This window comes from Pedobacter sp. Bi27 (assembly GCF_918698255.1).
Classification (GTDB): domain Bacteria; phylum Bacteroidota; class Bacteroidia; order Sphingobacteriales; family Sphingobacteriaceae; genus Pedobacter.
Genome location: NZ_CAKKMW010000012.1, coordinates 1 through 57,671 on the forward strand (window position 1 = coordinate 1; position 57,671 = coordinate 57,671).

General features: G+C 41.6%; 43 protein-coding genes (1 of these 43 running past the window's edge). 35 read left to right on the forward strand and 8 right to left on the reverse strand.

From position 1 onward, the window contains the following. Nucleotides 1-252 precede the first annotated feature (252 nt). Nucleotides 253-1,368 carry an acyltransferase gene (locus LQ227_RS24505; RefSeq protein WP_230151661.1) on the reverse strand — a complete coding sequence of 372 codons (1,116 nt, stop codon included), beginning with the start codon at nucleotides 1,366-1,368 and terminating at the stop codon, nucleotides 253-255. Between the two features lie 195 nt (nucleotides 1,369-1,563). Here LQ227_RS24505 and LQ227_RS25670 point away from each other — a divergent pair, with 195 nt between their 5' ends. The 5 genes from LQ227_RS25670 to LQ227_RS24525 all read left to right on the forward strand — a co-directional run bounded on the left by LQ227_RS25670 (nucleotide 1,564) and on the right by LQ227_RS24525 (nucleotide 10,016). Further along, nucleotides 1,564-1,881, forward strand: coding sequence for a DUF6660 family protein (locus LQ227_RS25670; RefSeq protein WP_371823070.1), 318 nt, complete (start codon nucleotides 1,564-1,566; stop codon nucleotides 1,879-1,881). 116 nt (nucleotides 1,882-1,997) lie between these two features. Then, nucleotides 1,998-6,374 (forward strand): CusA/CzcA family heavy metal efflux RND transporter, encoded by a 4,377-nt coding sequence (locus tag LQ227_RS24510; protein WP_230151662.1) that lies wholly within the window; start codon nucleotides 1,998-2,000, stop codon nucleotides 6,372-6,374. A gap of 12 nt (nucleotides 6,375-6,386) precedes the next feature. Then, the gene (locus LQ227_RS24515; RefSeq protein WP_230151664.1) at nucleotides 6,387-7,559 is read left to right on the forward strand and encodes an efflux RND transporter periplasmic adaptor subunit; all 1,173 of its coding nucleotides are present in this window, start codon (nucleotides 6,387-6,389) and stop codon (nucleotides 7,557-7,559) included. Nucleotides 7,560-7,682: 123 nt separating this feature from the next. After that, the gene (locus LQ227_RS24520; RefSeq protein WP_230146370.1) at nucleotides 7,683-8,528 is read left to right on the forward strand and encodes a sugar phosphate isomerase/epimerase; all 846 of its coding nucleotides are present in this window, start codon (nucleotides 7,683-7,685) and stop codon (nucleotides 8,526-8,528) included. Between the two features lie 369 nt (nucleotides 8,529-8,897). After that, nucleotides 8,898-10,016: a Gfo/Idh/MocA family protein gene (locus LQ227_RS24525; protein WP_230151666.1), complete on the forward strand. Its 1,119-nt coding sequence runs from the start codon at nucleotides 8,898-8,900 to the stop codon at nucleotides 10,014-10,016. Between the two features lie 70 nt (nucleotides 10,017-10,086). On the opposite strand, the gene LQ227_RS24530 is transcribed toward LQ227_RS24525, so the two are convergent. Beyond that, a complete protein-coding gene (locus tag LQ227_RS24530) occupies nucleotides 10,087-11,658 on the reverse strand; it encodes a PAS domain-containing sensor histidine kinase (RefSeq protein ID WP_230151668.1) in 1,572 nt (523 codons plus the stop codon). 120 nt (nucleotides 11,659-11,778) lie between these two features. Here LQ227_RS24530 and LQ227_RS24535 point away from each other — a divergent pair, with 120 nt between their 5' ends. The 7 genes from LQ227_RS24535 to LQ227_RS24565 all read left to right on the forward strand — a co-directional run bounded on the left by LQ227_RS24535 (nucleotide 11,779) and on the right by LQ227_RS24565 (nucleotide 17,016). Next, nucleotides 11,779-12,267 (forward strand): hypothetical protein, encoded by a 489-nt coding sequence (locus tag LQ227_RS24535; protein WP_230151680.1) that lies wholly within the window; start codon nucleotides 11,779-11,781, stop codon nucleotides 12,265-12,267. Between the two features lie 118 nt (nucleotides 12,268-12,385). Beyond that, complete coding sequence (locus LQ227_RS24540; protein ID WP_230151682.1) at nucleotides 12,386-13,237, forward strand: AraC family transcriptional regulator; 852 nt, start codon at nucleotides 12,386-12,388, stop codon at nucleotides 13,235-13,237. A 150-nt stretch (nucleotides 13,238-13,387) separates the two neighbouring features. Next, nucleotides 13,388-14,359, forward strand: a complete 972-nt coding sequence (locus tag LQ227_RS24545) for an aldo/keto reductase (protein WP_230151684.1) — start codon at nucleotides 13,388-13,390, stop codon at nucleotides 14,357-14,359. Then, nucleotides 14,360-15,172 carry an AraC family transcriptional regulator gene (locus LQ227_RS24550; RefSeq protein WP_230151686.1) on the forward strand — a complete coding sequence of 271 codons (813 nt, stop codon included), beginning with the start codon at nucleotides 14,360-14,362 and terminating at the stop codon, nucleotides 15,170-15,172. A 244-nt stretch (nucleotides 15,173-15,416) separates the two neighbouring features. After that, nucleotides 15,417-15,812 carry a hypothetical protein gene (locus LQ227_RS24555; protein WP_230151688.1) on the forward strand — a complete coding sequence of 132 codons (396 nt, stop codon included), beginning with the start codon at nucleotides 15,417-15,419 and terminating at the stop codon, nucleotides 15,810-15,812. Then, complete coding sequence (locus tag LQ227_RS24560) at nucleotides 15,812-16,021, forward strand: hypothetical protein (RefSeq protein WP_230151690.1); 210 nt, start codon at nucleotides 15,812-15,814, stop codon at nucleotides 16,019-16,021. Before LQ227_RS24555 ends, LQ227_RS24560 begins: the two co-directional genes overlap by 1 nt. A 236-nt stretch (nucleotides 16,022-16,257) precedes the next feature. Then, a complete protein-coding gene (locus LQ227_RS24565) occupies nucleotides 16,258-17,016 on the forward strand; it encodes a DUF2971 domain-containing protein (protein WP_230151692.1) in 759 nt (252 codons plus the stop codon). 68 nt (nucleotides 17,017-17,084) lie between these two features. On the opposite strand, the gene LQ227_RS24570 is transcribed toward LQ227_RS24565, so the two are convergent. The 5 genes from LQ227_RS24570 to LQ227_RS24590 all read right to left on the reverse strand — a co-directional run bounded on the left by LQ227_RS24570 (nucleotide 17,085) and on the right by LQ227_RS24590 (nucleotide 22,659). After that, a complete protein-coding gene (locus LQ227_RS24570; protein ID WP_230151695.1) occupies nucleotides 17,085-18,023 on the reverse strand; it encodes a hypothetical protein in 939 nt (312 codons plus the stop codon). Next, nucleotides 18,024-19,901 carry a hypothetical protein gene (locus LQ227_RS24575; RefSeq protein WP_230151697.1) on the reverse strand — a complete coding sequence of 626 codons (1,878 nt, stop codon included), beginning with the start codon at nucleotides 19,899-19,901 and terminating at the stop codon, nucleotides 18,024-18,026. It abuts the gene before it with no gap. Beyond that, nucleotides 19,898-21,061 carry a metallophosphoesterase gene (locus LQ227_RS24580; protein ID WP_230151700.1) on the reverse strand — a complete coding sequence of 388 codons (1,164 nt, stop codon included), beginning with the start codon at nucleotides 21,059-21,061 and terminating at the stop codon, nucleotides 19,898-19,900. The genes LQ227_RS24575 and LQ227_RS24580 overlap by 4 nt, the downstream gene beginning before the upstream one ends. Beyond that, the gene (locus LQ227_RS24585) at nucleotides 21,058-21,858 is read right to left on the reverse strand and encodes a Dam family site-specific DNA-(adenine-N6)-methyltransferase (protein ID WP_230151702.1); all 801 of its coding nucleotides are present in this window, start codon (nucleotides 21,856-21,858) and stop codon (nucleotides 21,058-21,060) included. The genes LQ227_RS24580 and LQ227_RS24585 overlap by 4 nt, the downstream gene beginning before the upstream one ends. Before the next feature lie 264 nt (nucleotides 21,859-22,122). Continuing rightward, a complete protein-coding gene (locus tag LQ227_RS24590) occupies nucleotides 22,123-22,659 on the reverse strand; it encodes a hypothetical protein (RefSeq protein WP_230151705.1) in 537 nt (178 codons plus the stop codon). A gap of 1,918 nt (nucleotides 22,660-24,577) precedes the next feature. Between LQ227_RS24590 and LQ227_RS24595 the strand changes: the two genes are divergently transcribed. The 7 genes from LQ227_RS24595 to LQ227_RS24625 all read left to right on the forward strand — a co-directional run bounded on the left by LQ227_RS24595 (nucleotide 24,578) and on the right by LQ227_RS24625 (nucleotide 39,704). Beyond that, a complete protein-coding gene (locus LQ227_RS24595; protein WP_230151707.1) occupies nucleotides 24,578-25,216 on the forward strand; it encodes a DUF6266 family protein in 639 nt (212 codons plus the stop codon). 913 nt (nucleotides 25,217-26,129) lie between these two features. Next, nucleotides 26,130-27,293 (forward strand): type IX secretion system outer membrane channel protein PorV, encoded by a 1,164-nt coding sequence (gene porV / locus LQ227_RS24600; protein ID WP_230151709.1) that lies wholly within the window; start codon nucleotides 26,130-26,132, stop codon nucleotides 27,291-27,293. A gap of 111 nt (nucleotides 27,294-27,404) precedes the next feature. After that, nucleotides 27,405-32,930 carry an Ig-like domain-containing protein gene (locus tag LQ227_RS24605; RefSeq protein WP_230151711.1) on the forward strand — a complete coding sequence of 1,842 codons (5,526 nt, stop codon included), beginning with the start codon at nucleotides 27,405-27,407 and terminating at the stop codon, nucleotides 32,928-32,930. Between the two features lie 197 nt (nucleotides 32,931-33,127). Further along, nucleotides 33,128-34,486: a glycoside hydrolase family 105 protein gene (locus LQ227_RS24610; protein WP_230151714.1), complete on the forward strand. Its 1,359-nt coding sequence runs from the start codon at nucleotides 33,128-33,130 to the stop codon at nucleotides 34,484-34,486. Nucleotides 34,487-34,502: 16 nt separating this feature from the next. Further along, nucleotides 34,503-35,756, forward strand: a complete 1,254-nt coding sequence (locus LQ227_RS24615; protein ID WP_230151716.1) for a DUF2264 domain-containing protein — start codon at nucleotides 34,503-34,505, stop codon at nucleotides 35,754-35,756. 355 nt (nucleotides 35,757-36,111) lie between these two features. Further along, nucleotides 36,112-38,430, forward strand: a complete 2,319-nt coding sequence (locus LQ227_RS24620; RefSeq protein ID WP_230151718.1) for a glycoside hydrolase N-terminal domain-containing protein — start codon at nucleotides 36,112-36,114, stop codon at nucleotides 38,428-38,430. A 656-nt stretch (nucleotides 38,431-39,086) separates the two neighbouring features. Then, nucleotides 39,087-39,704, forward strand: coding sequence for a YceI family protein (locus LQ227_RS24625; RefSeq protein ID WP_230151720.1), 618 nt, complete (start codon nucleotides 39,087-39,089; stop codon nucleotides 39,702-39,704). 311 nt (nucleotides 39,705-40,015) lie between these two features. Here LQ227_RS24625 and LQ227_RS24630 read toward each other — a convergent pair whose 3' ends face one another. Then, nucleotides 40,016-40,381, reverse strand: a complete 366-nt coding sequence (locus tag LQ227_RS24630) for a helix-turn-helix domain-containing protein (RefSeq protein WP_230146348.1) — start codon at nucleotides 40,379-40,381, stop codon at nucleotides 40,016-40,018. Between the two features lie 222 nt (nucleotides 40,382-40,603). Between LQ227_RS24630 and LQ227_RS24635 the strand changes: the two genes are divergently transcribed. The 16 genes from LQ227_RS24635 to LQ227_RS24710 form a co-directional block, all read left to right on the forward strand. After that, nucleotides 40,604-41,479, forward strand: a complete 876-nt coding sequence (locus LQ227_RS24635; RefSeq protein WP_230151723.1) for a universal stress protein — start codon at nucleotides 40,604-40,606, stop codon at nucleotides 41,477-41,479. 55 nt (nucleotides 41,480-41,534) lie between these two features. Further along, nucleotides 41,535-42,569 carry an alcohol dehydrogenase AdhP gene (adhP, locus tag LQ227_RS24640; protein ID WP_230151726.1) on the forward strand — a complete coding sequence of 345 codons (1,035 nt, stop codon included), beginning with the start codon at nucleotides 41,535-41,537 and terminating at the stop codon, nucleotides 42,567-42,569. 26 nt (nucleotides 42,570-42,595) lie between these two features. Then, nucleotides 42,596-43,051: a pyridoxamine 5'-phosphate oxidase family protein gene (locus LQ227_RS24645; protein ID WP_230151729.1), complete on the forward strand. Its 456-nt coding sequence runs from the start codon at nucleotides 42,596-42,598 to the stop codon at nucleotides 43,049-43,051. Nucleotides 43,052-43,235: 184 nt separating this feature from the next. Then, on the forward strand, nucleotides 43,236-45,017 hold the full coding sequence (locus tag LQ227_RS24650; protein WP_230151732.1) for a hypothetical protein: 1,782 nt from the start codon (nucleotides 43,236-43,238) through the stop codon (nucleotides 45,015-45,017). Between the two features lie 57 nt (nucleotides 45,018-45,074). Then, nucleotides 45,075-46,265, forward strand: coding sequence for a PAS domain-containing sensor histidine kinase (locus tag LQ227_RS24655; protein WP_230146343.1), 1,191 nt, complete (start codon nucleotides 45,075-45,077; stop codon nucleotides 46,263-46,265). A 24-nt stretch (nucleotides 46,266-46,289) separates the two neighbouring features. After that, on the forward strand, nucleotides 46,290-47,321 hold the full coding sequence (locus tag LQ227_RS24660) for a response regulator (RefSeq protein WP_230146342.1): 1,032 nt from the start codon (nucleotides 46,290-46,292) through the stop codon (nucleotides 47,319-47,321). A 567-nt stretch (nucleotides 47,322-47,888) separates the two neighbouring features. Next, complete coding sequence (locus tag LQ227_RS24665) at nucleotides 47,889-48,317, forward strand: lactate dehydrogenase (protein WP_230146341.1); 429 nt, start codon at nucleotides 47,889-47,891, stop codon at nucleotides 48,315-48,317. Beyond that, nucleotides 48,317-49,663: an oxygen-independent coproporphyrinogen III oxidase gene (gene hemN / locus LQ227_RS24670; RefSeq protein ID WP_230151734.1), complete on the forward strand. Its 1,347-nt coding sequence runs from the start codon at nucleotides 48,317-48,319 to the stop codon at nucleotides 49,661-49,663. The genes LQ227_RS24665 and hemN overlap by 1 nt, the downstream gene beginning before the upstream one ends. Nucleotides 49,664-49,675: 12 nt before the next feature. Next, nucleotides 49,676-52,060, forward strand: coding sequence for a heavy metal translocating P-type ATPase metal-binding domain-containing protein (locus LQ227_RS24675; RefSeq protein WP_230151736.1), 2,385 nt, complete (start codon nucleotides 49,676-49,678; stop codon nucleotides 52,058-52,060). Beyond that, a complete protein-coding gene (gene ccoS, locus LQ227_RS24680) occupies nucleotides 52,057-52,236 on the forward strand; it encodes a cbb3-type cytochrome oxidase assembly protein CcoS (RefSeq protein ID WP_029278967.1) in 180 nt (59 codons plus the stop codon). The genes LQ227_RS24675 and ccoS overlap by 4 nt, the downstream gene beginning before the upstream one ends. Before the next feature lie 73 nt (nucleotides 52,237-52,309). After that, on the forward strand, nucleotides 52,310-54,451 hold the full coding sequence (ccoN, locus tag LQ227_RS24685; protein WP_230146338.1) for a cytochrome-c oxidase, cbb3-type subunit I: 2,142 nt from the start codon (nucleotides 52,310-52,312) through the stop codon (nucleotides 54,449-54,451). A 3-nt stretch (nucleotides 54,452-54,454) separates the two neighbouring features. After that, nucleotides 54,455-54,637: a hypothetical protein gene (locus tag LQ227_RS24690; protein ID WP_230146337.1), complete on the forward strand. Its 183-nt coding sequence runs from the start codon at nucleotides 54,455-54,457 to the stop codon at nucleotides 54,635-54,637. Further along, nucleotides 54,624-55,592 (forward strand): cbb3-type cytochrome c oxidase N-terminal domain-containing protein, encoded by a 969-nt coding sequence (locus LQ227_RS24695; RefSeq protein WP_230151738.1) that lies wholly within the window; start codon nucleotides 54,624-54,626, stop codon nucleotides 55,590-55,592. The genes LQ227_RS24690 and LQ227_RS24695 overlap by 14 nt, the downstream gene beginning before the upstream one ends. Next, on the forward strand, nucleotides 55,576-56,958 hold the full coding sequence (gene ccoG, locus LQ227_RS24700; protein ID WP_230151750.1) for a cytochrome c oxidase accessory protein CcoG: 1,383 nt from the start codon (nucleotides 55,576-55,578) through the stop codon (nucleotides 56,956-56,958). The genes LQ227_RS24695 and ccoG overlap by 17 nt, the downstream gene beginning before the upstream one ends. Before the next feature lie 117 nt (nucleotides 56,959-57,075). After that, nucleotides 57,076-57,504: a FixH family protein gene (locus LQ227_RS24705; RefSeq protein WP_230146334.1), complete on the forward strand. Its 429-nt coding sequence runs from the start codon at nucleotides 57,076-57,078 to the stop codon at nucleotides 57,502-57,504. Then, nucleotides 57,501-57,671, forward strand: the beginning of a protein-coding gene (locus LQ227_RS24710) for a sulfite exporter TauE/SafE family protein (RefSeq protein WP_230146333.1). It continues 531 nt past the right edge of the window; the window shows 171 of its 702 coding nt (coding positions 1-171); its start codon is at nucleotides 57,501-57,503; the stop codon falls past the right edge of the window. The genes LQ227_RS24705 and LQ227_RS24710 overlap by 4 nt, the downstream gene beginning before the upstream one ends.

The window sequence follows — 57,671 nt, forward strand, 5'->3', positions numbered from 1 at the left end:
TGTGATCAGGAAACGGTATTTGTTCAGGTAATTACGCTTTAAGGTAAGATCATTCGTGTTTATTCGCATAAATCAATCATTAGCTAATACAAAGCTAATTCTGTTACCGAATTACTAAACCCTTACAATTGCGAGGAACGAAGCAATCTTAATGCGCACGCTGGTAGCGATCGTTGTAAGATCGCTTCGTCGGCTGAAAAAGCCTTCTCGCAATGACGATTCCTCACAGCCTCTTTTAAGCCTAACTCAGTCTTATGCAAACTTTTTCTGCAACCATTTGCGCACTGGCTCGTCGTACCATTTTAATGCGGCATAGGCCAAAACAATCCCACCAACTAAAATGAGTAAGGCATATGGCCAGGCCTGCACAATTGTTGTGCCTTTATGGTTGCTGATCCAGGCCACGTAAAAATAAACCAATGGATAATGTACCAGGTAAAGTGGATAGGATATATCGCCTAAAAATTTGCATATCTTATGCTCTCTTTGCGTTTGCAGTACGCCACTGGCGCCAATATACACGATGAGCGGGAACACAATGATAATGCAGACAGATTCATAAATCCCGTTCATCCAAAGCTGCTCAGCACCGCCAATGCGCGGCATATAAAGTACTAGTGCCACCAAAAGGCTGCACCATAAAAAGGCATTTTTAATTCGGGTGGGCTTGGCAATGCGCGAAAGTAACAAACCCGCAAAGAAAGGGTATAGGGTACGGGTAAAGCCAATACGCACTTGTTCTACATTCAGTGTCCAGCCACCGCTCACATCGCCGTTTGTAATGGCCAGCTGTGCCAATGCAATAGCGGCGATAACCACTAAGATAGTTAATGCCGTTTTTGAAAACTTCCTGATCCACACCGCATAAAGAATGTTGGCAATGTATTCGAAAAACAAGGACCAGCCCACACTGTTCATGGGATGCATTTCTTGCCAGCCACGTATATCAAGCGATAGTGGTATCGGTAGGATGGTATAGCCAATTAATAGTACCAGCAGCATCTTCCAGAGTGGAATAGTATGAATGAGCGGCCATATGGTAGAATCTGTAAAATAGAATCCGATAGCGCCCATGGTCATCCCCAAAATCACCATGGGTTGCAAACGTACAATACGGCGTTTGAAAAAACTGCCCACACTCATTTTATTCCATCGGTCGTCATAAGCGTAGCCCATTACAAAACCCGATAATAAGAAGAAAAAATCTACAGCCAGATAACCATGGTTAACAAGGATATCGAGGTGCCCGGTGCCTAAGGGCTCGGTTAAGTGAAAGGTGACAACGATTATAGCTGCGACACCGCGAAGGCCATCTAATATAGGGTAATGTGGCTTGGTGGCCAGTTCATTATTTAGGTTAGTACGCATGTAAGGGCTTGTAAAAATTGCAAGCCATAAAAATAACCAACATTCTTTACCTCATAACTTTGCATCTATAATGATACGTAGCATATTAAGACTGCCTGAGGAGATAAATTGTTTTTTTACCATCAAAACAAAACAGGTATTAAAATAAAAACGGGCTTTATGAATTAAAAACATTAATCATTACATTTGCCCTTGGTGAAAAACTTTGTATTCCTTTTTTCTCTTTATCTGATCCTTCTGGGCCTAATGCCCTGCCAGGACAAGGAAGATATGGTTTCGAAGTCTCACACTGAAAGCACTGTGCACAGCGATCAATCAAAAGCTGAGCATATGCACGGAGAATCCTGTCCGCCATTCTGCAGCTGTGCCTGCTGCTCGGTGGGGCAACACTTTCCAACCGAAAAGTTAACAGATCTGATTGTTCCGGTATTCCGGAAACCATACCCGGTTTTCCAGTGCTCGGCATTGAAAAAACAACCACTCGATATCTGGCAACCCCCTAAACTCGTTTAATCAATTTTTTTATCTCATGGCGCTATCCATGAAAAGCATGCTTTTTTACATGCACAATTTTGCACCATGAGGTGCAATGATGCCCTGCTATTTATTGATTTTTGATTTAAACGACAATGCTGAACAGAATAATACAATTCTCCATCAGGCAGAAACTGCTGGTGGGAATTATGATACTGGCGCTGATTGCCTGGGGCATATACTCCCTTAGACAGCTGCCCATAGATGCCCTTCCCGATATTACGAATAATCAGGTCCAGATTATTACCTCTTCACCAAGCAACGGCGCAGAAGATATTGAGCGTTTTGTAACCTACCCGGTAGAGCAGACCATGGCCACTATTCCCGGAATAGAAGAAATCCGTTCCTTTAGCAGGTTCGGCCTTTCAGTTGTAACAGTGGTGTTTAAGGAAAACGTAGAGATTTACTGGGCCCGTCAACAGGTGAGCGAAAGGCTTGCCGAAGTAGAAAGAGCCATTCCGAAGGGGATCGGCACGCCAGAGATTGCACCATTAACAACCGGACTGGGAGAGATTTACCAGTACGTTATCCATCCCAAAAAGGGATATGAAAAAAAATATGATGCTACCGAGCTCCGCACCATTCAAGACTGGATTGTTCGCCGTCAGCTCCTGGGCGTAGAGGGTATAGCAGATGTGAGCAGCTTTGGGGGATACCTCAAACAGTATGAGATTGCCCTTAATCCCGACAAACTCAGAAGTATGGATATCTCCATCAGCGACATTTTTAAGGCACTTGAAAAAAATAACCAGAACACCGGCGGATCTTACATCGATAAGAAACCCAATGCCTATTTTATCAGGAGTGAGGGGCTTATCAATAGTATTGAGGACATTGAGAACATCGTTGTACGGACCAACGAGAATAGCATTCCCGTGCTGATCCGAAATGTAGCTGAGGTGAGGATCGGTGCAGCCACCAGGTACGGCGCCATGACCAGAAACGATCAGGGCGAGGTAGTAGGGGCAGTAGTAATGATGCTCAAGGGCGCCAACTCTTCTAAGGTTATTGCAAATGTAAAAACCCGGATGGATCAGATTGCAAAGAATCTTCCAGAGGGCGTGGTGATCGAGCCATTTCTCGACCGCACAAAACTGGTAGACAGTGCCATTGGTACGGTGACCAAAAACCTGGCTGAAGGCGCATTGATTGTGATCTTTGTACTGGTACTGCTTTTGGGGAATTTCCGCGCCGGATTGATTGTGGCCTCGGTTATTCCACTTGCTATGCTTTTTGCCATATGCCTGATGAACCTTTTTGGCGTCAGCGGAAACCTGATGAGCCTTGGCGCTATAGATTTTGGGCTAATCGTAGATGGAGCGGTAATCATCGTGGAGGCATCTCTCCACCATCTGGGTATCCGAAAAAACAAAAACAGGTTAAACCAGCAGGAGATGGATGCCGAGATTTTTGAATCTGCTTCCAAAATCCGTAACAGTGCTGCTTTTGGCGAAATCATTATCCTAATCGTTTACCTGCCGATTCTGGCCCTGGTTGGGATAGAAGGCAAGATGTTCAGGCCAATGGCCCAAACGGTGACTTTTGCCATCCTTGGCGCTTTTATCTTGTCGTTAACTTATGTGCCGATGATGAGTGCGCTGTTTCTAAACAAAACCATCAGCACCAAAAGAAATACCTCAGACAGGATCATGTCTTTTTTTCAAAAGGTGTACACCCCAATGCTCAATTTTGCACTGCGGGCACGGGTGGCTGTTGTGGGCATTGCCATAGGATTATTCGCCATTTGTCTCATTATTTTCAATTATCTGGGCGCCGAATTTATTCCCACGCTAGAGGAGGGCGACTTTGCCGTAGAAACCCGGGTGCTTACCGGAAGCAGCCTTTCTCAAACCATTGAGGCCGCTACACGCGCAGCAAAGGTATTAAAGGCAAATTTCCCTGAAGTAAAAGAGGTAATCGGAAAGATTGGCTCCAGTGAGATTCCAACCGACCCCATGCCGGTAGAAGCCTGTGACCTGATTATTATCTTAAAGGATAAAGGCGACTGGACAAATGCTTCGACCAGGGACGAGCTTGCGGGAAAGATGCAGGCCAAGCTTGAACAGTATATTCCTGGGGTTACTTTCGGTTTCCAGCAGCCCATTCAGATGCGCTTTAATGAACTCATGACTGGCGCCAGACAGGATGTTGTAATCAAGGTTTATGGAGAGGATTTTTCGAAACTGAGTACCTATGCAGCTAAGATTGGTGCTATAGCCAGAAAAATCGAAGGTGCTGAGGATATTTATGTAGAACAAGCTTCTGGACTTCCACAGGTGATCATCAAATTCCATAGAGAAAAGATTGCGCAGTTCGGACTGAATATCGAAGATGTGAATACGGCTATCCGCTCCGGATTTGCAGGAGAGGTAGCTGGCCTGGTATTCGAGGGCGAAAAACGGTTCGATATGGTTGTACGCCTGGAAAAAGAAAACAGGCAGTCGCTTGAAGATGTGAAGAACCTGTTTGTAACTGCACCAAATGGCAACCAGATCCCGCTGGAACAACTGGCTGATATCCAGTACAGGGAAGGGCCAAACCAGATCCAGCGTGACGATGCAAAGCGGCGGATTACCGTTGGCTTTAATGTGAGGGGAAGGGATGTGGAAAGTATTGTAAAGGAAATCCAGCAGAAGATTGATACAGAGGTTAAGTTTTTACCAGGTTATTATCCAACCTTTGGCGGCACTTTTGAGAACCTGCAGGCAGCCACCAAAAGATTGGGTATTGCTGTGCCACTGGCCCTATTGCTCATTTTGCTGTTGCTTTATCTTACTTTTTCATCGATTAAACATGCGCTTTTAATTTTTACCGCAATTCCATTGTCGGCCATTGGTGGCGTATTTGCCCTATGGGCAAGGGGCATGCCGTTTAGCATCTCCGCAGGCATCGGTTTTATTGCCCTTTTTGGCGTGGCGGTATTGAATGGTATCGTACTGATCAGTGAATTTAACAGGTTAAAAAAAGAAGGAATGAACAATATTCTCGAAATTATCAGAACAGGAACTTCGGTTAGGCTTCGCCCGGTGATTATGACAGCCCTTGTAGCTTCTCTGGGCTTTCTTCCAATGGCCATTTCGGGCGGAAGCGGTGCTGAAGTACAGCGTCCATTGGCAACGGTTGTTATCGGCGGACTGATCTCTGCCACACTACTGACCCTTTTGGTACTTCCGGTGCTTTATATCTGGGTAGAAAAAATGGGGCGCAAAAAAGTAAGAATTGCTCCTATAGCGGGAATAATTGTAGTGTTTGTTACGCTGTTTGGATTTCAGCCTGCTAAGGCCCAAACTGCATTAACGCTTGAACGGGCAATATCATCGGCACTGGAAAACAACAGGGCGATTAGCGGGGCTAACCTTGGTGTAGGGCTGCAACAGGCACTCAGGAAAAGCGCCTTCGAAATGCCCAAAACTGAAGTGTCTATGCTTTATGGGCAGTACAACAGTCTGATCAAAAACGACAACAACTTTACCATTTCGCAAAACATTCCCTTTCCAACACTTTTCGCCGCAAATGCTGCATTAGGGGATGAACGTATCAAATCAGGCCAGCTTCAGGTGGCTTCAAGTAAAAACGAACTCATTTTTCAGGTGAAGACGGTGTACACCAATCTTCAGTACCTCTATTCGAAGGAAAAACTGCTGCTCGAGCAAGACAGTATTTATAAGGGTTTTGTAAAATCAGCTTCGCTAAAATACAAAACAGGCGAGGGTAACCTGCTTGAAAAGGTAGCCGCAGAGACGCAGCTTAAAGATGTACAGAACCTGCTCGATCAAGACCGGTCTGATATCGAAATTTATAAAACGCAGCTGGCTACGCTTCTTGGCGGGGGTGGACTACCCCTAATTGCCGACAAGTTTTTAAAGGAAACACCCGAGATCTCGATCGGAGATACGGCTCTTCTACATGAAAATCCAGCCATTGCCTATTTCAGGCAACAGATTGTGATTGCCGAAAAACAGCGAAAAGTAGAGCTTGCCAAAGCAATGCCCGATTTTACCCTGGGCTATTTTAACCAGTCGCTAACCGGTTTTCAAAACGTTAACGGCAGTGATGTATTCTTTGGCCGCGACAAACGTTTTCAGGGCTTTCAGGTGGGGCTTTCCATTCCGCTATTTTACAGCGCTTATTCTGCGAAAGCAAAGGCCGCATCCATTAACAGGGATATTGCCTCGAACGACCTGCAGCTCCATCAGCGAAAACTAACAGGCCAGTACCAGCAGGTTCTGGGCGAATACCTGAAAAACAGGAAACGTTACGACTATTTTATTACTTCGGCGCTAGCCAATGCGGCACTGATATTAAAAAATAGCCGCATCGCCTACCAGAACGGAGAAATAGGCTATTCGGAATACCTGTTGAACCTTAAACAGGCAAATGGTATTTACGAGGGGCGCCTGATGGCCCTACTCCAGTTAAGCCAGAGCATCAACCAGATTGAATTTTTAACCGGTAACAACAAATCATTTTAAAGCATAAATCTCATGAGATCCATATATAAATATCTTACCCTGCTGTCCTTTCCATTTTATTTGGCTGGCTGTAGCAGCCCCAATACAGAAAAGGAGCCCGAAAAAGAGACCGTTCACGAAGAGAGCGATATTGTAACCCTTACCCCAGAGCAGCACAAACTATCAGAAATTACGCTGGGAGACATTGAACTGAAAGAATTAAGCGGAACAACGAAAGTAAACGGCATGCTCGATCTTCCCCCGCAAAGCCTGGTATCTATTTCCACACCGCTGGAAGGTATTGTAAAAAGCACCGATATGCTACAGGGAAAACGGGTAGCCAAAGGGGCGCTCGTAGCCGTAATGCAGAATCCGGAATTTATTCAGATGCAACAAGATTATCTGGACTATAAAAGCCAGCTGCAGTTTTTAAAGCAGGAGCTCGATCGCCAGGAAGAATTGGCAAAGGAAAACGTAAATTCCAAAAAAGTACTTCAGAAAGCAAGGAGCGAATACCAGAGTGTGAGTGCAAGATTGCTGGGGCAGCGTTCGAAACTTTCCATTATGAACATCAGTTTTGCGGCACTGGAAAAAGGACAGATCCAGAAAACCTTTAACCTCTATACGCCAATGGCGGGTTACGTTACGCAGGTTAATACCAATATAGGTGCCTTTGCCAGCACCACCGATGTGTTGTTTAAAATTGCCGATACCGAGCACCTGCATGCAGAGCTTACGGTATTTGAAAAGGATGTACCCAAACTTAAGCTGGGGCAGAAAGTCCGCTTTGTACTGGCCAATGAAGAAAAGGAGCGCATGGCTACGGTTTATCTCATCGGCAGGGAAATTAGCAAAGAACGTACCGTGCAAATTCATTGCCACCTGGATAAGGAGGATACACAGCTGCTTCCGGGCATGTACCTTAAGGCTTATGTGGAAAGTGGAATGAACAAAGTTGAAGCACTACCCGATGCCGCTATTGTTGAGTTTGAAGGCAAAAAGTTCGTATTTATAGATCAGCCTGCTGATAAGGGCCGTAGCACTTATCGGTACAGGATGACAGAAGTGAAAACAGGTGTTGCCGAAAATGGTTACACCCAGGTTTCTTTTGCCGGGCAGATCAATGATGTGAAGGTGGTGGTAAAAGGCGCCTACGATCTGTTAAGCAAGGTTAAGAACGCTGAAGAAGAAGGTGAGGAACATTAGCTATTTAAGCTTTATAGCTGGCAAAAATTGATGCTGTGAAACAGTTCATTTTTTTAAAAGATCTGTTTGCAGGTTTGAACTGCACCAATTTAAATATTAACTTTATTCGCCAAATAGATTAAAATGACTACAAGAAGAAATTTTTTACAAACAGGAATATTGGGGCTAACTGCAGCAACGCTGATCGATGCCCCGTCAGTTTTTGCAGCGCCTGCTAAAGGTAATGCCGCGGGTAAAGACGCTTTTAAATTAGCAATCGCCGGTTATAGCTTCCTTAACTTTAACCTTGACGAATCGCTTAAAATGATGAAAAAGGTTGATGTACATTACCTCTGTATTAAAGACTTTCATTTGCCTTTTAAAAGTACAGCAGAAGAAATTGCTGCCTTTCATGCTAAACTTAAGGATAATAACATAGTAGGGTATGCCGTAGGCCCTATATACACCAAAAATAAAGAAGAGATCGATAATGCATTTGATTATGCAAAAAGGGTTGGTGTTGATCTGTTGATCGGAATTCCAGCGCATGCTGACCTGGAGTATGTTGCCCAAAAGACAAAAGAATATAATATTCGTTATGCCATTCATAATCATGGCCCGCAGGATAAACTATATCCAAATGCAGAAAGCATCTACAACCTCATTAAAAACCTGGATCAACGTGTTGGTATATGCTTTGATATGGGGCATAACAAAAGAGATGGGCGGGATTCGGTTGCAGACCTTCAGAAATTCTCGAAACGTATTTTTGATATGCATTTAAAGAATGTAACTGTCGCGGCAAATGAAGGTACCACTTGCGAACTCGGCCGTGGCGTAATTGATATCCCTGCATTCGTAAAAATGCTGAGAAAGGTTAATTACCAGGGCTGCTGTAGTTTAGAGTATGAAAAAGACATGAAAGATCCCTTAGCAGGAATAGCTGAATCTGTTGGCTATTTTAGGGGTGTTTGCGATGGTACCCGCTAGTTCTGTTTGCGATTGATCGTAAATTAATGATTGATATGCGGTTTTTTCCTTCGGCCGCATATCAATTTATACCCCTGTTTGGAATGGATCTGTGCGCTTAATCTTACTAAATAACAATCAAACGAATGTGAACTGGTGCCAGGATCGGTAAGATTAGATCGGTACTACAGCGATGCCAATATCTTTCTTGAATTATAACTGTCAAATCAATTTGTAGTTTAGATCAAGCCGCAAATCATATGGTGAAAACTAAATGTAACTGGTCGGTGTTAGATATCATGAAGTAAATCAGTTAATTAAGCGGCAAAACAGGCAATAGCACATATTGCTTAAATTTTTGCTGAATAGGAACATAGCTACAGGATAAATATGAATACCAGAAGAGATTTTCTACAAAAAATGGGTGCATCAGCATTGATGCTGCAATTGGGATCGATATCGGCATTTGCGAACGTTCCTGACCAAATTGAACAACCTTACCAGGGTAAGGTACTCCAGGTAGCCATCATGGGTTTAGGTGGATATGGTACCCGTGTAGCAGAAGCGATGAAGGCCTGTACCAAGGCGAAGCTGGTTGGTGTAATTAGCGGTACGCCTTCAAAAATTAAAGAATGGCAAACGAAGTACAACATCCCGGAAAAGAATTGTTATAACTACGAAAACTTCGATCAGGTTAAAAATAATCCGGATATAGATGCGATTTATGTGATTACGCCAAATGCACTGCACCATAGTCAGGTTATCCGGGTAGCAAAAGCGGGAAAACATGCCATATGCGAGAAACCGATGGCATTGAATGCCAAAGAGGGACAAGAGATGCTTGATGCCTGTAAAAAAGCAAATGTAAAGTTACTGGTTGGCTATAGACTGCATTTTGAACCCCGTACGCTGGAAGTGATCCGAATGAGAAATGCAGGCGACTTCGGTAAAATCAGGTTTTTCCAGGGACAATGTGGTTTTAAAGCAGGCGATCCCACACAATGGCGATTAAACAAAGCACTTGCCGGCGGGGGATCAATGATGGATATTGGAATCTATGCAATTAACGGAGCCAGGTATATGGTGGGAGAAGAGCCGATCTGGGTGACGGCTCAGGAAACCAAAACCGACCCTGCAAAGTTTAAAGAAGGTGTAGATGAGACCATACAATTTCAATTCGGTTTCCCCAGCGGTGCGGTAGCCTCCTGCTTGTCTAGCTATAACATCAATTACCTGGATAGATTTTTTATGAGTGGCGACAAAGGATTTGCAGAAATGCAACCTTCTACGGGTTATGGCCCGATCAAGGGGAGAACACATCAGGGTGAACTCACACAGCCCATCACTACGCATCAAACGGTACAGATGGATGAAATGGCCACTATTATTTTTGAAGATAACAAGCCGGTAGTTCCTGTAAACGGTGAGGAAGGTTTGAAAGATCTTAAAATTATTGACGCCATATACGAGGCTGTAAAAACAGGGAAAAAGGTCAAACTAACCGTTTAACCAAAGGCGATTTTAAAACGAATTTTGGGATTATCCAGCCCTACGGTGCAAATTGTAAATATTGTTGAACCTAACTGCCTGCGGATTTCGGAAGTGTGAACCAAAAGTCGGTACGCTCGCCTGGCACGCTTTCTACACCGATCTCTCCCCCATGTTTACGAACGATGTTGGCGCAGATAAACAGGCCTAGCCCAAGTCCTGAATTTTGCTCCTGCTGCCCCGCGGCCTGGTAATACCGGTCGAACAGCAAGGGGATTTTTTCGGCAACAATCCCGGGGCCCTGATCGATAACGGAGATTTTAACGTAGGTTTCATGATCAATGAGCTCAACTTTTATCTCTGCAGTGCCTGGCGCATATTTAACTGCATTACTGATCAGATTAGTAAGCACCCGGCCGATCCGCTCTGAATCTGCATGGACCATGATATTTTTTTTTCCTGTTATCGTTACCGCCGGAACGTCGGTGGAAGCAAACAGTTCAACTATTTCCTGAACCAGCTCAAACAGGTTGAAGTTCGTTTTCCGAAGTTCAATCTGATCCCGATAATTTTTGCCGGCATTGAGCAAATCGTCTATTATCAGTGAGATCCGGTTTATGCCTCTGCTTGCCTGCGCAACCAAACGCCTGGTACGGTCAGATTGCCGGTTCGCGTCCCGCTGCAGCATTTGTACTGATCCCTTTAAGCTGGTTACCGGGGTCTTCAGCTCATGGCTGGCAATACTTATGAAATCGTCTTTATGCCTTTCTATAATTTTGTCGTTGGTGATATCGTTAATAACACCCACCAGTTTCACAGCTTTACCCGCCTTATTGGTTTCAGTTTTGCCCTTTATATTCAGCCATTGAAGCTTGCCGTCAGCCGTATTTAATCTAACCTGCACGTCTACGCCACCGTCATTCTGAATATTGTTTAGGGCCTCCTTAAACACTGGGAGGTCATTTGCTGATATATGTGGGTAGTAGCTTTCCAGGGTCCAATGCGCTTGCCTTTGCGGGTAGCCAAAGATTTCATCATGGTCTCGGGAACGAAAAACTTCTTTTGTCTCAAGGTCCAGTTCCAAGATGGCTGTACCCGTATACTTAAGGGCAAGGTTCAGACGTTTCTGGCTCTCCTTAAGCTGTTTCATTCCGGAAATATCGTCCAGTACAGTAAATCCAAAGGTTTCCCCCTGATCGTTATACAGGATCGTAGTCACATCAACCCATACGCGGCTGCGGTCTCTTCGGTACAGGCAGGCCTGCAGTTTGAAGAATGGCACCTGTCTGGACCAGATCTCTTCCTGGAGGTGATGCCAGTGTGCGATATGCTCTTCACAGGCATGGTCCAGGATTTTTGTTCCCTCTATTTGTTCTGGCGGATAGTCCAACAGTTCGCAAAGCGCCTTATTCACCTTTAAGATGGTGAGGTCTGACCGGATGATCTTTGAGGCCACACTGGTAAGTTTAAATATAGCGTTGAACTTATCATCACATTCTTTGAAACGTTTCTCAAAATTATCTTGCGCTCTATTTTCTTGCATAACAATTTCAGCTAATAGAGTGATAACATTTACAGGCCGAATATGTTTAGCTGTTACAGATAAACTGCTTTCATACACCATGCCCATAGTGAAACGACAAATAAATTCAAGACGGTACATTGGTCAGTCACCTGATCATTTTTGAACGAGATTACCAATTAATTGAACGAATAAGCAAAATGCCTTAGCCTTACTATAGCCACTTTTGTAAACAACAATTACATAACAACAAAAAAGACTATGGGACTATCAGGTTTAGGAATTTTTCATACCATTATTGGTATTGTAGCCATTGTAGCAGCAATCATTTCATTTGTACGCTTTGGCAAAATTGATTTAACGCAGCTTAGTGGTAAAATATACTTTTATACTACTGCTGTTACTGCTTTAACTGCATTGGGAATCTCCAAACATGGAGGCTTTAATGCCGGGCATATTTTTTCGGTATTCATTTTTATTTTAGTGGTGGTGGCTTTTTGGCTTTCGGTAAAGCGAAGTACCAACAATAAGGCACGTTATGTAGAGAATTTTTTACTCTCTTTCAGCTTTTTTCTGTCGCTCATTCCCACTGTGAACGAAACCTTTACCCGGGTTCCGCTGGGGCATCCACTGGCTAAAAACCCTACCGATCCTATAATTGCCCAAACATTGCTCGTGCTGTTAATCGCATTTGTTGCCGGTGCCATTTACCAATACATTAAACAACGTAACGCGCTTAGAATACAGTAAACCAAAAATGCGATTTTGGGATAAAGGATCTTTTTATACCCGATCAGCTAATGCATGGGCGCAGAAAAGCCAAACCATGCATTAGTTTTTCTATTTTTATAGCTGAAGGTTTTTTAATATGATCATTAACCATAAAAAATACGATTTGTTTGGTAAATCCATTATCCAAAACATCAGGATAAAGGCCCCTTTTACCTTCGATTTTCCCATTACCGATAATGCCTGCTTTTTGTACATGTTACAAGGTGAAATGCAATATCACCGCGACGAAGACCGGGTAAATATACCACATAGACATGCCTTGTTTTTAAATTGTATCCAGGCCAGCAAAACCATCAGTAACTTAAATGAAGGGGGGATCAATGAAATTATGGTCGTTAATTTTCATCCCGATATTTTAAAGCGGATCTACGACCGGGAGATGCCGGTTATACTTCAGGCATCAGACCGGATGGTTTCGAACAAAAGTGTTGAGGTTTTAAACAACAGTTTTTTAATCGAAAAATATATCGAAGGCCTGCTGTTTTATTTTCAGCACCCGGCACTGGTTAACGAAGATATACTGGTTTTAAAGTTAAAAGAAATCATCCTGCTGCTGGCCCAAACCGCTAATGCCCGGGCCATACAAACCATATTTGCACAGCTTTTTTCGCCTACTACCTACACCTTTAAACAAATTATTGAGGCCAACCTGTTTGAACAGCTCAGTATCGAAGCCCTGGCACAACTCAATAATTTGAGTTTATCGTCTTTTAAACGCGAATTTGCCAGGCATTACAACGATACACCGGCCAATTATATCAAAACCAAAAGACTCGAAAAAGCTGCCGAACTGCTGTTGATTTCAAACGAAAGGATTAAAGACATTGCTTTTAATTGTGGCTATAATGATGTGGCTAATTTTACCAAAAGCTTTCGCGATAGGTATAAGTGCACACCTAGTGATTTTCGAGAGCACCAGAAGCGATAGGTACCCGTAATTACGGCGAACTTATCAATATGTATCACCAATTAAGGATCCCCGGATCATATATGATTAAATCTGCAGTTGAGCCGTACAAGCAAAATATTTGAGCCGTAGAAGAAAGTCTTTGGTATTTCGAATGTTGATCTTTGTTTTATGAACAACATCACAAAAATTCAGTTGGGTCAAAATGGCCCATTCGTATCTAAACTTGGTTTGGGCTGTATGCGTATGTCTTCTGTATGGGGTGGTGCTACACCCAGCGAAACAGAAAGCATTGCCACCATTCAGGAAGCATTAGATAACGGCATTAATTTTTTAAATACTGGCGACTTTTATGGTGCCGGTCATAACGAAATGTTAATTGGCAAAGCCATTAAAGGCAGGCGAGACGATGCCTTTATCAGCGTAAAATTCGGTGCCATCTTTCACAACGGCCAGTGGCTGGGATTAGACCTGCGGCCCATTGCGATCAAAAATTTTATCAATTACTCACTAACGCGTTTGGGCATCGAAACCATCGACCTCTACCAGCCTTGCCGAATGGACGACAGTGTGCCGGTAGCAGACATCATCGGAACGGTTGCCGACCTGATTAAAGAAGGCAAAGTGCGTCACATTGGGGTGTCTGAAATTACGGCTGATCAGCTCCGTCAGGCAAATGAAACCCACCCCATAAGTGCATTGGAAATCGGCTATTCGCTGGCCGACCGTCAGATCGAAAACGAACTGCTGCCTGCGGCAAAAGAACTGGGTATTGCCGTAGTGGCCTTCGCCAACACCGCAGAAGGTTTATTAACCGGCGACATGAAAGCGCCACTTGCCGAAAATGATTACCATAATCATTTCTCCCGTTTTCAAGGTGAAAACCTGGTTCATAACCTCGAAAAAGTAGAGGTACTGAAACAATTGGCCCACAACAAAGGCTGTACACCTACACAGCTTGCTATTGCCTGGGTAAAGGAGCAGGGCGATCATATTATGCCTTTGGTAAGCATGAGCCGTAGATCGCGCTTGCCTGAGAATATTAAAGCGCTCGATATTGTATTTACGCCGCAAGAAATGAACACTTTAAATACTACTTTTGCAGTAGGTGCCATACGTGGCGGTACTTATTTACAACGTTAAATGACCAATCCAGCAGAAATCCTCCCAGGCCTGATCTTTTATTCTTACCTCTCTGCCCAGCGGAAAGAGAAAGTATGTTTCTGGAACCACCACACCCTGGTGTTGCAGGTTTCAGGGCAGTTCACCTTAGAAACGGCTGGGCAAAGCATTTCGATGACCGGAGGAGAACTGCTGTTGATTGGCAAAAACCAGCTGGGTACACTCACCAAAACACCACTGCCCGGAGGGAACTATGAAACCATCGTCATATCCCTTCAGGAAGACCTTTTGCGCAAGATCGTATTGGAAGAAAAGTTAACCGCAGACCATAAATACATTGGTCCGCCAAATATCCTGATTCCATCAAACGAATTCCTAAAAGGATACTTCCAGTCTATTGTTCCCTATGCCCGAAGCTCGGGTGCCACCATGACCAATGAAATGGGCATTTTGAAAGTGAAAGAAGGAATTAAACTACTGTTACTTGCTTTACCAGCACTGCGGAACTTTTTATTCGACTTTTCAGAACCCCATAAAATAGACCTGGAAAAGTTTATGCTGAGCAACTTTCATTTTAATGTGCCCATCGAAAAATTCGCGCAGCTTACTGGGCGCAGCCTGGCCGGTTTTAAACGCGATTTTCTGAAAACTTTCGGTGCGCCACCCCGCCATTGGCTGCAAGATAAACGCCTAACAGAAGCCAAACACCTCATCGAAAGCAAAGATCAAAAACCTTCTGCCATTTACCTCGACCTGGGCTTCGAAAGCCTGTCGCACTTCTCACATGCTTTTAAAAAGAAGTTTGGTGTGGCACCTACGGCGGTGAATTCGTAAGGTATGGGTTTAAAGAAAGCATAGGTTGAGCTGTTGTATAAGACTAGGGCGTAAAGGGTTGCGCATTAGCGCATTCCTCGCAATAAGCAAAGGGGCAGATGAATGTGTATTCATAGTAATAACCAAAATATTTTCTAAAAAAGATAATAACAGATGGAGCTGTAAATTTTGGTGTGTTTTTCTACAACAGCAACTTCGTTTTAAGACTAAAATTCTTTAAGTTTACCATTAAAAATAAACGCTCATGAATAAAGACATTACCGATAAAATCGGCAAAGCCCTTGATGGTATTCTCAAAAGCAAACAATCCATCTCAGAAAAAGAACAAAAGATCCAGGCCAGAAGTAGGGCGAAGATTACAATTGACCGTTCCAGGCCCATCAATGTAAGTGACCTTGATCAAAATGAAGAGGTCGATAAGGAAATCAGGAAACTGGAAAAAGAAATCACCGTGCTGAAAGAAACCATAAGAAAATCAAAAGATGATTTATATCGTGCTGTTTCAGCTTATGAAGGTAATGAACTCAATGTCCATTACAGTAATGAGTATCGGACGCTAAAGGTGAAAAAAATTAAGGAAGATCTCTATGGTGAGGAAGATGGAATATATGAAATTATTTACAACGGAGGGGAGCTGTAATGGAAGAATGGAAACTAACCAGTTATCAGCTTCCTGAAGACGGGCGCTTCGTCATTACCAATGTCGTTAGTGGAAACGAAATTTATGCAGAATATCTGGCCTACGATAGCAAAACCAATCAGTGGCATTATAGGAGCGGCAAATTATTGGAAGAAGGAAAAAGGGTGACCGGCTGGCAGAAAGGCCCAGGGAATTTAATCAACGGATAATCTCATCCTAGTTCAAAAGCAAATCGTTAATTTGACACAGACATAAAGTCATTTCTTCGAGTGACCTTATGTTTGTTTTTCTTACGCCAAAGGCAAAGAATATGCAAAAAAAAAAGCCAAATAGAGTCATAATCTGATCAGATTGCTCCCAGCAAAGTGCAGTTAGCTAGTGAAATTAATAAATGCGCATGATCAGTAAATTTTACCCATAATCTAGAATACAAAACATTAACCTAATGCTCAAAAACCTAATCTTCATAAATGCAGAAGACCTAGATAAACCCATTTACAGGATTTTTAGCTTTCAACGTCTGGAAAGCATTTTTATCGACAGGCAGCTTACCTTGGTCAAGCCATCTTTGTGGGACGATCCTTTTGAAAATTTTATACTCGGTGCGCAGGGTACTTTAAATGATGGAACAACTTTCAATACCGGCTTTAGAAACCATTACTACGGCCAGTGCTGGTCCCGCACCCGCGAAAGTGACGCCATGTGGAGAATCTATTCCCCAGAAAAGAATGGGGTAAAGGTGAAAACAACCATCAGGAAGCTTTTTCGTCCCTTGTTTCAGAAAGGGGGGAGTTTTCGAACACTCCATAACGATGAATATAACCTTTCCTCGTTTGTCGGAAAGGTGAAATATCAATCCCAAAAATCACTCACTGAAATGCTCAAAGATAGCAGCCGTATGAATGGGAAGGTCATGGACCAGTCTGGTTGGGGTCAGGCCTCTTCTTTTTATTTCAAACGCCTAGCCTTCAAGCATGAAAATGAAGTCCGCCTAATTTATAGAGACACGGGAAACCTCCACGATTTCTTTAACTTCGAGGTCGATCCCCATAATCTTTTCGATGAAATCGTACTTGACCCACGTATGGCTACAAGTGAAGTTCAGCGCATCAAAACACAACTTCTCAACTGGGGGTATGAAAAAAAGGTTATCCAGTCCGGGCTTTACAAAGTACGCGCCTTTAATATCAACTTATCTATCTGACTAAATTTAAATCCACTTTGTTATGTCTGATGAGCGTGCCGCGAAATCATTTGATAGAAGTAGGTCAATCAATATATAGATACATCATAAATAATCAATTCTCCATTGGCAATCCGTTTTATTTGATTTCTTGAGTTCCCGGCGCTTATCCTCCAAACATCCACATTATTCAATCTCAATGAGACCAATAGACTTACCAATGTAAAGGGTTTTGGTCCACATGGAGCAATAATAACTCTGTACTTTGTATTTAACGAACTGCAGAGTTTATACAGGGTATTTTCTAAGTATTCCAGATTTTTGATATGATATTTGTAGATCTTGTCGGGCGGAATGGCATTTATGAGATCCTTATTGAGCTCCTCTACATCTTTAACGAACTGACTTTCTATATAGTTGTCGTTATAAAAAAGAAATGGCTCAGCATCAAAGTATTCTGTGAGCCCAAAAGCTCTTTCTCTTTCATAACCCATTCCGATTATAAGGGCTGTTGGCTTGTCTGGGATACTGAACTCTGAAAAACCCTGGATAGGGTTGACGTGGATGTTATGCGTTACAACCTTAGATGGTGGTTGATATTTCGCCATAGAATAGCTGAATACACTTTTGATTTCTATAGGGAATTTATGAAAATACAGGCATCTTAATAGCGAAGCATACCAGAGCCTAGTCATTGATGAATAATCAATCAGAATGGTGATTTTTGTCTTATTAAGAAAATGCTTTTGAATTAAAGAATTCAGCAAGCGCTCCATAAAATAATCATCATCGCCATTACCTTCATAAAGTTCGAATCCAAGTTTACGAAAAATCTTATCATTTTCAATCCGTTGCCTGTGTGTCTTGTCAGAGCTAAAACTGCAGGTGACTTTGATGCTCTCTTTTGTCAGTTCTACAAGTTTTGAGGCTAAATGAGTACTTCGCTCCTCGTACCCTGAGGACCCTATAAACAAGTCAATTTGTTTGATCTCATCTATTGATATTTCTTTTGTGTTAATACTTTTCATCTATAGACTGAAGGTAAGTTGATCTGAAATTTTTTTATCTTTCTTCCCGCTTCTCAATATTAAACTTAGTTTGACGTTTTTGAACTCACGAATAGGAATATTAAATATTGGATGAAGCAGATAAGAAAGTCTGAATTTCTTGTTTCTCAATCCATCAGAACTCACAACCATTTTTGGATCAAGGTAAATTAGTGCACCAAGATGCACACCCAATTCGATTAATTCAACAATTTTTTCAGGGACTTCCGGATCAACTGTAAAGGTAGAATAAACATCCATCTTAAAATACTCTCTTAACATTTTGCTATGGAAATAGTTGCCAATTTCCTTCAGAAGCGTGCCTAGGTTCAAAAATCTATTTGGATATATTTCGCGGTTGGAATCGGGATGTGATATTAGTAAATCAAGATATTTTGCCGAAAATTCTTGGATGATTTGAGACTGTTGCTGAGTACCAATCTTATGATTATTGCTACTGTCCAGAGACAATAAAAGGGAATCTACTAAGCTAATCAAAAATCTAGGGTTACCATCGCAGAGTTCAAAGATCATCGGCAATCCATAATATAACCCTGGATTTTTTCTCGAGCGATGCCCCATATTGGCTTTTCTGAACGAATATCGGTAAATTGCTATAGGTAATATCTTTCGGAAAATTTGGTCAAGTTGTTCAGGCGAGTCTGGTGTTGGATCCTGAGGGTCAATATTTTTGTGCGACAGAAAGTATCTAAATGTCTCATCAATCTGTGCTAGCTCTTTGAAAAGAAAATAATAGTGATTTCCTTTGGCGTAAGGACTTGTACTCATTCCATGCTGAGCCCTTTCGTTTACACGGTTTCTGGTTAATAATTTTGCGAGGTTTCTCGTTTCAGAGTCAGAACCAAAAATATCACCCGGTTTCACGGTTTTTTCGAAATACCTATCGAATTTCTGCTCTAAAAGTTTTTCGCTGAATTTTCCCCATTCTCTTTCCCCTTTAAGGTTAAAATTCCATGTTCTTACAACATGATAGTCCTCTGCTTCCCTTGCTTCTATTTCCAAAGGTTTTTTCGATAGCTTGTCAACGATGGAAACGAGTGGGCTAGTGGTTAGCTTAAAAATAAACCGTTGATCTATACTTCGGAATTTCTGTATAAGTTCTTGCTGTAACCACTCTGGAGAGATCTCTAATTCGTCGAAACATAGTGCCCACTTCTTGTTTCCAAATTTTTCGAATGTTGAAACAAAATCATTACAACCCAGCAATATCAAGTCAAAATAATCTTGATAATAATAGTCAGGAAGCTGATCAAGGTTGAAATTTGGTTCATATCGTATTTTGGTTAACAATAGGTTGCCGTTTTTTAACCTTTTAAGCAAAGCTTGATTTATGGCATCAAATGTAGGGGCGATTGGTTTTTCTATATCCCAGCTCTCAATTAATTGTGTACATAATTGAGCCTCCTTTTCTAACTGTAATTCACTATTTGTAAAATCGAATTCAATAGCTACTAACTGTTTAAATGTTGTCATTAGGCACATTAAAATGTTCGTTGTAACTAAAAATCTTGGGAAGTTTCTGGCAATTTTTTCCGGAAATGAAGAATCTGCATCAAATATTTCAATCTGCCTTTTCCACTGAATGTCCGTAGGGACATAGACCGCGATAAATTCAACCTCGGCAATTTTTTGAGGATTAAGTTTAGCATAATAGTACTGGCTTAATGGCGTTAGCATCTTTAGTAACGTCGTTTTGCCACTACCTCTAGGCCCCATTAAAAGTGTATGGTGGTTTCCAATTAGTTGTTGGAATTGAGCATTGGCGATAAAAGACTTGGCGATATCCTCATTTGAGAGGTATCTTGCGTTGAAAGATTCAAAAATATCCTGCTTCATCATTTTATCTGTTTTATAATCAATTTTGGCATGTTGGGCAACGGTGGACTAAATTCAAGATCATATTTGTTCAATAATTCTATTGACAAATCTTTTTGTTCATCTTGGCCAAGAAAATCCAATTCTGGAAAATTAGTCTTCAACCTATCATAGTAGGCCATTTGATTCGTGGTGTTTTTATCTAGCCAGGTTGAGATTCTTTGACCTAAATCACTGATCGTCCCACTGAACCCAAAGCCAGTAAAACAGGGAAAACGAGTGTCATTCCTGACCACCCAGCCTTCTTGAGGAGCGTATATCCAAGATTTTATACATCCTTTGGGTTCATTTTCACAGAGATAAATCATATGAAAAGTGTTGTCACTTTTAAGGTCAGTTACGTTCATTAATGAAGAAAAGCTCCCTGCGCAGAAAATTGGAATCGATTTGAAGACTGTCAACCGGGCATCATGTTTGTGACCGTGAAGTACGAATTGAAACCCATATTTTTTGACTAGGGTAATTAGTTCATCTCCTTTATCCAGCTTATCCACATCTTCATAATCCAGATTGGAATGGGCTATAGGGTGGTGATGAATAAGTACGATTTTGTACAGAAATGACTTGGTGTCTCGCTTGGTTAGCTCATTGCCAATTGCTTCAAGCTGAACAATGTCAATCTTGGATTTTTTTGCTGTCTTTGAATTACTTTGAAAAAAACAACTATTAATATTAAGTACCAATATATCATCGATTTCAACAAAACTGTATCCTGAAGACCAGTATTTTATATCTTGTAATTTAGAAGGTATAGGATATTCAGGATCTAGTATTTGTAGGTCCAAAAAAACATTCCCGATCTCTTCGTTTCTACTTTCGATATCATGGTTTCCTACGGTCGCCACAGTACATTTAGCAGCTAATCTTTCGCGGATTTTTTCTAAATGTGTCCAACCTGTCAGTAACCCCTGTTTATCTGCTCTATTAGCAATGTCTCCAGGGCAAAGTAAAATGTCAGCAGACAACTTTTCTCTCTCGATAAGATTCTTTAGAGCCTTAATGGGATGACGTGTTTCTGATTTACCCACATCATCGCTATACAGATAGGTAGAAACATTTCCTTTATTCTCTTCGCTAGAACTATGCATGCAATGCATATCACTAATAACGGCAATTTTTATCATTGGTATATATTAGTGATCAATACTTCCTGTTCCGTTTTTCTATGTTTGGCGAATCCGGATATATTCCTAACTGTTTGCACTGTCTCGCAATGCCAATCCTGTGATAAAAACATCGATTCTTCACAAGCAGCATAGCTAAGAACAAATTTAGCTCCTCGATTATCTATTTCTTTAATTAAACTCTTCAGTCTTATGAGATCATTAAGGCCAAATGTGTCTGGCGAATACTGGCTGAAGATTCGTTTATTTCTGACCGCATAAGGTGGGTCCAGATAAACAAAGTCGTTCTTTGAACATTGAGAGGAAACTATCGTTTCGAAGTCTCCTAAAATAAATTCCCCTTTATGCAAATATGCAACGAGCCTTTCTAACTCTTCAAAATGGATTAGTTTTCCACTAGATGCAGAATATGGCACATTAAATTTTCCGGAAAGATTAGTGCGATAAAGTCCATTAAAACAATACGTATTTAAAAAGATAAACTTTGCTGCCAAATAAAATTCATCCTTATCCAACTGCTCTCCATCACGAAGGGTATAATAGAATTCTTTTGTTTGAGAGAAGTGACTTAAGTGCTGGTAAACTTGAACATGATCTCTTTTCAATGCATTGTACATGTTAATCAAATCACCATTTATATCGCTAAGAATCGCATTCTTCAAAGGCAGGTTAAAAAAGAGCTGCCCCGAGCCAACAAATGGCTCAAAATATCTTTCAAATGAGTTAGAATAATATTTGATTAGATGGGGTAGAAGTTTTTTTTTACTTCCAGCCCATCTGAGAAGTGCTTTCTGCAATTATTTGAGAGTTAATGTTTAAAAAAAACTAATTTAATTTTTTTTTTTGGTAATACAATATTTAATAGTCGTTATACGAAATTGGAAAACCTTAAAAGTACGGAGATCTCGCTAAAATAATTGTGAATTTGCAAATCTCAATCTAGTTGTAGCATCCCGCTAAGACCCAGGCCAAACTAATTATAGATAGTTCCAAACAAAAAAAGCCCATCTTTCGATGCGCTTTTAATCTTAGCGGAGAGCTGCGGAATGTCGAGCTTTTTGTCAGCAACTCCTATTTTTGCTAAAATCACGTTTAAAAAGGACCTTATTATTTTGCTCAATATAGTCGCCTGATACAATCAAATAGGGATGATTGGGCGAATAGCCAGCGCTGTGGCTTTTTACCATTATTTTGTCGTTAACTTTCAGCCCATTTAACTGCTGAAATTCCTTAAGCGTGAATTGCATCATGTATGCTTCGCCATCAATCCTGACGATAAGCCATTTTGGACCTGATTTCGCGTTTGCGCGCTGAAAAGTAACAGAGGTGACCACGGCCTCCATATTGCTGAAATCCTTTATGTACGTCCTTATTTTATCATGACTGGCATGTACCTTTTTACCTTCAGGAGAAAGCTCCCATTCTTTGAACTTTATCCCGTCAGGAGAGGCCTCCCATTTTTTTCGGTCTTCCACCATGCGCGCTTTCATTTCAGCGGCAGACAAGGGCTTTGGGGATGGCTTAATTTCACGATTGGCAAATACTAATCCGCTCACCACAACCAGTGGTAAGATCAGCACATAAATGGTTTTTTTCATATGTTTCATATCCTTTCAAATTGATTAAGCGAATCTAGTTTGATATTTTTTGGATGGAGTGATTTGGATTGTAAATAAAAATGTAAATTTTGTAAATAAATCGTAAATCGTATTTGAAGGGCGATTTTAGCCCCTCGCTCAATGCCTTAAGTTAAGCACTGCAGTCGTCAGTCTGTCCAAAGGACTCCTGTGGAGAGCATAGTCGAAGACTTCTTGAGATTGATGAAACGCAAATAAATGCCCTTCGACTCCGCTATCAATGACAGACTCCAACAGCGTGGTCGTCTTTCCCGCGCAGGCCTATCGTGTGGACACATCTTTTGTTACCTCTATATATGTTTTTTTAGTACATTTGATTAAGGCGGTCGTCATGCTGATCCCGAATGTTCGGGATCAGCATCTTTCGAGTTATAAAAAGGCATTTATTTCAAAAAAAACATTAATTAAGCAAACATAGCCTTTTCCGCTCTATGCCGCGGGGCATGGTACTTTGGAGCGCCAAAGTACCCAAAGCGCTTTGTCAATCCGGCAATGTGGCTCCTCACCACCTACGCTCATCAAAAAACAGCGGCACTTCGTTTAATCAGCTGTTGTCTCCGTTTTCTTCTGTCTGATTGAGCCCTTCGGGGTTTGTGTTCAATATTTCCTAAAACTTTAAATTAGCTTTATGAACACAAAACCACTGCGTTTTAGGTTTGGTGGTGCTATTTTGTTCTATTCTGCACCTGTTTTTTGATTTCCTGCCACTTGGGATTGACGGGCGTTCTTCGGTAAAACCTGTGTATTATTAAAGTAGGTCAGCATAACGCCGAAAAACCCACACATATAAAGATGTGTCCACGATAGGCGCAAGCGGGAACCACGCAGTGCTCAGCGAAGCTAATCTTTAAGCGCTTGCATTACAATTATTCATAGGCTTTCTTCTCTTCAAAGGCATTCATGAGCACTGTGTGGTTCCCAATCAAGTTGGGAATGATGAACCGCCAAAAGCTGTCATCAATACTCCGATGTATTTGAAAAATCTAACCCTACCATTGCCGTTATTTTGTAATTATTTACTAATAAGATATTTGCGACACTATACATTTCCGCCCAGCTAGGCCACAGCACCGCATCTCCGTTCCACTGAAATCCGGCCTAACAAATTTTTCGGGCTCCACCAGCACAGCCAACCCACTAACTTCGAAAGAAAACGGCGAAGCCCTCATGAATGCAGCTGAAAACTATAATACAAAATGAATAAATTTTCAGCCGGTGTTTTTTGTTTTTTCATACACCTTTATGTTTTTCAACGGCATTCAAGCTAGCTACGCTGGTCTTTTTGACACCAAAAAGAAAGAGCCTTTCGGCGGCGGTGAGCCGAGGCAAGAATGAGCCGCTGGGCAAAAAAAGGATAGGCTTCATTCATATTGATATTTATACAATAAATTATCTCTCAGGGTAACATCTTTTTGCGATTTATCCCTTAACCTAACGACAAAGAGTCTCCCATTCTGATTATAGCGTCTCGCTAGGACCCAAGCGCAAAATAATTTAACCACAGATAGAAAGGATACACACAGATATGAAATCCGTGTTTATCTGTGTACATCTGTGGTTAAAGCCATTCTGGTCGTAGCGTCTCCAATGTTATTTCATAAACCTATTCCAGAAAATTAGAATTAAGCTTAAATAATCAACCAATAAACAAAAATGAAACAAATTGTAAGCATCTTTTTTATCACTAAACGCTGATTCAAAGTTAATTCACCGTTACTGAGGTTTGAATTAAAACGGACTTAGTTCGGGGTTGGTTCGGACTTGTGACAGACCCATTCGAACTAATCGCGTTTTAACGCCCCGTTAAATTTGATGAAATAGTGCATTGATGAAATTCTTTTCCTATCTTGGTAGTAATCATCCCATAATTTAAAAAATTATGGCAATATTTAATCAAGGAATCAACGGTGGTTTCACCGGAAAAGTAGGTAGTGTAATAGGCTATCAACTAAATGGACAATGGGTAATGAGGGGTTTACCTAAACCCAGTCCAAAAAACAAAAAAGGAACGGCCCAACAAAAGGCTTGCAGGTCTGGTTTTACCAGAATGCAGTATTTTCTTAAACCCTTAATTACCTTCATCAGGGTAGGCTACAATCTCGAATCCAAACTGCGGATGATGACTGCGCATAACGCAGCCAAATCGTACAATATGCTCAACGCATTTGATGCAAATGGTGACATTAACTGTGCAAAGGTATGTCTAACATTTGGAAGCTTGATGGGGGCAGAAAACCCCAGTGTAGTTAAAGATGATGTAGGGCTTCATTTCAGCTGGCAAAATAATGCTGCCAATAACTGGGTTAGGGAAAACGATCAGGTAATGGTAATGGCTTATAATGTAAAAGCTCAGTTGGCTTATTTTAAACTCAGTGGTGCAAGGAGAAGTGATGGCATGGAAACCATTGAAATCCCAGCGTTTGAAAAGGATAATGAACTGCATACCTGGATTTCATTTATCGCAGATGATAGGCAGTCTATCGCAATGAGCATCTACACAGGGAATATTATTATTTAGGAGACCAGAAAAAGGTAGTATTCCATTAAATCTTATTAAAGCATCTTTTAACCGTTCAGTTTTGTAAACTGAATGGTTAAAAGATGCCCTTTTCTAGTCTTTATTGTTGATCACGCCGGGTAATCAGCTTATTTAGGTCGTTGAAATCTATGTGTTAGCTCATCTATCTTTATATAAAACAAAGCACAAACGTTTGCGTATAATCCGCTACTTTAAATTTTGCTTTAAAATGTTAAATGTCAATAATCCAATATCAAATCGATCTCTTATTTTTTACCATACTATTTATTTCGATCATCTCCTGTTTTTGTAATAATAAATTTACAAATGAGGCCTATTTCTGAAATAAGCCAGGTAATTGTGCACTTAACCCCCGAGCTGGGCTATGCTGAATATAATTTACTGTTTTTCTACTTCTTCTGATCACATTGTACCCTTATTTAAAAATTTTCAAGCAAATATGGTAGCATGATCAGTGATATTATTGTCGTCTAAACTCGGCATTACTGTCAATCTGTTCGCAAACAAACGTTTGTGCTGTCTTTTTTATTTGACTTAAATCAATTGTACTTAGTTTTGATAAAGGTCTCTAACTAAGATCTATACCAACATCCTATAATCATTTTATTAAAAAACAAACGAGTAAATTATTAGTGAATCAACTAACCAAATAAACCTATAAACGAGTTTTTGTTGCCTATAACTTCTTGAAAGAAATCGTCCTGTTGAAACAAGAAGAATTACAGTATTGCCTGAAACAGACAGTCTCATTTGTGATATGCCTTCCAGGTAATACTGTAATTAGATAAATGTAATATCGATCTAGAGATTTTGGCTGATGCAGTAAGCGGTAGTGGTGATGGTTGTTTTTTGATCATAATAACTTAAAATTTTAACTCATAACCGAAAACCAATGAACAGAATGTTTTTCCTCTTAATCCTGCTTGCTTTAGTTATTACAAACGCTAATGCCCAGCAGGCAGGGAAAATTAACAATGATGGCAGATCTAACAGTCTGGTCGCTGCAGCCCCCTTTTTAAGGATCACCCCTGGTGCCCGCATCGCTGGCATGGGGAACGCTGGGGTAGCGGTTGAGGCTGATGCCCATTCGGCGGCTATCAATGCAGCATCGATGGCCTCCCTACCCCAAGGGTCAACAGGAATAGGGTTAACCTATACCCCCTGGATGAGGAACCTGGTGCCAGACATGAACCTTGCCTACCTGAGCGGCTACCGTAAGCTGGACGAACGTAATACCATAGGGGCGTCTTTGAGGTATTTTTCTCTGGGTGCCGTTAGCCTTACCGACGATAACGCACAGGGATTGGGAACAGCCCGCCCAACGGAGTTTGCGGCCGATATCAACTATGCACGGAGTTTTGGAAGTGAATTCGCACTTGGTGGAAGTATCCGTTTCATCAACAGCAGTCTGTTTACCGGACCAACAAGTTCGGGCGGGCAAGCAGGACCGGGAAGGGCCCTGGCCGCCGATATATCCGGGATTTACCGAACCGGTGTGATGTTGTTCGGAGGCCCTGCAGATTGGTCATTAGGCGTAAATATCTCCAACATTGGAACAAAAATGAGCTACAGCGATACTGGCGAACAATACTTTCTGCCTACTGAGCTGAAACTGGGCTCTGCAGTCTCTTTCATCGGAAATGAAAGTAAACTGACCCTGGCTTTAGATCTGAATAAATTGCTTATACCTACCCAGCCTATTTATTCACCTGATGGAAAGATTATCAGTGGAAAGAACCCCGATAGGTCTGTTCCGGCAGGTATTTTTGGGTCATTTAATGATGCACCTGGAGGCTTTAGTGAAGAAGCAAGGGAAATAGGTTTATCAACCGGGCTCGAACTGTTATTTAAAGATAGGTTGGTGTTTCGGGCAGGTTATAATTACCAGGATGCGCAAAAAGGTGATGGCAGTTATTTTACCCTCGGTGCAGGCTTTAGGTACCAGATCTACAGCATTGATCTATCTTACCTGGCCACCGCAGAAAGAAGCAATCCGCTCGCCAATACGCTGCGGTTTGGTCTCGCTGTAAATTTTCTTCCGAGGAAGGGAAAATAACGAAATAACAAACAGATCGTAGCCAGGCATTACTGGTGAAAATATAGGCAGAATAGGAGGAGATGGCTTAAACAAAAAAAAACAATATTATTTAATTTAAACCCTGACCAAATGAAAAAACGATTACTCTCTTTTCTCGCTATGTTATTGCTCTGTGCAATTGCGAACGCTCAAAACCCGGTCACCATCACCGCAGCCGCTTCAAAACGGCCATCTCAAAGTGGTAGTGAAATTACAAAAGCCTTCGATGGTAATCTGACGACCATGTACCATTCTAACTGGTCTTTAAACGCCATGCCAGACACGGTAGATTTTTATTTTGTTGGTGTAAAAAGCATCAATAAAGTTGATTACACCCCGCGGCAATCGGGTCCAAATGGCATCTGGACCACTGTAGATGTTTATTATGCTTCTGCTGATGCACCCTCGGTTTTTGTAAGCAAGCTGAGCAATATCAGCTGGGCCCAGACCAATGCGGTAAAAACGATCGATATGACGGCCAGCCCGATTGTAAAACCCTACATCGTTCGCTTTGTAATCAGAGCGGCAGGAGGCAATTTTTCGAGCTGTGCTGAAATCAATTTTAGTTCTGCAGAAACAGGGCCATTTGTTCAGCCTTTAGATTGCGACAATCCAATAGCAGAAGATTTTACAGCCTATTCTGATGTTAAACTGGCCATTTCCAGTGCCAGCGTAAGCCCTGCAGCGAATGGCGGTGAAGATATCTCGCGTACTTACGATAACAACACGGCTACCTTATACCATTCTAGCTATAGTGGCGGCGGATTTCCGATCAGTTTAACCTATAATTTTACCACCAGTCCTACTATCGATTATATCAGCTATGTGCCGAGGCAGGATGGCGGCTCAAATGGTATTTTTGGTACGGGCGAAATCTGGTATAAAACCACAACACAAACGACTTTAACCAAATTAATGAATTTTGATACGGGTTTTAGTTCAGCTGCGTATCAGATCAGTTTCCCTGCAGCTTTAACCAATGTTACACAGGTTGTGGTTAAAGTGCTTACAGGTAAAAATAATTTCGCCAGTTGTGCCGAAATGCAATTCTATCAGAAAAACAGCGCCGGCAATTTATACACAAACATTTTTGCGGATGATCTGCATACAACATTAAAATCTGGAATAACGCAAACCGATATTGATGCCATTGCTTCTCCATTTTTTAAATCTTTGGCACAATGTATTTTCAATAATAGCTACAACAGGAAATACCGCGTGCAGACCTACGATTATTATCCAAATCCGGTCACTGTAGAAGGTATATTAAAAATAAATGGCTTAAACAAGGTTGAAAACCCAACCGGAATTGCCTTTAAGGCGAATACCAAAGCGATTGTTTTTGTTGGCGATACCTATGGTGTAAACCCACAGTTAGTTGTTAAAGATTTTGGACTGGATTATAGCAGCACTACTGATAGCTATCCCCTGAAAAAAGGGGTAAACATTATCAATGTGCTGCATGATGGACTGGCTTATATCGGTTACTTTAGCGATAATATCAATCTGCAGCCTATACAGATTAACATTACCACAGGCCAGGTTAACGGATATTACAATCCTTTAACCGATACCAATGATGATTGGACAAAAATGTTGCTTAATGGTGTGTACTCGAAGTTGGATATGAAAGGAATCTATACCAATCTAAATCTCAACAAAAATATACTGATCAGTAATTCGGCAGCCAGTGGAAAAGAACTTGTTGCAGCCTACGATACTATTGTGCATAATGAGTTTACGTTAAATGGTCTAACCAAATATAACAGGGTGCCTAAAAACCACATGTTTTTAAGGTCTATAACTGGTGATGGAAATCCGAATGCAAGTGGTGAAGGTGTAAATTATCCCATAGGTGTGGGTGGCAGTGGGTCTAATCTTGCGAGTGCTACCGGAGTTTTTAAAGATCCCTGGGGAATTGCCCATGAGTACGGCCATAACAACCAGGTGAGGCCAGGAGCCAAATGGATAGGCATGACTGAAGTAACAAACAATGTTAACTCGGCATGGATACAATATCTTTTTAGTACCAATTATGCAAATACCACAAGACTGGAAAAAGGTAATGATGCACCTAAAGCAGGAGCTGCCAGTTTATATGGTGGACGGTACGGCTCGTTGTTTGATAATTGTTTGATACAGAAAAAACATATGGAGGCACAAGGCGATGTATTTGTGCGATTGGTGCCTTTGTGGCAACTGGAAGTGTATTACCAGCTTGCCGGTGCAGGTAAAAACCTGCCGACCATGCAACAGCGATTAACTGGTACAGCAGCCCCGGCTGGACAACCAGATGTGGCTTTTTGGTACGGCGATGTGTTAGAGAAAATGCGTACTACCAGTCAGACAGGATTAAATGAAGGCCAGTTATTACTCAACTTTGTAAGTGCCACCTGCGATGCTGTTCAGGAAGATCTGACCGATTTCTTTGTGAAAAGTGGCTACCTGTTGCCAATTGATATGGATATAGACGATTATTCTATAAAGCGGTTAACCATTACCCAAGCGCAGATAGATGCACTAATTGCTACTATACAAGCGAAAGGATATCCAAAACCAGTATCTCCGGTGTTAAATTATATTTCGGCAAATACGATAAACACCTTTAAAAACCGTACGCCATTGGCAACAACTGCAGCTGCAACGGTCGGTGTAACCGTTAATACCAACACATTAAAGATTGATAATTCGAAATGGGCAAATGCAGTAGCTTTTGAGACCTATAACCAAAAGGTACTTACCGATGTGGCTATTTATGGGGCTGGAGAAGCAACCACAGCAAACGCAAACACAACGGTTCAATATGGTGCCGGTTCAACAAGTGTTTATGCTGTTGGAGTTGATGGTACAAGAAAATTGGTTTATCCGGCAGTAGATGTCGCCAATGTATTGCCAACAGTATCGATTACTTCACCTGTTAACAATGCAGTAGTTACAGTGGGTAGCGATGTTGTCATAAATGCCGATGCTGCCGATACAGATGGAACTGTTACTAAGGTAGAGTTTTATCAAGGTAGCACACTTTTAGGTCAGTCAACCACTGCACCTTATAATTTTACCTGGACTAATCCAGTTGTAGGAAATTACAACCTTACCGCTAAAGCAACCGATAATAACGGAGGAGTAAAGGTATCAGATACGGTTAAAGTGATCATCAATACCTTGCCAACGGTGGCCATTAGTTCACCGGCAAACCATGCGGTGTTTACGGCAGGTATAAACGTTGTTATTGATGCAAATGCTGCTGATACCGACGGAACAATTGCTAAAGTAGAATTCTATCAGGGATCGACTTTATTAGGTGAATCTACAGCTGCACCTTATAGCTTCACCTGGACTAATCCAGCTATAGGAAATTACAACCTTACCGCTAAAGCAACCGATAATAATGGAGGAATAAAGGTATCAGACACCGTTAAAGTGGTTATCAATACCTTACCAACGGTAGCCATCAGCTCACCGGCAAGCCATGCTGTGTTTACAGCAGGTATGAATGTTACTATCAATGCCAATGCCGCTGATATTGATGGTACAATTAGCAAAGTAGAGTTTTATCAGGGTTCAACGCTGTTAGGTGAATCTACAGCTGCACCTTATAGCTTTAACTGGAATAATCCTACAGCAGGAAATTACAGCCTTACCGCTAAAGCAACCGATAATAACGGAGGAACAACAATATCAGACACTGTTAAGGTTACCATCAATACCTTGCCAACGGTAGCCATCAGTTCACCAACAGGCAATGCTGTATATACGGCGGGTGCTAATGTTGTCCTAAACGCCAATGCTGCTGATACCGACGGAACGATTAGCAAAGTAGAGTTTTTTGAGGGCAATACTTTGTTAGGTCAATCTATCACGGCACCATATAGCTTTACCTGGAATAACCCTGGTCCCAGATTTTATAACATCACGGCAAAGGTCACCGACAATAATGGCGGTACAGCTGTTGCAGATACGGTTAGGATTAAGATAAATGCCACACCAACAGTGGCCATCACCTCACCGGCAAACAATACTGTATTTATAGCAAATTCGAATGTTACCATAAAGGCCGATGCAGCTGATACAGACGGAACGATCAGCAAAGTAGAATTTTATCAAGGTAGCACACTTTTAGGTCAGTCTACTACTGCACCTTATAATTTTACCTGGGCCAGTCCTGCTTCGGGAAGCTATGCCCTTACGGCAAAGGCAACTGACAATAATGGTGGAACAACCACATCAACAGCTGTAAATGTTACGGCAAATACTTTACCAACGGTGGCCATCAGTTCACCGGCAAACAATGCTGTATTTACAACAGGATCGAATGTGGTCATTAGTGCCAATGCTGCTGATACCGACGGAACAATTACCAAAGTAGAGTTTTATCAGGGCAGCACATTGTTAGGGCAATCTACAACAGCACCTTATAGCTATACCTGGACCAGTCCAGCTGCGGGAAGTTATGCGCTTACGGCAAAGGCGACCGATAATAACGGCGGAACAACTATATCAGCTATTGTAAATATTAGTGTGAGCGCCGCACCAACGGTATCTATTACCGCGCCGGTTAACAATGCAATATTTGCGGCAAACTCAAATATTACAATCAATGCGAGTACCACTGGAACAGTTGTTAAAGTAGAGTTCTATAAAGGTTCGACTTTATTGGGCCAATCTACAACGGCACCCTATAACATGGTGTGGAATAATGTTTCATCAGGAACGTATACGCTTACTGCAAAAGCAACAGATAATTTAGGCAGGATGGCTACATCTTCTCCTGTTACTGTTACCGTAAACACACCGCAGGCCTTAACTGTTAATCCGGTGGCCGATGCATTTGTTCGGGACGGCGTTTTTGCAAATGCCAATAATGGAAGCTCAAAGAGCCTGGATGTGAGCAGCGATAACTGGTCTGCTTTCAGAGAATCTTACCTGCGCTTCAATTATAGCACATTTTCGGGTTCAGCAGTAAACAGTGCAAAAATCAGGGTGTATGCTTCGCGTATAGAGGTAAATCCTTCAAGGAATGTATCAGTGTACGGACTGTCTAATACCACCTGGGGAGAAGGCACCATTACCTGGAACAACAAACCAACTGAAAGTGGTACCTTGCTTGGTAACTACATTGTTAAAAATACGGCCCGTGCCTGGTACGAACTGGATGTAACCGCTTATATCAATAGCCAGCTTGCTTTAGGCAAAAAAATCATTTCCATCAGGCTGATCAATCAGGAAGCAAAAGGATCTGGTAATCTGGTAAGCTTTAATTCGCGCGAGGCAAACAGCAATAAGCCAGAACTCTTATTGAACCAGGAAGCGGGTGCAACAAACTTCGAAGAGTGGCCGATAAACACCAATAATGGCAAAGCCCTTGGATCATTGCTGGCATTAACAGTTACTGCATGGCCAAATCCAAGTACGACCGGGTTTAAAGTGCAGGCAGAAAGCCCTAGCAGCGATGCATTACAGTATAGGGTTTATAATATAGCCCAGCAATTGGTTAAAGAAGCTAAAATAGCGGTTAACGAACAGTTAACTTTCGGGACTGAACTTCCTGCCGGTGTATACATGGTAGAGGTACGACAAGGCACAGAAAGAAAGGTTGTAAAAGTAATTAAGTTATAGCCGTTTTTTTTTAAGATTATTGAAAAAGAGAGTGCCTAAAAGCACTCTCTTCTTTATGTTGTCATTTTTTGAATGTTAGGAGGCTTACGATTTAACATACCTCATATCGCGAGAATTTTTACCACATATTAAACTATATCCCAATAAACAATAAATGATCAAAATTTATTAACCGGATCATTAAAATCAATTATTAAATGCAGAAACAAATAATTCTATTCCTCCTGGTTCTTTTCTCTTTCGAAAAGATGAATGCGCAGAAAAAACAGCCGCTAGCAAGTGAAATCATCAGCCAGATGAAAAAAGTTGCGGATTGGCAATGGACAAATTTAGAAACAGCAGGGTGGAAAAATCCGAAAAAAGACTGGACCAGTGGCGCAATGTACGCTGGGATGATGGCATGGGCACGCCTGGCCGATACCGAAAGTTATTATAAAAAGCTGATTCAGGTTGGTGAAGATAACAAGTGGGAAACGGGAAGATACCGGTATTTTGCAGACGATTATTGCGTTGGTCAGCTTTATTCGCAGCTATACACCATTTACAAAAGGCCCGAATATATCCAGCAGTTTAAAGCCCTGGCCGATACCATTGTTTCTTTACCACATGTAGAAAGCCTTGAATGGAAAAATAGTATTTATACCCGCGAATGGGCCTGGTGCGATGCCCTGTTTATGGGGCCACCAGCTTTGGGGTATTTAAGCCAGGCAACGGGAGATCCGAAGTATCTGGATAAATCAATCGCGCTATGGTGGAAATCTACCGCCTATTTGTACGATGAAGACGAGCATCTTTTTTACCGCGATAGCCGATATTTTAACAAAAAAGAGAAAAATGGAGCCAAGGTGTTCTGGAGCAGGGGCAATGGGTGGGTAATGGGTGGTTTAGTACGGCTGTTATCGGTAACACCTGAAAATCATCCTGAGCGTAAAAAGTTGGTGAAATTATTTAAGAGTATGTCTGAGAAGTTGGCCGCGCTGCAGCAGGCAGACGGAAGCTGGCACGCCAGTTTGCTCGATCCCGAAAGTTATCCTTCAAAAGAAACCAGCGGTACAGGTTTTATCTGTTATGCGATGGCCTGGGGCGTAAAAAACGGACTTATTCCCTACAAAAAATACAAAAGCGTAATTTCCAACGCATGGGATGCACTTAGTTCTTCCGTTCATTCTGATGGGAAACTAGGCTTTGTACAAGCTCAGGGTGCTGCGCCCGATAAAGTTGGTTATGAGGATACTGATGTTTATGGCGTTGGTGCTTTTTTATTGGCAGGAAGTGAAATGTTCCGTTTAAATCTGGCGCATAACGATAAAAGTATTGTTGCCGAAGCGTACAACGGATCTTCAGCCAATAATAATCAGACTATAAAGATCGCATGGCCACAAATTGTAAAAAAGGTTAAAATAAAAGATCCCAAACAATTAATAGCAAGAGATGCAGCCACTGGACAAATTGTGCCTTTAAGCATTAATTATAAAGATGAAAAAATAACCGAGGTATCTTTTACGGAGAACATTACCGCCGGAACGAGCAAGTTTTACGAAATCAGCACCAAATAAAATGATAAAGTTAGCGATGAAGAATTTTAAATATGCCTTTTTAATAAGTCTTGTATTTTTAACTACAAATGCAGTTACCCATGCACAAACCGCAAAGAAAACAAAAACAGCCCCGGTAACAAGCGGCGCACAAGACCGGGCTTTTTGGGTGAAAACTTTATATAAAATTGCTTATCCCGTTATCCATAACCTGGCCAATAATACATTAAAAAAAAACATGGCTACCGAGGTAGCACCACAGTATTATAACAATGTAAGGGAAGTGGGTTATACAGAAGCATTAGGCCGTACTTTTGCAGGAATTGCCCCTTGGCTAAGCCTGCCAGATGATGATACGGAAGAAGGGAAACTAAGGGCAAAGTTTAAAGCTGAGACCATTCAGGCTTTAAGCAATGCGGTTGATCCATCAAGTGCTGATTACATCAATTTCAGAACAGATGCACAGCCGATTGTTGATGCAGCCTATGTGGTGCAGGGTTTTTTGCGTGCACCCAATGTTTGGAAGGCACTAAACGAAACCACACAAAAAAGATATATCGACGAGATTAAATCGTTAAGAAACCGGACAGGCGCTTATAACAACTGGCTCTTGTTTACCGCTATAGAAGAAGCTTGGTTGTTAAGTGTTGGCGAAGATTATGAACCTTACCGCACCATGACAGCCATTAATAAATTAAATGAATGGTATGTAGGAGACGGATGGTACTCAGATGGATCGAGCTTCAGTACCGATTATTACAATTCTTATGTTATCCATCCGATGATGATCGATATTCTGAAAGTAATGGTAAGCAAGAAAAAGGCGGCCGAAGCGCAGCTTACAAAAGCCACTGGCCGGGCTGTACGTTATGCCCAGATTACCGAAAGGATGATTTCTTCAACAGGCGAATACCCGCCGGTAGGAAGAAGTGTAACTTACCGTACTGCTGCCTTTCAAACCCTGGGGCAGATTGCGTTGGATCAAAAACTACCTACAGAATTAAGTCCGGCGCAAGTGCGTTGTGCGCTGACCAAAGTATTCGAAAATATGTACGCTGGCGATCAAAATTTTGATGAACAGGGATGGTTGGTTTTAGGCTTTAACGGCCACCAGCCAGAAATCGCCGACCCATATACCTGTACCGGAAGCCTTTATATGGCAACATTGGGTTTTTTACCCTTGGGCCTGCCAGCCAATAACGTGTTCTGGACTGATGTAGCCGCACCCTGGACCGCTCAGAAAGCCTGGACGGGTAGCTCTTTTCTAAAAGACCATTCATCAGGAAAATGATTCGCTGAAAATGAATTGATTTTATAGTTGTCATCCTAAGGGTTAATTAATTGTTTAAAATCAATATAAGTGACTGATTTTTTTTGCAAATATTAAGTTACGAGGGATCGTCATTCCCAACTTGATTGGGAACCACGTAGTGCTCATGAATGCCTTTGAAGAGAAGAAAGCTTATGAATAATCGTAATGCAAGCGCTTTAAGATTCCCGCCTGCGCGGGAATGACGATCATTTTATTCAAGTCTGTCAATAGTAGCTTGTCGAAGGACTTCGATAAATACGCTTTAATGTGTTTCGGCAGCCTTTAAAATAATAAATTAGCATGGCCAGACTGGTGCATGCGCTGATAAGATAATATGATAAAATTTTTTAAAACCAATTTACTCTTTTTAAGTCTTTTTGCAGGGTTATCGGCTGGTGCACAAAAAACAATTTTGCCCGATGCCAGCTACAACCTGGTGCTAAAAGCGCCCGTAACTACTTGGGATGAAGCTCTTCCTTTAGGCAATGGTTTAATGGGCGGTTTATTATGGGGCGAAAAAAACACCATCAAACTATCATTAGACAGGGGCGATTTATGGGACGAGCGCACACATGGAGCGCGCGAATGGTGGAAAAAGTACAATTATCAAAAAGGAGCAGAAATGATTGCCCAGAAGAATTTTAGTGCCATTACCTCTTGGTGGGATGGCGCATATCGGGGTGTGAGTCCGACCAAACTGCCAGCCGGCAGATTAGAACTTAAATTCCCCGATCAGGAAGTGCTTGAAGAATTTGAATTATTGGAATCAACTGCCGAAGGAGTGGCCCGTTTTAATTCGGGTGCAACAATAAATGCGCTGTATAGTGCAACTCACCCTGTCGCTATCCTTTCCATCAAAGGAACTGTTCCAGAAGTCATTGATCTCTTGAGTCCGATGGATGTATATAATAACAACAAAAAAGGACAGGCCGGGCCAAGCAGTGGTGGTTCTGTAAACAAACTGGGTTACCCTGATGCCATACACGGGAAGAGTGGTAATGCACAATGGTATATACAGGATGCATCAGAAGGGCTTCGATATTGTGTATATGTAGCGACTAAAAAAAGTGGCAAGGAAACTTTACTCGCCTTAACCATCACCTCTACACAGGATGCAAAGGATCTTTTAGCCCTGGCACGCGAACGATGTACCAAGGCATTGAACAAAGGCTATCAAGCGATGCGTAAACCTCATGTAAAATGGTGGAGCAGATTTTGGGAGAAATCGAGTGTAACAATACCTGATACGGCTATTCAAAAACAATATAACCTGGTACAATATTTTTATGGTGCAGCTTCACGTTTAAATGCCCCGCCAATGCCACTGCAAGGTGTTTGGACAGCCGATAATGGTGCTTTGCCACCTTGGAAAGGCGATTACCACAATGACCTGAATACACAGATGACCTATATGGCCTACCAGGAATCGGGGCGATATGATGAAGGTGCATCTTACCTGAATTTCCTTTGGGACCGACGTGATTTCTTTAGGGCTTTTGCCAGAGATTTTTATGGTACCCGTGGTTTAGCCTGCCCTGGCGTAATGTCTTATTCCGGCCAGCCTTTAGGCGGATGGGGCCAATACAGTATGTCGCCATCTATGAGTGCCTGGAGTGCACATTTGTTCTACCTGCATTGGTTGTATACGGCCGATGATCAGTTTCTTAAAGAAAAAGCTTATCCATGGAGCGCTGAAGTTGGCGAATGCATGTTGGGTTTATTGAAAAAGGACAGCACTGGCTTATTGAAATTACCACTTTCATCCTCTCCTGAAATTTTCGATAATAGTCCGAAAGCCTGGTTAACACCCAATAGCAATTACGACCTGATGAGTTTAAAAATGCTCTTTCTTTCGTTAAAGGAAATGGCATTGGAGTGCGGTAAAATTACAGAAAGTAAGAAATGGGCAGATGCAGCTTTAGCCTTGGGCGATTTTCACACCAAAGCCGATGGCACCTTAATGCTGGATGCCAACTATGAACTCAGTACCAGTCACAGGCATTTATCCAATATCATAGGGATCTATCCTTTCAATCTGATCAATAGTGAAAGTGGTAAAAAAGATCAGGAGGTAATTGGGGCTACCCTAAGAAGTTGGGATAAACTCGGTACCCGTGCCTGGGTAGGCTATAGTTTCTCGTGGATGAGCTGCCTGAGGGCAAGAGTAGGAGATGGTGAAGCGGCCGTTAAAAACCTCGATATTTTTGTTAAGGCCTTTGTGTTGCGGAATGGTTTCCATGCAAACGGCGATCAGACCAAAAGCGGCTATTCGGGTTTTACTTATCGTCCATTTACTTTAGAAGGTAATTTTCTGGCCTCGCAGGCTGTACACGAAATGCTGCTGCAAAGCTGGAGTGTTACACCCGGTGAACCGCATACCGGCGTGATCAGGATCTTTCCTGCTGTACCTCAAAAATGGGCAGATGTTTCGTTTTCAAACCTAAGGGCCGAAGGCGGTTATATAGTATCGGGTATCAGAAAAAACAAAAGTATTTTCATGTTCAGTATTACAGCAGGCAAAAGTGGAAAACTTCGCATTAAAGATAATTTTATGGGAAAAACGCCAAAGTGGAATGTCAAAAATGTGAATAAAATAGACGGAGTATATGAGGTTTATCTAAATAAAGGACAAAAGCTGACCGCTGAATTTTGATTAAAAGGCAGTAGACTGCGTAAAAATGAATAGGTCCCTCCCCAATGTCATCAAATTAAGGGATAAATCTCAAGAAGATGTCACCCTGGGAGATAATTTATTGTATAAAAATCAATATTAATGACAGGAGAATTTAAAAAATTAAATCTCCTCAGATATCGTCATTGCGAGAAGGCTTTTTCAGCCGACGAAGCAATCTTACAACTATCGCTAGTAGCGAGCGCTTTAAGATTGCTTCGTGCCTCGCAATGACGACCCTTCTTAAAAGATCTGTCAATGGTAGCGTAGTCGAAGGGTATTTGTTTGCGATTTATCATCTCAAAAAGTCTTCGACTACGCTCTCCACAGGAGTCCTTTGGACAGACTGACAACCGCGGCGCTTAACTTAATGGCATTGGTCCCTCGCGGCCCGATTGGATATATTTTGGTCAATCTTTAAGATGTCTTTAATACTGCATGGCAAATAGTTGATGCTACAGTTTGGTGCGGAACCAAGTGAGCTTTAGCCGAAAAGCCCTTTTTATAAATTATTGTTGATTTTCGGATGTTGATGTGGTTGAAAAGTGATGATCATCAGTTTTCAATCTGGTGCGCCTCACAAAATTTGACGGCAGAACAGGGTAGGTTTGATTAACAGTTTAATCCAATAACCTGCTATGAAAATATTTAATATATTCCAGAAAAAAATCAGACCTATCACCCTATTGTTTATGCTCTTCCCGCTGGTAACAGTGGCGCAAACAACATATCAGCTTTCGCAAACAGCCAGCAATTCAGTTAAGGTAATGGGCACATCCAATGTTCACGATTGGTCGATAACATCCAAACAGTTCGAAAGCACAGGTACATTTAATTTCAATGCCCGTGGTGAAATGACGGACGTAACAGCCCTAAAATTTACCCTGGCGGCAAAGAGTCTCAAAAGCGGAAAATCTGCTATGGACGACCGTACCTATAAAACGCTTAACGCAACTGAGTTTCCTAAGATAAGCTATCAGCTCACTTTTGCAACAGTTACCATGGTACAGGCAAAAAGGTATTCTATCCAGACATCAGGAATTCTGACCATTGCCGGGAAAACACAGAGCCTTTCAATGAAGGTAATGGCTTTGGTAAATGCAGATGGTTCCATTAGTTGCCATGGCAGCGAAAAATTAATGCTAACCGACTATGGTATTGAACCACCAAGTTTTATGCCTGGTCCAATGAAAGTGGGTAATAACCTCGTTGTCCGGTTCGAGTTCGATTATGTTAAGGCATCAATAGCAAAATAGCAGTTCATCACTAAGATAAAATCATGAAAAATAAATTTACTCCGGTTGTTGCCCTAAGGGTAGCAATTGCGAGTTTGTATAGCTTTGGGACGCAGGTCTCCAATCTTAGGCCATTCTGATAAATCTGGTATCGGATAAATGTTAAATGAGGCACTATTGGGCTGATAGGACAACAAGCATTAATTTTTCTGATTTTCACCTCATCCCTCCAAAAAAAATAGGCAGGCTTATTCAGGTCAAAGATCAACTGGTTGTGGCTTTCGTTTTTAAAATGGAAGGCAGGGTAATTGAGGTGTTTTAGTGTATTGTGTTTATCTAAACTGCCCTTTTTCCAACAATGAAATCGTGCTGAGCTGAATCTTATTTAACCTTTCCTGAAGTTCGAGCGCTTTGTTCTTTTCGTTAAGTAAAGCCTTCAAACGGTCTACTTCTGCTGCAAGTCTTTGTTTCTCCTGTAACTCCATCTTCGAGAAAACCTTTCCACTTTCGTAATAGCTGAAAAAATTATAGTTCAGGATTTCACTCACGCGGACCAAAGTAAGAATATCGATAGTTGCGGTATTCAGCATCTCCTGCGTTTTTGTTTTGCTGATCTCAAGGGCGGCGGCAATGTCTGAAACAGAGATATCTTTCTGCTTCATTTCCTTCCAGATCATTAAGCCTATATGGACACTCATTTTGTATAATGGGATAATTTGAAACATTAAAATTACGGAAAGCATGCTGATTTAATCATTTTTTGTGGTAATGATAATTAGTCTAAATATTTCTTTAGCCTATCATCATAATGATCGGGCACTTAAATGGTAACACCGGAAGAATCATTTTAATAACTGATGGGGCTCATATTTTTAACATGGGCTTTTTACAAACTTTATACCGATCAAAAAAGACCCATTATGAAAAAAATCCTGGTACCTGTTGATTTCTCTGCAACGGCAGAGAACGCAGCCGATTATGCAACTGATCTGGCCCATGGTATTGGTGCCCGGGTAGAACTGTTAAATGTTTTTCAGGTTCCGGAGTTTTCTCCCGCTGCGGCATCTCTGGTATGGCCACTTGAAGAATATAAGCTTATAGAAGACGATGCTAAAAAAGCCTTGGACAAACTGGTCGAAAAGGTGGAAGAAAAATATAAAAAAGCCCATCATGAGCTTGGTTTTAAAGCAGAGGTGTTTGGGAGAACTGTTCGTGGCGAGGTTGAACAAGAGGTTAGCAAGTATTTTACCGAGTGTAAAATGAACCTCGTTGTGGCCGGATTAAACCATGCAGATAAGTTAACCAAAACACTTATGGGCAGTGTTGCCAGAAAAATTATCGGGGAGGAAATACCTGTTTTGCTTATACCTGCGGGATACAGGTTTAAGAAACCTAAAAAAATCGCTTTTGCCACAGATTTTAGCCATAGTGATATCCCCGTTTTATGTACACTTGCCGAATTTGCAAAACCTTTTAACGCCGATATACTCATTACACATACCGGTAGTTCAAAATCAGAACCAGAAGCTTATAAGCATACAACCGAAGATTTTTTAAACCGGGTTGCCGATCGGGTTAACTATAGAAATATCTACCATAGGCATATAAACAGTGAACAGATTAAGGATGGTTTAGATTGGATTGTAGAAAACGGACAGATCGATATCCTGACCATGGTGCACCGAAAACACGGTTTTTTTCATCGCCTGCTTAAAGGTAGCTTTACCCTGAACATGTCAGATCATATTCAGATCCCGCTTTTGGTTTTACCGCCATCACACAACATTCCGATGTAATTGCCCATCACCAGATAAAATTCAATTATTAAAAATCTATTGTAAAACAGCATATATGTATCCTAAAACAATGAAAGCCGCAGTTATCCATGAATATGGAGGACCACTGGCCATAGAAGAACTTCCGGTTAGACCGCTCAATCAATATGAGATTTTGGTTAAGGTAATTTCATGCGGGGTATGCCACACCGATTTACATGCCTGTAATGGAGACTGGCCGGTAAAATCAAAAATGCCATTGGTGCCAGGCCACGAGGCCATTGGACTGGTAGCTGCAATGGGACATGATGTTAAAACTGTTAAGGAAGGAGATGTGGTTGGTGTGCCCTGGTTATACAGTGCATGTGGCTGTTGCGAATTCTGCTTAACCGGTTGGGAAACCTTATGCTATGAGCAGCAGAATGGTGGTTATAGTGTAAATGGGGGTTTCGCAGAATATGTCATTGCCGATTCGAGATACGTTGCCCATTTCCCTTCGCACGTAAATTTTGCAGAAATGGCGCCGATTATCTGTGCCGGGGTTACCGTATACAAAGGTTTAAAAGAAACCGATGCAAAAGCAGGTGAGTGGGTAGCCATATCTGGTATTGGTGGGCTCGGTCATCTTGGGGTTCAATACGCAAAGGCCATGGGCTTTCAGGTCGCTGCGATTGATATTGCAAACGATAAACTGGAAATGGCCAGAAAACTGGGGGCAGACATTGTTGTTAATGCGCTGGAACATGACCCGGGTGAATTTCTTAAAAAACAAGCCGGGGGTATGCACGGCGTATTGGTTACGGCAGTAACACCTGTTGCTTTTAGTCAAGGGCTTTCTGCATTGCGCAGAAAAGGTACTTTATCCCTAAACGGACTACCTCCAGGCAGTTTTGACCTTCCCATATTCGATACCGTGTTGAACAGGATAACCATCAGGGGTTCTATTGTCGGCACAAGAAAGGATATGCAGGAAGCGATCGAATTTGCGGTAGATGGAAAGGTAAGGGCGCAGGTTAAATCAGCAAAACTGGAAGATATCAATAATGTGTTCGATCAAATGAAAAAGGGCGAGATTGATGGCCGGATTGTTTTGGATATTGCGGGAGCTTGATTTATAATAAATATAATTTTTGTAAGATGTTAGGAAAACTAGAAGAAGAGGATATAGAAAAGCTCCTTAAGGAACAATATATTGGCCGTTTGGCCTGCCATGCTCATGGGCTGAGTTACATTGTGCCCATTAATTATGTGTACAGCAGCGGCATGGTCTACGCCCATTCTGCTCCGGGGCAAAAAATCAGGATGATGAAAAGTAACCCTCAGGTATGCTTTCAGACCGATCAGATCCGCGATACTTATAATTGGAAAAGTGTAGTGTGCTGGGGCAAGTTTGAAGAAATTACGGATGCTCCAGAAAAACAAAGGGCCCTTCAGGGAATTATCCATCGGATGATGCCCTTAACCAGTACACCTTCGGAGCAACCATCGCATGGAACCGGCAAAAAAGATACTTATGATGAAGATCTTATCGTGTTCAAAATTATCTTTCATCTTAAAACAGGTAGATTCGAGGTAAACGATAGTGTTGAATAAACGGCTTTAGCAAAATACATATATCCCAAACTTTCCAAAAGGCATATTATAAAACGTTAAAAAGTGACCTCACTCACTTTTCGTTTTGACAGGCATCATCTCCAGACCAGTTCAACTATAATAGTTTTGCTGTCGAAATCATCAGCTTTTTATTGTAAAAGGCCAAACCTTATTACGAAACACCATGCCACATTCATTCCATATCCCTGTATTAGGCCTCGGCTATTCTATTGATACGCCATTAAAAGTTGCCAGGTACGGTATTTCATCAGTGCTGTCTATTGTTGATGATGAACTGATCGAGCGCATGCGGGCTTATCATTCAAAAAACCGGGCGGTTCATTTCGAAGCGATTCCAAAAGGAGCAGCTGACTGCCGGAGTAGACGCATCACTGCATACCTCAATTTTTTACTGGAAACGATAACCGACGATTTTAAAGCCTTAAAAAAGCAGGATTTTAATGCCGGAAATGATATATGCCGTTATTTCGAACTACTTCCTGATACGTCTAAATTAAAACATGGTTACGAACTGATGCTGGACTATCCCGAAGGTGAAACCAAGCAGACCTTCCAATCGCTTTTAAAAAATGCAATGCGGATGGGGGCTATTGATGTGAATATTATGGCCAAGGTAGATAAAATGAATTATGTAGATGACCAATATACTGGCGATCTCAATACCGATGCCTTAAGTGCACTCCGTGGTTTTGCGGAAAGTAAGCTGAATGCCTCTGTTGTACTCTCTGCCGGCATGAACCCGAAATTATACAGCTATATGGAAAATTTTGAAGACTTTTTTCCTGATGAAAATGGCAAGCTGAAAAAGAAAATCATCTTAAAGGTTAGCGACTTCAGATCGGCACTGATCCAGGCTAAATTTTTGGCAAAAAAGGGTTTATGGGTTTCAGAATTCAGGATAGAGTCGGGCTTAAACTGTGGTGGCCATGCATTTGCAACAGAAGGCTATTTACTGGGCCCAATTTTGGAAGAATTTAAGCTCAAAAAAAACGATATGCTTGCTGAGCTTTTTAACATGTACCAATCTGCTTTAGTGCAAAAGGGAATCCCAACAGAAAAACAGCCCAAACAGCGGGTAAGTGTTCAGGGTGGGATTGGTACGGCTGCAGAACACGATTTCCTCCTTCAACACTACAATCTCGATGCCACAGGTTGGGGAAGCCCGTTCCTATTGGTACCCGAAGTAACGAATGTAGATGCCGAAACATTGGCGCAATTGGCCAGTTCAACAGAAAGCGATTTTTACCTGAGTGGAGCCTCTCCGCTGGGTATTCAGTTTAATAATTTTAAAAACAGTACAATAGAACGCCAACGTGCCGAGCGGATTGAAAAGGGCAGGCCGGGAAGCCCATGTACCAAAAAATACCTTTGCAACAATACCGAATTTACTGAGCAGGCCATCTGTACGGCATCCCGCGAATATCAGCACTTAAAAATCAAAAGTCTTAAAACTGCCGGCCTATCCGCAGGCGAATATCAAAAGCAGTTTAATCTGGTAACCGAAAAAGTTTGCCTTTGTGAGGGCTTATGCGCCGCTACCTATCTCAAATATAATATGGCCAAACCCAAAGAAAGCACCGCAGTAGCCATTTGTCCGGGGCCAAACATGGCCTATTTTTCTGATGTATATTCATTTGATGAAATGGTTGGCCATATTTACGGGAAAATTAACTTGTTGAGGCAGGTAGAACGGCCACATATATTCATCAAAGAACTCAATCTTTATATCGATTATCTTCAGGAAGACATTAAACAACAGCTTCAACATTTTAGCGATAAAAAAAGGAAGCAGTTAAACGCATTTAAACTCCAATTGGCTGAAGGGATTAATTATTATAAAAATCTTTTTGCCGAGGTTGCAGATCAGGCTTCCGGGGAATTAAAAGGATTATATGAACAGCTGGCGAAGTCGAAAGACAAACTGGACGGATTGATTGTTGAATAAGAGAAAAAAGATCGCAAATAACTTTTCTATATTTACGAGGATATACTGATGTATTACATGGATAGATCGAAATTTTTAGATGCCATTATTGAAAATGCCATTGATGGGATTATAACCATTGATGATAAAGGGATTATAGAACATTTAAACCCGGCTGCACTTGAGCTTTTTGGTTATGGCAGAGCAGAACTGGTTGGAAAAAACGTATCGGTGTTAATGCCAGAACCTGATCATTCGCGCCATGATGGCTACTTATCCAGATATGAACATACGGGGCAGAAACACATTATAGGGATTGGAAGAGAAGTTTCTGGCAAGCGCAAAGATGGCTCGGTTTTTCCTTTCAGGCTGGGGGTAAGCGAAGTAAAATTTAGCGACCGTAAAATTTATACCGGTTTTATCCACGATCTGAGTAAAGAAAAGGCCAATGAAGAGCAGATCAGAAGCTATACCGAAAAATTAGAGGTCAAGATCAAGGAACGCACACACGATCTGGTAAAGCTGGTATCCGAACTCGAAATGGCCAAAGAAAATATGCAGGCGCTTTTTCAGAAAGAGAAAGAACTCAATCAGCTAAAAACAAGGTTTGTTTCTATGGCCTCGCATGAGTTTAGAACACCACTCAGTTCGATACAATTATCGGCTTCCTTAATCGATAAATATACCTCCAGGCATGATGTGGCCAGTGTAGAAAAACATACACTGAAAATCAAAAATTCGATCAACAACCTCACTACGATCCTGAACGACTTCCTTTCATTGGAAAAACTTGAAGCAGGAAAAGTGGAAGCATCGGCACAATCTTTCAATATCATCAGTTTTGCTGAAGAAATAGCTGAAGAAATGCAGATGATGACCAAAGAGAACCAGCACATTATTTACGAGCACACCGGTACAACCGCCGAAGTTTACCTCGATCCGAACCTGTTGAAAAACTGTGTCATTAACCTGATTTCCAATTCGATAAAATACTCTGGAGCAGATACCTTGATCCAGTTCAATTCTATTTTAAAAGATGATGAACTCATTTTGGAGGTGAAAGACAATGGAATCGGAATTCCAAAAATAGATCAGCAAAATCTGTTCGAACCATTTTTCAGGGCACACAATACGGGCGACATCCCTGGCACTGGTTTAGGCCTGAACATTGTAAAAAGATATGTAGGTCTGATGAATGGTACCGTAGCCTGCCAGAGCGAACAAAACTCAGGTACCACTTTTACACTCACCTTTGCGCCCGGTAAATAATTTATAATTAAACACCCAATCTCCATGAACAAGAAAGTTTTGATTATTGAAGATAATGACGACATAAGGGAAAGTACAGCTGAGGTGCTTGATCTGGCAGGTTACCAGACTTTTACCGCCAAACATGGTAAACTCGGTGTAGAAATGGCTCTGAACCATTTGCCTGATGTGATTCTTTGTGATATCATGATGCCAGAACTTGATGGTTATGGTGTACTATACCTACTGAACAAAAACCAAAAAACGGCCAATATCCCTTTTATCTTCATTACGGCAAAAACCGAGCGGGCAGACATGCGAAAAGGAATGGAAATGGGTGCAGATGATTACCTCACCAAACCGTTTGATGATATAGAACTTTTTAAGGCCATAGAAAGCAGGTTTAAAAAGAAACAACAGTCAGCTGGCTTTAATTCAAGTGCAGGCAACAGTGAAACGGTCATGGATGAGCTTCGTAAAAAGGGCAAATTAAGACCAATTGGCAACAAGCAGATCATTTATGTGGAAGGGGATGAACCTAGCCATTTGTATTATTTGGTTAAAGGGCAGGTGAAAACATATAAACGTTTCAAAGATGGCAGGGAACTTTCTTCCAATTTGTATCATGACGGCGATTTTTTTGGGTACGAAAGTTTGTGCAACGGGGAAGTGTATGCCGATAATGCTGCAACTTTAACCGAATCAGACATTATCCAGATCCCCAAAACAGATTTTATGGAGTACCTGCTCAACCATCAGGCCGTATCCAAAAAATTTATCGCTTTGCTATCAGGAAATGTGCGCGATAAAGGAAAGCAGATGCTTCAACTCGCCTACTCTTCGGTAAGAAAGCGTGTGGCAGAAGCATTGCTGCAAGTAGCGGCTAAATTTGGAGACGGTGTTGAAGACAGCTGTACCATCCGGATTTCTCGTGATGACCTTGCTGCATTGGTAGGTACAGCCAGCGAAACCGTAAGCCGAATGCTTGCTGATTTTAAAGATGAAAAACTGATCGATAAAACAGGTAATGCCATAAATATCCGCTCGATCGAAAAACTCAGAAACATTAAACAGTAATTTATTCATTGATAAGGGGTTAAGTGTTTAATTGTTTAGCCTGTCATTCTGAACGCAGTGAAGAATCTTTAATCATTGATAATTGATTGGGAATCACGAAGTGCTCATCGAAGATAATCTTAATGCTTTAGGATTCCACCTGCGTGGGAATGACGATTGTATTATGGGAATTAGTCAATAGTTCATATTTATTGCCAAGGGTGATTCATCCGTAAATTGTTTAATCGGTTAATCTACGCTATGCTCCTAGCGCCAAACTCTGGGCTCAAATTGTTTAATCGGTTAGTCTACGCTATGCTCCTAGCGCCAAACTCTGGGCTCAAATTGTTTAATCGGTTAGTCTACGCTATGCTCCTAGCGCCAAACTCTGGGCTCAAATTGTTTAATCGGTTAATCTACGCTATGCTCCTAGCGCCAAGCTCTGGACTCAAATTGTTTATATCGGTTAATCGACCCCAAACGCCCAACGCCAAACTAAAAAATGTAATAAAAATCATTTTTTTCTCTAAGCATGCTCACCTGTTGCACCTGCCCGGGACCATAGTTTTGTATATATAAACTCTGTATATGAAAGCTATAGCTTACAACATCAAACCCGATGAAAAGGAATGGTTGGTACTGGCCAATTATAAAAAACACGACATTACCATAATTGCGAACAGTTTAACAGTCGATACGCTTTCATTTGCAACCGGAAAGGAGGCCCTCTTGGTTTTTAACAACGATGAGTTAAGTGGGGCGATGATTCTGGGGTTAAAAGCCCTGGGCATAAAATACATTGCCACCTCATCTTCCGAAACAGATCACCTCGATTTAAAAGCTGCGGGTTCTGCCGGAATTAAAATAGCAAATGTTCCTTTGGCATCTGGTGATGCCGATGCTAAACAGCGGATGGAACAGGTGATCAGAAACCTCGATCAATGGGCTGTGGGTAAATGCGTAGGTAGCGCGTGCTGCTGTCAAAACGAATGTTCCACCGTAAAAGCGCTCAAATAATGGAAACTTCTGCATTGCTTAAAAAATACAATGTTGCCACACCAAGGTACACCAGTTATCCAACTGTTCCTTACTGGGATATTGAAAATTTCACTGCAAATGGTTGGTTAGCCAATGTAGCCAACACCTATGAAAGCCATAAAGATGAAGGGATCAGTCTATATATCCACCTTCCATTTTGCGAGAGCCTATGCACCTATTGCGGTTGTAATACCCGGATAACAAAAAATCACGGTGTAGAGGTACCATATATAAAAGCTGTACTGGCAGAATGGAAAATGTATGTAGAAGTTTTGAGGGAGAAACCTAAACTAAAGGAACTGCACCTGGGTGGCGGAACCCCTACTTTTTTTAGTGCAGAAAACCTCAAAATGCTCATCAATGGCATTACGAAGCATGCAATCTTGGCACCAGGTGCAGAATTTTCTTTCGAGGCACATCCTGCCAATACTACTGAACTACATTTAACCACACTTTACAAACTTGGCTTTAGGAGGTTAAGTTTAGGGATACAGGACTTTGATCCAAAAGTTCAGTTCCTGATCAACCGCTTTCAAACGCCCCAACAGGTAGCTGAGGTTACGGCAGAAGCAAAGAAAATCGGTTATACCTCTGTTAATTTTGATCTGATCTATGGCCTTCCAGGGCAAACTGTTAATGGATTAACAGACACCATAAAACAGGTAATCGATATGCGGCCAGACCGGATTGCCTTTTACAGTTATGCGCATGTGCCCTGGTTAAAGCCCGGTCAGAGACATTATAGTGAAGAAGATATTCCAATTGGTGATGAAAAGTTTGCCTTATACCAACTGGGCAGGCAGTTACTGGATGAAGCTGGGTATAAAGACGTTGGTATGGATCATTTCGCGCTAAAAACCGATTCATTGTTCCAGGCGATGGCTGATCTGAAACTCCATCGCAATTTTATGGGCTATACCAATCAGCATACCCGTTTACTTATCGGATTGGGTGTGTCTTCCATCAGCGATAGCTGGACAGCCTTTGCCCAAAACCCAAAAACGGTAGAAAGCTACCTCAATAAAATATCGCAGGCAACATTGCCTGTAGAAAAAGGTCATTTCCTTACAGGCGAAGATCTTGAGGTAAGAAAACATATCCTTAACATGATGTGCAGGGAAAATACAAGCTACAACGAAGGTATTCCCGAGCCTGTGTATGGCAGGCTGTTGCCTTTAGTAAAAGACAAATTGGTATGGGTAACGGAAAAAGAAATCAGGATTACCACCAAAGGGCGATCTTTTTTACGGAACGTGTGTATGGCTTTTGACGAGAAGCTATGGCTCAAACAGCCCAAAACCCAATTGTTCAGCTCATCAATTTAAGTACAGTCTAGAATGGAAGATCAATATAAAACTGCAGCACATACCCTTTGCTATCATTGCGGCGAAGATCTGCCTAAGGTAAAATATCATGCGGAAGATAAAGATTTTTGCTGTGCGGGTTGTATGGCCGTTTTCAAGATCCTTTCAGCGAATAATTTATGTAATTATTATGTGTACAATAACAACCCGGGCAGGCAATTTAAAAATGAAAGCCATTTAGAATATCTGGATGAGCCAAAAATTATCGATCAGCTGCTCGATTATAAACATGAAAGCTCGAGCATCATTACATTTTACATTCCGGCCATTCACTGCAGTTCATGCATCTGGTTGCTGGAACACCTCTATAAAATCAACTCCGCTATATTCAGCTCGAGGATCGATTTTCTTAAAAAACAGGTGACTATAAGTTTCAATCACGACGAAATTTCGTTAAGGAAGCTGGTAGAAACATTAAACCAGATTGGATATGAGCCTTTAATCAGTCTTCAGGATATAGTAAAGGAACACAGCAGTTCGGTAGATAAAGCTTTGGTGTTAAAAATAGCCGTTGCCGGTTTTTTAATGGGCAATGTTATGCTCTTTAGCTTTCCCGAGTATTTTGGTTTATCGGGTTTCGAGCAACAATTTCAATCGCTTTTTGGCTGGCTAAACCTTACGTTCTCTATCCCTGCTGCTTTTTATTGCGGCCGCGATTATTTTACCTCAGCTATAACAAGCCTTAAACACAGGCATATTAACCTCGATACGCCTTTAGCATTAATTATTGCTATACTTTTCCTGCGCACGGCTTTTGAAGTTGTTTTTGGTACAGGCCCGGGTTTTGCCGATACCTTAACCGGTTTGGTGTTTTTGCTTTTAATGGGCAAATGGCTCAAACAGCGCACCTACCATCACATTTCATTTGATCGCGATTACCGTTCCTACTTCCCGATTGCGGTAACTACACTGCTAAACGGCAAAGAAAAACCAGTTGCTATTAACGAAGTCAAGATTGGCGACCGGTTATGGATCAGGAGTGGCGAGCTGGTTCCGGCTGATGCCATTCTAATGAAAGGTGATGCCTGGATGGACATGAGTTTTGTTACCGGTGAGTCTGATCCTGTACATAAAGTTTTGGGTGAGATTATTTATGCCGGTGGCAGACAAACCAGCGAGGCCATAGAGCTTGAAGTAATTAAACCTGTTTCGCAAAGTTATTTAACCGGTTTATGGAACAACGATAATTATAAAAACAATTTCGAAAAACAGAATTTTAACGATAGCGTAGCCAAGTACTTCAGCCTGGGTGTTTTCCTGATTGCATTTGCCGCCACGGGGTATTGGTTACTTCAAAACGATAGCCACAAGGCCTGGTCGGCATTTACTGCTGTAATTATTGTCGCCTGTCCATGCGTGCTGGCTTTGAGCACGCCATTTACCTTATCCGCAATTTTATCGGTTTTTGATAAGAAGGGTTTTTATGTGAAAAATACAGATGCCGTTGAAGAACTTGCCAAATGCGATACCCTGATTTTTGATAAAACAGGTACGCTGACCAGTAATGAAAATGCAGAGATCATCTTTAGCGGAATGATAACCGATGAAGAAAAGATTATTGTTGCCTCATTGTTGCGCAATTCGATACATCCCTTGAGCAGGCATATTATTAAGGCCTTAAATGTTGACCGATTTTATTCGCTCAGCGATTATCAAGAGGTGGTAGGAAAAGGTTTGACGGCCAAAATTAACGGCCAAAGTATCTATGCTGGGCACCTGTCAATGCTGCCGGTCCAAGTAGCATCTGCCGGAGAAAGCGGGGTGCATATTGTGATCGATCATGTATATAAAGGATGTTTTGATATCAGGCAACAGTGGCGGCCAGGGCTGGAACAAATGATTCTAAAACTTTCTCGATTCAATTTGCAGGTTTTATCTGGCGATACCGATAAAGACCGCTGGATGCTGGATGCCATTTTTACTAAAAATACAACCATCAGTTTCCGCCAGAGCCCGCACCAAAAGCTAGATGCAGTTTTAAAGCTTCAGCAGGGTGGAAATAAAGTAATGATGTTGGGTGATGGATTAAACGATGCCGGAGCCCTAAAACAAAGTAATTTTGGAATCGCATTAACGGATAACATCAACAATTTTACGCCCGGCTGCGATGCCATTCTCAAAGGCAGCGCCTTAAATTATCTGCCAGATTTTATCCAGTTAAGTAAAGACGGGCTGAAGATCATTAAAACAAGCTTCGCAATAGCCATCGCGTATAACTGTATTGGTATTTACTTTGCTGTGCAGGGCACACTTTATCCTCTGGTGGCCGCGGTGTTAATGCCCATCAGTACCGTTACCATTATCTCCTTTACCACTTTGGCAACCAGGTGGTTTGCCCGTAAAAATAAACTGATATGAACATCCTTTACTTTTTGGTTGGCTGCAGTGTTTTAATGGCACTCATTTTTTTGGCTGCATTCTTTTGGGCTTATAAAACCGGTCAGAATGATGATGTACATACGCCAGGTATCCGCATGCTCTTCGATGATGAAGTTGTTGCCGAAAAAAGTGAAGAAGATCACTTTTCTAGTTAACCGTTATCACCCTTTATCCACCTACTGCCAGATACCTTTGGCATACAAAACATACAAAAATTCAGCTTCTATTATGCAGTTAGAAAAATTTACTTACGATAACAAGATTGTTCGGAACTTTGGTATTGCCACCCTGGTATGGGGAATTATAGGCATGACAGTTGGCTTGCTTGCAGCCATGCAACTGTTTAAACCCGCAATGAACATGGGCAGTCAGTACACCACCTTTGGCCGCATCAGGCCGCTGCACACCAACGCTGTAATTTTCGCCTTTGTGGGCAATGCCATTTTTATGGGCGTTTATTATTCGCTCCAGCGTTTGTTAAAAGCAAGGATGTTTAGCGATGTGCTGAGCAAAATTCATTTTTGGGGCTGGCAGCTGATCATTTTATCGGCAGTAATTACCCTTCCATTAGGTTTTACAACTTCGCACGAATATGCCGAACTCGAATGGCCGATTGATATTGCCATTACCATCATATGGGTGGTATTCGGAGTAAATATGTTCGGTACCATTTTCAAAAGAAGAGAACGCCATTTGTATGTGGCCATATGGTTTTACATTGCCACTTTCGTTACCATAGCCGTATTGCACATCGTAAACTCTTTTGAGCTGCCCATTTCTTTCATGAAAAGTTATTATGTGTATGCAGGTGTTCAGGATGCGCTGGTACAATGGTGGTACGGGCATAATGCGGTGGCATTTTTTCTAACTACGCCTTATCTGGGCATGATGTATTATTTCTTGCCGAAGATGGCCGGAAGACCCGTTTACTCTTATAAATTAAGTATCCTGCATTTTTGGTCGCTCATTTTTATTTACATCTGGGCGGGCCCGCACCATTTATTATATACTTCATTGCCCGGTTGGGCACAATCATTAGGTGTTGCCTTTTCGATCATGCTAATTGCGCCAAGCTGGGGCGGTATGATTAATGGTTTGTTAACCTTGCGCGGCGCCTGGGATAAGGTAAGGGAAGATGTAACCCTTAAATTTATGGTGGTTGCCCTTACCGCTTATGGCATGGCCACCTTCGAAGGTCCGTTATTATCTTTAAAACAGATTAATGGGGTAGCACATTTTACCGATTGGATTGTAGCACACGTACACGTTGGTGCTTTGGGCTGGAACGGTTTTTTAACTTTTGGTGTACTGTACTGGTTAATTCCGCGTATTTACAAAACAGAATTATACTCTAAAAAGCTTGCCGGTTTCCACTTTTGGATAGGTACTTTGGGGATCCTTTTTTATGCCGTGCCGATGTATTGGGCAGGTTTTACGCAGGGGCTGATGTGGAAAGAGTTTACGCCCGAAGGTTTATTAAAGTACCCGAATTTCCTAGCCACCACACTGCAGATTATCCCGATGCATGTTTTACGTTCAATTGGTGGTGCACTGTATTTAATAGGGGTAATTGCCATGACTTATAACCTGGCCAAAACCATGGTGGGCGCTAAATTGCTTGCCAACGAACCTGCTGAGGCCATGCCTTTAACCAAAATTATTATTGAAACCTCTCCCGCAGATAAAGCCTGGCACAGGGTTCTGGAACGTAAGCCAATGAAATTTATGGTGCTCTCGCTCATCATTATCCTTATTGGGGGGATGGTAGAAATGATGCCCACTTTTACCATTCAATCCAATGTTCCAACTATAGCGAGCGTAAAACCTTATTCAGCACTCGAACTTCAGGGAAGAGATCTGTACATCCGAGAAGGTTGCGTAAACTGCCATTCGCAAACGGTAAGACCTTTCCGCTCAGAAACAGAGCGATATGGAGAATATAGTAAAGCCGGAGAGTTTGTTTACGATCACCCGTTTTTATGGGGCAGTAAACGTACCGGGCCTGATCTTCATCGCATAGGCGGGAAATATTCTGATGCCTGGCATTACAATCACCTGGTCGATCCTACTTCAATGTCGCCGGGAAGTATTATGCCGCCTTACGCCTGGCTCATCGAACAAAAACTGGATATTACAACTACAGCCAGCAAGATCAGGGCCATGCAAACATTGGGCGTTCCTTATCCTGATGGTTATGATAAACGTGCCAACGATGATTTAAAAGCTCAGGCCGAAAAGATTACACTCGACCTAAAACAGAATAACATTAAGGTTAAAAGCGACAGGGAAATAGTAGCCATTATTGCTTACCTGCAACGTTTAGGTACCGATATCAAAGCCAATAAAGAAACCATTCCTTCAAATCAATAAAATATGTTCAACCAGATCAAAGATTTAGCCGGTGGCGAATTATACCTCATCGCCTCACTGCTCATGTTCATGGTGTTTTTTGTAATCGTGGGTATTTACCTGCTCAAACTAAATAAAAAACATATAGAAGTGATGAGCCAGCTTCCCATTCAAGACAATCAACCTAATGCATATGAAGAAGATTAAACTATTGTTATTATTCCTGTTCATCTCAATTACAGCCTTTGCTGCGGATGAGAAAGCCGCAGAAACCGTAACACCTGCTCAGGCAGGCTTGGGGCTAAACCAGTCGGAAATACTGATTATAATCCTCTTGCTTTTTGCAGTTGTGCTTCTTGTTGTTTCAGTAACCCTGTTAAATGCATTCAAGGTAATGTATCAGGAGCAGTTAAATCCTACACCATACACCAAGCCGGTAAAAGAGCCGGTTTTGGATTACGATAGCTGGTTAAAGCAACAGCCTGTTAAACCTTCAATATGGACAAAGCTTTTAAGCTTAAGGCCCATTGAAGAGGAAAAGGATCTGGTAATCGATCATGCTTACGATGGCATTAAAGAGCTTAACAACCCAGTGCCGGCCTGGTTTAACTTCCTTTTCTATGGTACCATGATTTTTGCTGCGGCATATCTTTTTTATTACCACATTGGTGGTTATGGAGACCTGCAGGATCAAGAATACGAAAATGAAATGGCCAGGGCGAAGATAGAAAAAACAGCCTACCTCGAAAAATCGGCCAATACCATTGATGAAAACTCGGTGAAGTTTGATAATACACCAACAGTGCTGGAAGAAGGCAAAACTGTTTTCACTACAAACTGCGTGGTTTGTCATGGCGATAAAGGTCAGGGCATCATCGGGCCAAATTTAACCGACGAATACTGGTTACATGGTGGAAGCATTAATAATGTATTCAAAACCATTAAATATGGTATTCCTGAAAAGGGGATGATCAGTTGGGAGAAAAACTTAAATCCAAAACAGATCAGTGCAGTTACCAATTTTATTCTGTCGCTAAAAGGAAGTAATCCTGCAGGAGCCAAAGCTCCACAGGGTGAAAAATACGAAGCTAAAAATACAAAAGACAATGATGTGAAAGCAGCAACAGACAGTGTAAACCAAGCCAATGTTACCAAAAAATAAAAAAGAAAATAAAGGCAGGGGCAGAAACTATATCTATCCTAAACAGCCATCGGGCAGGTTATATACCTACCGGAAATGGGTAAGTTATGTGCTGCTGCTGTTTTTATTCTCTTGCCCGTTTTTAAAACTTAATGGTGAGCAACTGGTACTGCTCAATTTTATAGAAAGAAAATTTGTATTCTTTGGATTGATTTTTACTCCGCAGGATTTTTACCTCTTTGCCCTTGCAATGCTCATTTTTATCATGTTCATTGTGTGCTTTACGGTAGTGTTGGGCAGGTTGTGGTGCGGATGGGCCTGCCCGCAGACAATTTTTATGGAAATGGTTTTCCGTAGGATTGAATACTGGATCGAAGGAGATGCCAACAAACAAAAGAAACTAGACGAAGCAGGTTGGACCGCGGTGAAAATATTCAAAAAAGGCAGTAAACATTTCATCTTTCTGGTGATTTCTTTTGCCATTGCGAATACTTTTCTTGCTTATATGATCGGTTCTGATGTACTCTTTAACATTATAACGGAGCCCATCTCAGGCCATATTTCTGGCTTTGTATCCATCTGGCTGTTTACATTTATTTTCTATGGGGTATTTACCTATGTACGCGAAGTGGTGTGTACGGTAATCTGTCCGTACGGCAGGTTACAGGGCGTTTTGTTAGATAACCAAAGTTTGGTAGTAGCCTATGATTTTACCAGAGGCGAACCACGTGGGCATCTTCAAAAAAATGCTAATGAGTTAACAGCCGGCGACTGTATAGATTGTGGACTTTGCGTGCAGGTTTGCCCCACGGGTATCGATATTCGCGAAGGTACGCAGCTCGAATGTGTAAACTGTACGGCCTGTATCGATTCATGTAACGAGGTAATGCTTAAAATAAACAGGCCCAAAAATCTGATCGGTTTTTTTAATCAGGATTTTATTAAGGAACGTAAACCCTATAAAATTGGTTTGAAATCTTACGGTTACGCTGCGGTACTGTTTGTGGTAATGATGGTTTTTTCTTCACTGATCTATAAAAGAGAAGATATCCAGACTACGGTATTAAGGGCAAGTGGTACTTTATACCAGAGTAGGGGAGCAGATAAAACGAGCAATCTTTATAATGCGGAGCTGATCAACAAAACCAATAAGGCGGTAAAGTTTACTTTCAGATCGAAGGAAAAGGGAGACGAAATTAATTTCATCCAAAAAGCTGATGTTTTACCAAAAGAAGGTTCGGTACACCTTACTTTTTTTCTGATCAGGAAAAATAATGCCATTAAAAAATATAAAACCGATGCTGTTTTCGAAATTATTGCCAATGGAAAAGTTTTAAGCACGGCAACTACAAGTTTTTTCGCACAACCGGAAGGGATTGAGGATTGAATTAGAGAATGATTGAGTGAGAGAATGAGTGAATGATTGAATTTTGAATGATGAATGTGGAGTTATCGTTGCCATTCACTCATTCAAAATTCACTCATTCAAAATTAAACAAGAGATATGAACTGGGGAACAAAAATAGTGTTGGGCATGATTGTATTCATGATGTTTATTGTGGGGATGGTTATTTACATGTTCCATGTACATGGAAGAGATGCCCTGATAGAAGAGAATTATTACGAAAAGGGAATCAATTATAATGCAGAATACAAGGCCAAAGTGAACGTTATAGACGATAATGCCAGTCCCAAAATTACCATTACAAAAACTCAGATTATCATTCAGGTAAAAGATAGTGCAAAATACGATCTTGTTTTAATGCGGCCTGCCAATAGCAACGATGATGTTAAGTTAAAGGGACAGACCTCAGGAACAGCGAATCTTATTCTGGTTGATAAAACTAAAATGCCCAAGGGAATGTGGTTTTTAAACCTCCAGTGGCACTCCTCAGGAAAAGATTATCTGTTTAAAAATAACATTACCCTATGATGGATTTTTTACCATTGGCATTTTTGATGGGGCTTTTCGGAAGCCTTCATTGCGCCGTAATGTGCGGGCCAATTATGCTGGGTATGCCATTCACGAAGCAGAATTTCTTGCAAAGTGGATTTCAGCTTTTGTTGTACCAATTTGGCAGAATTGCCGTGTACACTGTG

Coding starts and splice junctions, on each gene's coding strand:
- porV (WP_230151709.1), top strand. CDS start 26,130: ATGAACAGAATGTTTTTCCTCTTAATCCTGCTTGCTTTAGTTATTACA.
- adhP (WP_230151726.1), top strand. CDS start 41,535: ATGTATCCTAAAACAATGAAAGCCGCAGTTATCCATGAATATGGAGGA.
- LQ227_RS24510 (WP_230151662.1), top strand. CDS start 1,998: ATGCTGAACAGAATAATACAATTCTCCATCAGGCAGAAACTGCTGGTG.
- LQ227_RS24620 (WP_230151718.1), top strand. CDS start 36,112: ATGATAAAATTTTTTAAAACCAATTTACTCTTTTTAAGTCTTTTTGCA.
- LQ227_RS24575 (WP_230151697.1), bottom strand. CDS start 19,901: ATGATGAAGCAGGATATTTTTGAATCTTTCAACGCAAGATACCTCTCA.
- LQ227_RS24595 (WP_230151707.1), top strand. CDS start 24,578: ATGGCAATATTTAATCAAGGAATCAACGGTGGTTTCACCGGAAAAGTA.
- LQ227_RS24540 (WP_230151682.1), top strand. CDS start 12,386: ATGATCATTAACCATAAAAAATACGATTTGTTTGGTAAATCCATTATC.
- LQ227_RS24695 (WP_230151738.1), top strand. CDS start 54,624: ATGAAGAAGATTAAACTATTGTTATTATTCCTGTTCATCTCAATTACA.
- LQ227_RS24530 (WP_230151668.1), bottom strand. CDS start 11,658: ATGTACCGTCTTGAATTTATTTGTCGTTTCACTATGGGCATGGTGTAT.
- LQ227_RS24645 (WP_230151729.1), top strand. CDS start 42,596: ATGTTAGGAAAACTAGAAGAAGAGGATATAGAAAAGCTCCTTAAGGAA.
- LQ227_RS24615 (WP_230151716.1), top strand. CDS start 34,503: ATGAAGAATTTTAAATATGCCTTTTTAATAAGTCTTGTATTTTTAACT.
- LQ227_RS24705 (WP_230146334.1), top strand. CDS start 57,076: ATGAACTGGGGAACAAAAATAGTGTTGGGCATGATTGTATTCATGATG.
- hemN (WP_230151734.1), top strand. CDS start 48,317: ATGGAAACTTCTGCATTGCTTAAAAAATACAATGTTGCCACACCAAGG.
- LQ227_RS24630 (WP_230146348.1), bottom strand. CDS start 40,381: ATGAGTGTCCATATAGGCTTAATGATCTGGAAGGAAATGAAGCAGAAA.
- LQ227_RS24515 (WP_230151664.1), top strand. CDS start 6,387: ATGAGATCCATATATAAATATCTTACCCTGCTGTCCTTTCCATTTTAT.
- LQ227_RS24545 (WP_230151684.1), top strand. CDS start 13,388: ATGAACAACATCACAAAAATTCAGTTGGGTCAAAATGGCCCATTCGTA.
- LQ227_RS24555 (WP_230151688.1), top strand. CDS start 15,417: ATGAATAAAGACATTACCGATAAAATCGGCAAAGCCCTTGATGGTATT.
- LQ227_RS24665 (WP_230146341.1), top strand. CDS start 47,889: ATGAAAGCTATAGCTTACAACATCAAACCCGATGAAAAGGAATGGTTG.
- LQ227_RS24605 (WP_230151711.1), top strand. CDS start 27,405: ATGAAAAAACGATTACTCTCTTTTCTCGCTATGTTATTGCTCTGTGCA.
- LQ227_RS24570 (WP_230151695.1), bottom strand. CDS start 18,023: ATGAAAAGTATTAACACAAAAGAAATATCAATAGATGAGATCAAACAA.
- ccoN (WP_230146338.1), top strand. CDS start 52,310: ATGCAGTTAGAAAAATTTACTTACGATAACAAGATTGTTCGGAACTTT.
- LQ227_RS24520 (WP_230146370.1), top strand. CDS start 7,683: ATGACTACAAGAAGAAATTTTTTACAAACAGGAATATTGGGGCTAACT.
- LQ227_RS24660 (WP_230146342.1), top strand. CDS start 46,290: ATGAACAAGAAAGTTTTGATTATTGAAGATAATGACGACATAAGGGAA.
- LQ227_RS24590 (WP_230151705.1), bottom strand. CDS start 22,659: ATGAAAAAAACCATTTATGTGCTGATCTTACCACTGGTTGTGGTGAGC.
- LQ227_RS24650 (WP_230151732.1), top strand. CDS start 43,236: ATGCCACATTCATTCCATATCCCTGTATTAGGCCTCGGCTATTCTATT.
- LQ227_RS24550 (WP_230151686.1), top strand. CDS start 14,360: ATGACCAATCCAGCAGAAATCCTCCCAGGCCTGATCTTTTATTCTTAC.
- LQ227_RS24610 (WP_230151714.1), top strand. CDS start 33,128: ATGCAGAAACAAATAATTCTATTCCTCCTGGTTCTTTTCTCTTTCGAA.
- ccoG (WP_230151750.1), top strand. CDS start 55,576: ATGTTACCAAAAAATAAAAAAGAAAATAAAGGCAGGGGCAGAAACTAT.
- LQ227_RS24565 (WP_230151692.1), top strand. CDS start 16,258: ATGCTCAAAAACCTAATCTTCATAAATGCAGAAGACCTAGATAAACCC.
- LQ227_RS24690 (WP_230146337.1), top strand. CDS start 54,455: ATGTTCAACCAGATCAAAGATTTAGCCGGTGGCGAATTATACCTCATC.
- LQ227_RS24655 (WP_230146343.1), top strand. CDS start 45,075: ATGGATAGATCGAAATTTTTAGATGCCATTATTGAAAATGCCATTGAT.
- LQ227_RS24580 (WP_230151700.1), bottom strand. CDS start 21,061: ATGATAAAAATTGCCGTTATTAGTGATATGCATTGCATGCATAGTTCT.
- LQ227_RS24560 (WP_230151690.1), top strand. CDS start 15,812: ATGGAAGAATGGAAACTAACCAGTTATCAGCTTCCTGAAGACGGGCGC.
- LQ227_RS24625 (WP_230151720.1), top strand. CDS start 39,087: ATGAAAATATTTAATATATTCCAGAAAAAAATCAGACCTATCACCCTA.
- LQ227_RS24505 (WP_230151661.1), bottom strand. CDS start 1,368: ATGCGTACTAACCTAAATAATGAACTGGCCACCAAGCCACATTACCCT.
- LQ227_RS24535 (WP_230151680.1), top strand. CDS start 11,779: ATGGGACTATCAGGTTTAGGAATTTTTCATACCATTATTGGTATTGTA.
- ccoS (WP_029278967.1), top strand. CDS start 52,057: ATGAACATCCTTTACTTTTTGGTTGGCTGCAGTGTTTTAATGGCACTC.
- LQ227_RS24635 (WP_230151723.1), top strand. CDS start 40,604: ATGAAAAAAATCCTGGTACCTGTTGATTTCTCTGCAACGGCAGAGAAC.
- LQ227_RS24675 (WP_230151736.1), top strand. CDS start 49,676: ATGGAAGATCAATATAAAACTGCAGCACATACCCTTTGCTATCATTGC.
- LQ227_RS24525 (WP_230151666.1), top strand. CDS start 8,898: ATGAATACCAGAAGAGATTTTCTACAAAAAATGGGTGCATCAGCATTG.